56 protein-coding genes and 1 pseudogene (2 of these 57 only partly in view) are annotated in these 55,854 nt (G+C 57.6%); 30 read left to right on the top strand and 27 right to left on the bottom strand.

All coding sequences use genetic code 11. The annotated features are described in order from the left end of the window. The 10 genes from CHB79_RS18140 to CHB79_RS18185 form a co-directional block, all read left to right on the top strand. On the top strand, positions 1–45 hold the final stretch of the coding sequence (locus CHB79_RS18140) for a YggS family pyridoxal phosphate-dependent enzyme (RefSeq protein ID WP_010485653.1). The gene continues 663 nt to the left of window position 1, outside the view; 45 of the gene's 708 nt are visible here — the last part of the coding sequence; its start codon lies beyond the left edge, outside the window; its stop codon occupies positions 43–45. Continuing rightward, entirely contained in the window at positions 42–860 is an 819-nt protein-coding gene (proC, locus tag CHB79_RS18145) for a pyrroline-5-carboxylate reductase (RefSeq protein ID WP_089360927.1), read from the top strand. The genes CHB79_RS18140 and proC overlap by 4 nt, the downstream gene beginning before the upstream one ends. A 10-nt stretch (positions 861–870) precedes the next feature. After that, on the top strand, positions 871–1,461 hold the full coding sequence (locus tag CHB79_RS18150) for a YggT family protein (protein ID WP_089360928.1): 591 nt from the start codon (positions 871–873) through the stop codon (positions 1,459–1,461). A 261-nt stretch (positions 1,462–1,722) separates the two neighbouring features. Next, positions 1,723–3,705, top strand: coding sequence for a dynamin-like GTPase family protein (locus CHB79_RS18155; RefSeq protein WP_089360929.1), 1,983 nt, complete (start codon positions 1,723–1,725; stop codon positions 3,703–3,705). 163 nt (positions 3,706–3,868) lie between these two features. Further along, positions 3,869–5,008 (top strand): homoserine O-succinyltransferase MetX, encoded by a 1,140-nt coding sequence (gene metX, locus CHB79_RS18160; protein WP_089360930.1) that lies wholly within the window; start codon positions 3,869–3,871, stop codon positions 5,006–5,008. A gap of 7 nt (positions 5,009–5,015) precedes the next feature. After that, a complete protein-coding gene (gene metW / locus CHB79_RS18165; protein WP_010485643.1) occupies positions 5,016–5,630 on the top strand; it encodes a methionine biosynthesis protein MetW in 615 nt (204 codons plus the stop codon). A 20-nt stretch (positions 5,631–5,650) separates the two neighbouring features. Next, positions 5,651–6,070 carry a DUF4426 domain-containing protein gene (locus tag CHB79_RS18170; RefSeq protein ID WP_089360931.1) on the top strand — a complete coding sequence of 140 codons (420 nt, stop codon included), beginning with the start codon at positions 5,651–5,653 and terminating at the stop codon, positions 6,068–6,070. After that, positions 6,067–6,660, top strand: a complete 594-nt coding sequence (rdgB, locus tag CHB79_RS18175; RefSeq protein ID WP_176443221.1) for an RdgB/HAM1 family non-canonical purine NTP pyrophosphatase — start codon at positions 6,067–6,069, stop codon at positions 6,658–6,660. The genes CHB79_RS18170 and rdgB overlap by 4 nt, the downstream gene beginning before the upstream one ends. Continuing rightward, on the top strand, positions 6,657–7,859 hold the full coding sequence (hemW, locus tag CHB79_RS18180; RefSeq protein WP_089360932.1) for a radical SAM family heme chaperone HemW: 1,203 nt from the start codon (positions 6,657–6,659) through the stop codon (positions 7,857–7,859). Before rdgB ends, hemW begins: the two co-directional genes overlap by 4 nt. Before the next feature lie 37 nt (positions 7,860–7,896). Continuing rightward, the gene (locus CHB79_RS18185; RefSeq protein ID WP_010485635.1) at positions 7,897–8,220 is read left to right on the top strand and encodes a DUF3392 domain-containing protein; all 324 of its coding nucleotides are present in this window, start codon (positions 7,897–7,899) and stop codon (positions 8,218–8,220) included. A 56-nt stretch (positions 8,221–8,276) separates the two neighbouring features. Here CHB79_RS18185 and CHB79_RS18190 read toward each other — a convergent pair whose 3' ends face one another. Then, positions 8,277–8,789: a dihydrofolate reductase gene (locus CHB79_RS18190; RefSeq protein WP_089361016.1), complete on the bottom strand. Its 513-nt coding sequence runs from the start codon at positions 8,787–8,789 to the stop codon at positions 8,277–8,279. 214 nt (positions 8,790–9,003) lie between these two features. Between CHB79_RS18190 and CHB79_RS18195 the strand changes: the two genes are divergently transcribed. From CHB79_RS18195 to CHB79_RS18205, 3 genes are all read left to right on the top strand, one after another. Beyond that, positions 9,004–10,050 (top strand): glycerophosphodiester phosphodiesterase, encoded by a 1,047-nt coding sequence (locus CHB79_RS18195; RefSeq protein ID WP_245851570.1) that lies wholly within the window; start codon positions 9,004–9,006, stop codon positions 10,048–10,050. Positions 10,051–10,118: 68 nt separating this feature from the next. Continuing rightward, positions 10,119–11,513, top strand: coding sequence for a DUF2868 domain-containing protein (locus CHB79_RS18200; RefSeq protein WP_089360934.1), 1,395 nt, complete (start codon positions 10,119–10,121; stop codon positions 11,511–11,513). After that, complete coding sequence (locus CHB79_RS18205) at positions 11,506–12,900, top strand: DUF3482 domain-containing protein (protein ID WP_010485628.1); 1,395 nt, start codon at positions 11,506–11,508, stop codon at positions 12,898–12,900. The genes CHB79_RS18200 and CHB79_RS18205 overlap by 8 nt, the downstream gene beginning before the upstream one ends. Positions 12,901–13,022: 122 nt before the next feature. On the opposite strand, the gene CHB79_RS18210 is transcribed toward CHB79_RS18205, so the two are convergent. The 9 genes from CHB79_RS18210 to CHB79_RS18250 form a co-directional block, all read right to left on the bottom strand. Then, entirely contained in the window at positions 13,023–14,069 is a 1,047-nt protein-coding gene (locus tag CHB79_RS18210) for a transporter substrate-binding domain-containing protein (protein WP_089361017.1), read from the bottom strand. A 163-nt stretch (positions 14,070–14,232) separates the two neighbouring features. Next, a complete protein-coding gene (locus CHB79_RS18215) occupies positions 14,233–15,393 on the bottom strand; it encodes a TIGR03364 family FAD-dependent oxidoreductase (protein WP_089360935.1) in 1,161 nt (386 codons plus the stop codon). A 200-nt stretch (positions 15,394–15,593) separates the two neighbouring features. Continuing rightward, a complete protein-coding gene (locus tag CHB79_RS18220; RefSeq protein WP_010485621.1) occupies positions 15,594–16,613 on the bottom strand; it encodes a putative 2-aminoethylphosphonate ABC transporter substrate-binding protein in 1,020 nt (339 codons plus the stop codon). A 54-nt stretch (positions 16,614–16,667) separates the two neighbouring features. Then, the gene (locus CHB79_RS18225) at positions 16,668–18,437 is read right to left on the bottom strand and encodes a putative 2-aminoethylphosphonate ABC transporter permease subunit (protein ID WP_089360936.1); all 1,770 of its coding nucleotides are present in this window, start codon (positions 18,435–18,437) and stop codon (positions 16,668–16,670) included. A 1-nt stretch (position 18,438) separates the two neighbouring features. Beyond that, entirely contained in the window at positions 18,439–19,482 is a 1,044-nt protein-coding gene (locus CHB79_RS18230) for a putative 2-aminoethylphosphonate ABC transporter ATP-binding protein (protein WP_029529428.1), read from the bottom strand. 142 nt (positions 19,483–19,624) lie between these two features. Next, on the bottom strand, positions 19,625–20,488 hold the full coding sequence (locus CHB79_RS18235) for a LysR substrate-binding domain-containing protein (protein ID WP_089360937.1): 864 nt from the start codon (positions 20,486–20,488) through the stop codon (positions 19,625–19,627). Beyond that, positions 20,488–21,282, bottom strand: a complete 795-nt coding sequence (locus tag CHB79_RS18240) for a thymidylate synthase (protein WP_010485614.1) — start codon at positions 21,280–21,282, stop codon at positions 20,488–20,490. Before CHB79_RS18240 ends, CHB79_RS18235 begins: the two co-directional genes overlap by 1 nt. Beyond that, a complete protein-coding gene (gene lgt / locus CHB79_RS18245; RefSeq protein ID WP_010485613.1) occupies positions 21,279–22,082 on the bottom strand; it encodes a prolipoprotein diacylglyceryl transferase in 804 nt (267 codons plus the stop codon). The genes CHB79_RS18240 and lgt overlap by 4 nt, the downstream gene beginning before the upstream one ends. 21 nt (positions 22,083–22,103) lie before the next feature. Further along, positions 22,104–22,886: a sulfite exporter TauE/SafE family protein gene (locus CHB79_RS18250; protein WP_010485611.1), complete on the bottom strand. Its 783-nt coding sequence runs from the start codon at positions 22,884–22,886 to the stop codon at positions 22,104–22,106. Between the two features lie 121 nt (positions 22,887–23,007). On the opposite strand from CHB79_RS18250, the gene CHB79_RS18255 reads away from it, so the two are divergent. Further along, the gene (locus CHB79_RS18255) at positions 23,008–23,754 is read left to right on the top strand and encodes an NRDE family protein (protein ID WP_089361018.1); all 747 of its coding nucleotides are present in this window, start codon (positions 23,008–23,010) and stop codon (positions 23,752–23,754) included. Positions 23,755–23,798: 44 nt separating this feature from the next. Here the strand turns inward: CHB79_RS18255 and ptsP are convergent, their stop codons facing one another. Next, complete coding sequence (gene ptsP / locus CHB79_RS18260) at positions 23,799–26,078, bottom strand: phosphoenolpyruvate--protein phosphotransferase (RefSeq protein WP_089360938.1); 2,280 nt, start codon at positions 26,076–26,078, stop codon at positions 23,799–23,801. Positions 26,079–26,097: 19 nt separating this feature from the next. Further along, positions 26,098–26,577: an RNA pyrophosphohydrolase gene (locus CHB79_RS18265; RefSeq protein ID WP_089361019.1), complete on the bottom strand. Its 480-nt coding sequence runs from the start codon at positions 26,575–26,577 to the stop codon at positions 26,098–26,100. A 140-nt stretch (positions 26,578–26,717) separates the two neighbouring features. Between CHB79_RS18265 and CHB79_RS18270 the strand changes: the two genes are divergently transcribed. Then, the gene (locus CHB79_RS18270; RefSeq protein ID WP_089360939.1) at positions 26,718–27,371 is read left to right on the top strand and encodes a histidinol-phosphatase; all 654 of its coding nucleotides are present in this window, start codon (positions 26,718–26,720) and stop codon (positions 27,369–27,371) included. A 77-nt stretch (positions 27,372–27,448) separates the two neighbouring features. Here the strand turns inward: CHB79_RS18270 and CHB79_RS18275 are convergent, their stop codons facing one another. Both CHB79_RS18275 and ilvA read right to left on the bottom strand, forming a co-directional pair. After that, positions 27,449–27,889 carry a DUF2269 family protein gene (locus tag CHB79_RS18275; protein ID WP_089360940.1) on the bottom strand — a complete coding sequence of 147 codons (441 nt, stop codon included), beginning with the start codon at positions 27,887–27,889 and terminating at the stop codon, positions 27,449–27,451. A 12-nt stretch (positions 27,890–27,901) separates the two neighbouring features. Continuing rightward, positions 27,902–29,416, bottom strand: coding sequence for a threonine ammonia-lyase, biosynthetic (gene ilvA / locus CHB79_RS18280; RefSeq protein ID WP_010485600.1), 1,515 nt, complete (start codon positions 29,414–29,416; stop codon positions 27,902–27,904). Between the two features lie 190 nt (positions 29,417–29,606). On the opposite strand from ilvA, the gene rpiA reads away from it, so the two are divergent. After that, positions 29,607–30,278 (top strand): ribose-5-phosphate isomerase RpiA, encoded by a 672-nt coding sequence (rpiA, locus tag CHB79_RS18285; protein ID WP_089360941.1) that lies wholly within the window; start codon positions 29,607–29,609, stop codon positions 30,276–30,278. Between the two features lie 72 nt (positions 30,279–30,350). After that, positions 30,351–30,683 carry a YegP family protein gene (locus tag CHB79_RS18290; protein ID WP_010485597.1) on the top strand — a complete coding sequence of 111 codons (333 nt, stop codon included), beginning with the start codon at positions 30,351–30,353 and terminating at the stop codon, positions 30,681–30,683. A 64-nt stretch (positions 30,684–30,747) separates the two neighbouring features. On the opposite strand, the gene CHB79_RS18295 is transcribed toward CHB79_RS18290, so the two are convergent. From CHB79_RS18295 to CHB79_RS18315, 5 genes are all read right to left on the bottom strand, one after another. Then, positions 30,748–31,659, bottom strand: a complete 912-nt coding sequence (locus CHB79_RS18295; protein ID WP_089361020.1) for an SdiA-regulated domain-containing protein — start codon at positions 31,657–31,659, stop codon at positions 30,748–30,750. A 129-nt stretch (positions 31,660–31,788) separates the two neighbouring features. Beyond that, positions 31,789–32,136 carry a NirD/YgiW/YdeI family stress tolerance protein gene (locus tag CHB79_RS18300; RefSeq protein ID WP_010485592.1) on the bottom strand — a complete coding sequence of 116 codons (348 nt, stop codon included), beginning with the start codon at positions 32,134–32,136 and terminating at the stop codon, positions 31,789–31,791. Positions 32,137–32,258: 122 nt separating this feature from the next. Next, the gene (locus tag CHB79_RS18305) at positions 32,259–33,158 is read right to left on the bottom strand and encodes an SdiA-regulated domain-containing protein (protein ID WP_245851561.1); all 900 of its coding nucleotides are present in this window, start codon (positions 33,156–33,158) and stop codon (positions 32,259–32,261) included. A 109-nt stretch (positions 33,159–33,267) separates the two neighbouring features. Then, positions 33,268–33,933, bottom strand: a complete 666-nt coding sequence (locus tag CHB79_RS18310) for a fumarylacetoacetate hydrolase family protein (RefSeq protein ID WP_089360942.1) — start codon at positions 33,931–33,933, stop codon at positions 33,268–33,270. Positions 33,934–34,030: 97 nt separating this feature from the next. After that, the gene (locus CHB79_RS18315; protein ID WP_089360943.1) at positions 34,031–35,425 is read right to left on the bottom strand and encodes an FAD-binding oxidoreductase; all 1,395 of its coding nucleotides are present in this window, start codon (positions 35,423–35,425) and stop codon (positions 34,031–34,033) included. 188 nt (positions 35,426–35,613) lie between these two features. Here CHB79_RS18315 and serA point away from each other — a divergent pair, with 188 nt between their 5' ends. Next, a complete protein-coding gene (gene serA, locus CHB79_RS18325; RefSeq protein ID WP_010485585.1) occupies positions 35,614–36,843 on the top strand; it encodes a phosphoglycerate dehydrogenase in 1,230 nt (409 codons plus the stop codon). 84 nt (positions 36,844–36,927) lie between these two features. Here serA and CHB79_RS18330 read toward each other — a convergent pair whose 3' ends face one another. The 3 genes from CHB79_RS18330 to CHB79_RS18340 form a co-directional block, all read right to left on the bottom strand. Then, positions 36,928–37,362, bottom strand: coding sequence for a DUF4399 domain-containing protein (locus CHB79_RS18330; protein ID WP_089360944.1), 435 nt, complete (start codon positions 37,360–37,362; stop codon positions 36,928–36,930). 73 nt (positions 37,363–37,435) lie between these two features. Further along, positions 37,436–37,927: a 2-thiouracil desulfurase family protein gene (locus CHB79_RS18335; RefSeq protein ID WP_010485583.1), complete on the bottom strand. Its 492-nt coding sequence runs from the start codon at positions 37,925–37,927 to the stop codon at positions 37,436–37,438. 21 nt (positions 37,928–37,948) lie between these two features. Beyond that, complete coding sequence (locus CHB79_RS18340) at positions 37,949–38,572, bottom strand: 2OG-Fe(II) oxygenase (RefSeq protein ID WP_089360945.1); 624 nt, start codon at positions 38,570–38,572, stop codon at positions 37,949–37,951. 85 nt (positions 38,573–38,657) lie between these two features. Between CHB79_RS18340 and CHB79_RS18345 the strand changes: the two genes are divergently transcribed. Further along, complete coding sequence (locus CHB79_RS18345) at positions 38,658–39,425, top strand: DUF2059 domain-containing protein (protein ID WP_089361022.1); 768 nt, start codon at positions 38,658–38,660, stop codon at positions 39,423–39,425. Positions 39,426–39,457: 32 nt separating this feature from the next. On the opposite strand, the gene bipL is transcribed toward CHB79_RS18345, so the two are convergent. Continuing rightward, positions 39,458–40,393 carry a phospholipase BipL gene (gene bipL, locus CHB79_RS18350; RefSeq protein ID WP_089360946.1) on the bottom strand — a complete coding sequence of 312 codons (936 nt, stop codon included), beginning with the start codon at positions 40,391–40,393 and terminating at the stop codon, positions 39,458–39,460. A gap of 120 nt (positions 40,394–40,513) precedes the next feature. Between bipL and CHB79_RS18355 the strand changes: the two genes are divergently transcribed. Next, positions 40,514–41,092 (top strand): DUF6436 domain-containing protein, encoded by a 579-nt coding sequence (locus CHB79_RS18355; protein WP_089360947.1) that lies wholly within the window; start codon positions 40,514–40,516, stop codon positions 41,090–41,092. A 6-nt stretch (positions 41,093–41,098) separates the two neighbouring features. Here the strand turns inward: CHB79_RS18355 and CHB79_RS18360 are convergent, their stop codons facing one another. Further along, positions 41,099–42,139, bottom strand: coding sequence for an AraC family transcriptional regulator (locus CHB79_RS18360; RefSeq protein WP_089360948.1), 1,041 nt, complete (start codon positions 42,137–42,139; stop codon positions 41,099–41,101). 118 nt (positions 42,140–42,257) lie between these two features. On the opposite strand from CHB79_RS18360, the gene CHB79_RS18365 reads away from it, so the two are divergent. From CHB79_RS18365 to CHB79_RS18380, 4 genes are all read left to right on the top strand, one after another. Then, positions 42,258–44,639: a penicillin acylase family protein gene (locus CHB79_RS18365; RefSeq protein WP_089360949.1), complete on the top strand. Its 2,382-nt coding sequence runs from the start codon at positions 42,258–42,260 to the stop codon at positions 44,637–44,639. 73 nt (positions 44,640–44,712) lie between these two features. Further along, on the top strand, positions 44,713–45,153 hold the full coding sequence (locus tag CHB79_RS18370; protein ID WP_089360950.1) for a YtoQ family protein: 441 nt from the start codon (positions 44,713–44,715) through the stop codon (positions 45,151–45,153). 74 nt (positions 45,154–45,227) lie between these two features. Next, positions 45,228–45,587: a DUF7079 family protein gene (locus CHB79_RS18375; protein WP_029529423.1), complete on the top strand. Its 360-nt coding sequence runs from the start codon at positions 45,228–45,230 to the stop codon at positions 45,585–45,587. Positions 45,588–45,780: 193 nt separating this feature from the next. Then, entirely contained in the window at positions 45,781–46,446 is a 666-nt protein-coding gene (locus tag CHB79_RS18380; RefSeq protein ID WP_089360951.1) for an FMN-dependent NADH-azoreductase, read from the top strand. Positions 46,447–46,469: 23 nt separating this feature from the next. On the opposite strand, the gene CHB79_RS18385 is transcribed toward CHB79_RS18380, so the two are convergent. Next, the gene (locus CHB79_RS18385) at positions 46,470–47,369 is read right to left on the bottom strand and encodes a LysR substrate-binding domain-containing protein (protein ID WP_089360952.1); all 900 of its coding nucleotides are present in this window, start codon (positions 47,367–47,369) and stop codon (positions 46,470–46,472) included. A 34-nt stretch (positions 47,370–47,403) separates the two neighbouring features. Beyond that, on the bottom strand, positions 47,404–48,117 hold the full coding sequence (locus CHB79_RS18390; RefSeq protein ID WP_176443222.1) for a Type 1 glutamine amidotransferase-like domain-containing protein: 714 nt from the start codon (positions 48,115–48,117) through the stop codon (positions 47,404–47,406). 400 nt (positions 48,118–48,517) lie between these two features. Between CHB79_RS18390 and CHB79_RS18395 the strand changes: the two are divergent. The 4 genes and pseudogenes from CHB79_RS18395 to argE all read left to right on the top strand — a co-directional run bounded on the left by CHB79_RS18395 (position 48,518) and on the right by argE (position 52,137). Next, positions 48,518–49,865: pseudogene (locus CHB79_RS18395) on the top strand (flavin-containing monooxygenase). After that, positions 49,865–50,284, top strand: coding sequence for a RidA family protein (locus CHB79_RS18400; RefSeq protein WP_010485571.1), 420 nt, complete (start codon positions 49,865–49,867; stop codon positions 50,282–50,284). The pseudogene CHB79_RS18395 and the gene CHB79_RS18400 overlap by 1 nt, the downstream one beginning before the upstream one ends. Further along, positions 50,281–50,958, top strand: coding sequence for a DUF1028 domain-containing protein (locus CHB79_RS18405; protein ID WP_089360954.1), 678 nt, complete (start codon positions 50,281–50,283; stop codon positions 50,956–50,958). Before CHB79_RS18400 ends, CHB79_RS18405 begins: the two co-directional genes overlap by 4 nt. Before the next feature lie 24 nt (positions 50,959–50,982). Next, complete coding sequence (gene argE, locus CHB79_RS18410) at positions 50,983–52,137, top strand: acetylornithine deacetylase (protein ID WP_089360955.1); 1,155 nt, start codon at positions 50,983–50,985, stop codon at positions 52,135–52,137. Positions 52,138–52,153: 16 nt separating this feature from the next. On the opposite strand, the gene CHB79_RS18415 is transcribed toward argE, so the two are convergent. After that, positions 52,154–53,077, bottom strand: coding sequence for a LysR family transcriptional regulator (locus CHB79_RS18415; RefSeq protein ID WP_089360956.1), 924 nt, complete (start codon positions 53,075–53,077; stop codon positions 52,154–52,156). Positions 53,078–53,454: 377 nt separating this feature from the next. On the opposite strand from CHB79_RS18415, the gene CHB79_RS18420 reads away from it, so the two are divergent. Next, positions 53,455–54,945: an aldehyde dehydrogenase gene (locus CHB79_RS18420; protein ID WP_089360957.1), complete on the top strand. Its 1,491-nt coding sequence runs from the start codon at positions 53,455–53,457 to the stop codon at positions 54,943–54,945. 60 nt (positions 54,946–55,005) lie between these two features. Continuing rightward, on the top strand, positions 55,006–55,854 hold the 5' portion of the coding sequence (locus CHB79_RS18425; RefSeq protein WP_089360958.1) for an aspartate aminotransferase family protein. The gene runs 534 nt beyond the window's last position; the window shows 849 of its 1,383 coding nt (coding positions 1–849); the start codon lies at positions 55,006–55,008; its stop codon lies beyond the right edge, outside the window.

A 55,854-nucleotide genomic window follows, 5' to 3' on the forward strand; every position in this document is an offset into this window, starting at 1 on the left:
GCCCGCGACTATCGTTCTGAATCAACACAGGAAACTTCGCTATGACTTCTCCTCGCATCGCCTTTATCGGCGCAGGCAACATGGCCGCCAGCCTTATTGGCGGCATGCGCGCGCAAGGCTTCGACGCCAGCGCCATCCGAGCCAGTGACCGCGGTGAAGAGCAACGCGCGAAAATTTCTGCCGAACACGGCATCAGCACTTTTGCCAGCAACGCCGAGGCCATTGAAGGTGCGGACGTCATAGTGCTGTCGATCAAGCCGCAGGTGATGAAGGAAGTCTGCACAGACCTTGCCCAGCACCTGCAAGCGGGCCAACTGGTGGTTTCCATCGCCGCCGGCATCAACTGCACCAGCCTTGAAAGCTGGCTCGGCGAGCGCCCCATAGTGCGCTGCATGCCCAACACCCCGGCGCTACTGCGCCAGGGCGTAAGCGGCTTGTATGCCAATGCTCGCGTGAGCCCTGAGCAGAAAGACCAGGCCGAACAATTGCTGAAAGCCGTCGGCATGACCGTTTGGCTCGACCAGGAACAGCAAATCGATGCGGTAACCGCTGTTTCAGGCAGTGGCCCCGCGTATTTTTTCCTGTTGATCGAAGCCATGACGGCAGCCGGCGAAAAACTCGGCCTGCCGCGCGAAACAGCAGCCCAACTGACATTGCAGACAGCCTTGGGCGCCGCCCATATGGCCGTCGCCAGTGATGTAGACGCTGGCGAATTGCGGCGCCGGGTGACCTCGCCTGCTGGCACCACTGAAGCTGCAATCAAAACCTTCCAGGCTGGCCGTTTTGAAGCCCTGGTTGATGACGCATTACACGCCGCTGCTCGCCGTTCGGCCGAGCTGGCCGAACAGCTGGGCAAATAAGGAGCAAATAATGATTGGTCTGAACACCGCGGGCGTCTATATCCTGCAAACCATCGGCAGTTTCTACCTGTTGATCGTATTGCTGCGATTCATCCTGCAATTGGTCCGCGCCGATTTCTACAACCCGCTCAGCCAGTTTATCGTGCGCGCGACTCAGCCTTTGCTCAAGCCCATGCGCAAACTGATCCCGAGCATCTTCGGCCTCGACACCTCCTCGTTGATACTCGCCTTGATCGTCCAGTTCGTGCTGATGGAGCTAACCCTGATGCTGATGGGCTACGGCTTTGGCGCACCGCTGCTGGTATTGGTCTGGTCGATCATTGGCGTCACCGCGTTGTTTATCAAGGTGTTCTTCTTTGCCTTGATCATCAGCGTGATTCTGTCGTGGGTCGCCCAGGGTAGCCATAATCCTGCGGTTGAACTGGTGAACCAGATTTGCGAACCCCTGCTGATGCCTTTCCGGAGAATCCTGCCAAACCTTGGCGGCCTCGACCTTTCGCCTATCCTGGCATTCCTGGTGCTCAACCTGATCGACATGCTGGTTATCCACAACCTGGCGATCCAGACTGGCATGCTCTCGGGCCTCAGCCTGGCAATCTGACCCAGGCCATGCCCGCCCAACCGGCCTCATCCGCCCGGTTGGACGGGCAAAACGACCGTTTATAAATAGGCTAATTGACGATTCTTACAGTCCAGGCATAATGCCATCACTGCAAGGATTCAATACAAGTGAGTCGGCTTTCACATATCAGCTGAAAATGCCCGGCCTGGCTTGTAAAAATAGTCATAATGAATTGATAGCAAAGCCTACAGCTCGATGCGGGACGTGCTAGATGCTTCGATTCGTTAAAGGATGGAGTCAATGAGCATGGAACGTCTCACCCAGCAGATCGACGCCTATGTGGCGTGGAAGCGCGAGCTTATGCGTGAAATCACGCGTTATCGCAGCTGGCTCGAAGCCAATCGTTTAAACTCGGATAGCGTTGCCGCCAAACTTGAGCGCGCACTTCGGGTTTTGCGTACCGATCACATCACCCTGGCATTTGTTGGCGAGTTCTCACGCGGCAAGACCGAGCTCATAAACAGCCTGTTCTTCTCTTCTTATGGCCAGCGCATGCTGCCATCGCACGCCGGGCGCACCACCATGTGCCCAACCGAGCTGTTCTTCGACCCACGCTCCGAGCATTCCTACATTCGGCTGCTGCCGATAGAAACCCGCGTCTCGGAAGCCAGCGTTGCCCAGTTCAAGCGCGCCCCGCGACATTGGGTGAACATCCCGCTGGATGTTACTGACCCGGGCAACATGATTGCAGCGTTCAACCAGGTGTCGAAAACCAAGCCGATGAAGGTTGAAGACGCCATCCAGCTGGGCTTCCATCCAGATACCCTGGAAAACAGTGACAAACCCGGCGTGGTCATGGTGCCGGCCTGGCGTCATGCCCTGGTCAATTTTGACCATCCACTGCTGCGCCAAGGCTTGCGCATTCTCGACACGCCCGGGCTGAATGCACTGGGCTGCGAACCAGAACTGACCCTGTCGATGCTACCCAGCGCCCAGGCAATCCTGTTCCTGCTATCTGCCGACACGGGCGTAACCGCAAGCGACATGGCGGCCTGGCAACAACATATCCACCCGCTTGAAGAAGACAGCCACGCCAGCTTGTTCGCCGTGTTGAACAAGATCGACGTGCTCTGGGATGACCTGGCCGGCGAGACATTCGTGCAGAACAGCATCCGCCAGATCCAGACCATTACCGCCAGGCAACTTGGCATCAAGCCGGACGATATATTGCCGCTTTCGGCCAAGCAGGCGCTGTTGGCGAAAGTGCGCAAGGACCCGGCACTGCTTGCGCGTAGTCAAATGCATAACCTGGAAACATTGCTCTGCGAGCGCATCGTCAAGCAAAAAGAACGCCTGATCGAAGATCATGTGGTTAACCAGGTGCTGGGCCTGGTGCAAAACAGCCAGCACGTACTCAACTTGCGCCTTGAACAAGTGACCCAGCAGCAAGCCCTGCTTAACGCCCACCAGCAAGATAACGGCCAGATGCTGTTTGAGCTGACCGCCAAGACCAAGGAAGATCACAGCCAGCACCACAAGCGCCTGCTGGGCCTGAAAACCAATCAGCGTCTGCTCAAGCGCCAGGGCGATATGCTTCGCGCGGCAGTGCGGCCCGAGCAGCTTGAAAAGCACATGGAGCGCGCGCGCAAGGAGCTGACCAGTTGCTGGACTACCCTTGGCATCAACCAGGCCATCCTGCATTTTTTCAGCTCGATCCAGAACGACCTGCACAGCCTGAGCTATGAAGTCGAAACCGCCAACACCATGGTCGCAGCGGTTTATCGCCGGCACAACGAAGAAAACCCGCTCAATGGCGTAGATGCACCGCAATTCAATGTTGAGCGCTATTGCCGTGAACTCAAGCAACTGCAGGTCAAGGCAGACCAGTTCCGCCTGCACTTGAAGTCCTTGTTGACCGAGCAGAAAAGCCTGGCGAGACGCTTTTTTGCCACGCTGGCCCAGGAAGTGGTCGGAATGCACCAGCGCCTGCGCCAGGATGCGGACCAGTGGGCCAACGATGCCTTGATGCCCCTGATGCAGCATACGCTGGAACACAAGCAGCTCCTTGAAACGCACATGTTGCGACTCAAGGCACTGGCCCAGGAAAACCAGCAAACCCGCCAGCGCACTCAACAACTGGCCCGCTACCGCGCAGACCTGAGCGCACAGCTCAATGAAGCGGCGGACATGCTGCGCAACCTGCGCCGTCCTGCCCCCATCCAACGGCACAGCAAGGTCGTCAACCTCCCGCTTGCAGCACGCAGCATGAGCGCCAACGAATAAAGCGCCCCGCACCGGTTGACCGGTGCTCCAGGACGCACATCCACTTTTGTATCCGGGCTTTACTCAAAAGCTCATCGCACCGCCCCATCGCTTGCCGCAGGGGGCGGCGCTCTTTAGACTGCATGACTTTCTTTTCCAACTCTCAACTTTGCGAGCAGGGTCGATGTCGACTGCCTTTCCACAAGATTCTGTTGGCTTGGTGACACCCCAAGTACTGCATTTTGCCGAGCCGTTATCACTGGCTTCCGGGCGAACCCTTGCCAACTATGACCTGATATATGAAACCTACGGCGAACTCAACGCGGCGCGCAGTAATGCCGTGCTGATTTGCCACGCACTGTCCGGCCATCATCATGCCGCTGGCTATCACAGCGCTGAAGACCGCAAGCCCGGTTGGTGGGACAGCTGTATCGGCCCCGGCAAAGCCATTGATACCAACCGTTTCTTTGTGGTCAGCCTGAATAACCTCGGTGGCTGCAACGGTTCTACCGGCCCATCGAGCATCAACCCGGAAACTGGCAAGCCCTTCGGCGCCGATTTTCCGGTAATGACCGTCGAATGCTGGGTCCACAGCCAAGCCCGACTGGCAGATGCGCTGGGTATCGAGCAGTGGGCCGCGGTTGTCGGCGGTAGCTTGGGCGGCATGCAAGCCATGCAATGGACCATCAGTTATCCTGAGCGCGTTCGCCATTGCGTCGCCATTGCCTCGGCGCCCAAATTGTCGGCACAGAACATTGCCTTCAATGAAGTCGCCCGCCAGGCCATTCTGACCGACCCGGAGTTTCATGGCGGCCACTTCCAGGAACAGGGCGTGATCCCCAAGCGCGGCCTGATGCTTGCGCGCATGGTTGGGCACATCACCTACCTGTCCGATGACGCCATGGGCGAGAAATTCGGGCGCGGCCTGAAAAGCGAAAAGCTCAATTACGATTTCCACAGCGTCGAGTTCCAGGTCGAAAGCTACCTGCGCTACCAGGGCGAAGAGTTTTCAGGACGCTTTGACGCCAACACCTATCTGCTGATGACCAAAGCGCTCGATTACTTTGACCCCGCCGCAGCAAATGACGGCGACCTGGCGAAGACCCTGGCGAAAGCGCAGGCAGACTTCTGCGTGATCTCATTCACCACTGACTGGCGCTTCTCGCCACAGCGCTCACGCGAGATAGTCGACGCCCTGACCTCCGCGCGGAAAAACCTGTGCTACCTGGAAATCGACGCGCCGCAAGGTCACGATGCGTTCCTGATGCCGATCCCGCGCTATCTGCAGGCATTTAGCAGCTATATGAATCGAATTACCTTGTGAGGCAGGCATGAGAGCCGATCTGGACATTATCCAAGACTGGATTCCCGCAGGCAGCCGCGTGCTTGACCTTGGTTGCGGCAACGGCGAGTTACTGGCCTGGCTGCGCGACAATAAGCAGGTCTTTGGCTACGGCCTGGAAATCGACCCCGACAACATTGCCGAATGCGTGGACAAGGGCGTCAATGTTATCGAGCAAGACCTCGACAAAGGCCTGGGCAACTTTGCCGATGGCAGCTTTGACGTGGTGGTCATGACTCAAGCGCTACAGGCCGTGCATTTCCCGGATCGAATACTCAAGGAAATGCTCCGCGTCGGTAAAACCTGCGTCATTACCTTTCCTAACTTTGGCCACTGGCGCTGCCGCTGGTACCTGGCCACTAAAGGCAGGATGCCGGTTTCCGACTTTTTGCCCTACACCTGGTACAACACGCCGAACATTCACTTCTGCACCTTCGAAGACTTCGAGCGCCTGTGCCTGGAACAGCAAGCGACCATTCTTGAGCGCCTGGCGGTTGATCGCGACCACCGGCACGGTTGGGCCAGTAAAATCTTGCCTAATCTGTTAGGTGAGATAGGCATCTATCGGGTCAGTGGTCATAGCGCCATGAACCGCACCAGCTGACTATTTGAAGGAGATTTCTTATGCGTCGCCTCGTCGTATTACTCATGGCCCTGTGCCTGAGCCTGCCAGCCTTTGCTGAGCGCAAGAAAACCTATGGTGACCTGGACATTCACTACAACGCCTTCAACTCCGGTTTCTTGCAGCCGGATATCGCCGCCGCCAACGGCCTGGTCCGCAGCAAAACCCAAGGTGTGGTCAACATTGCCGTGCTTAAAGCCGGCAAGGCCAGCGCCGCCAACGTAACCGGTTCGGTAAAGGACCTGCTGGGCAAGAACTACGCGCTGAGCTTCAAAAAAGTCAGCGAACCGGGCGCCATTTATTACCTGGCGCAGTTCCCTTTCGAACAGCGTGAAGTCTTGCGTTTCACCATTAATGTCACCGCGGGCGACGGCAAGGCGCACAGCTTCGATTTCAACCAGGAATTTTTCCCAGACGAATGATCCAGCTCACTGAACTTGTACTGGCCAGCCATAACGCTGGCAAACTCAAAGAACTCCAGGCCATGCTTGGCGACGCTGTTCGTGTACGCTCGGTGGGTGAATTCAGCGCCGTAGAGCCCGAAGAAACCGGCCTGTCCTTCGTCGAGAACGCCATTCTCAAGGCCCGTAATGCCGCGCGCGTATCGGGCTTGCCGGCGCTCGCCGATGACTCTGGCCTGGCCGTTGACTACCTCGGCGGCGCCCCCGGCATTTACTCGGCACGCTATGCCGACGGCCAGGGTGATGCCGCCAACAATGCCAAGTTGCTTGAGGCACTCAAGGATGTCGCTCCCGAACAACGCGGCGCCCAGTTCGTCTGTTGCCTGGCCCTGGTCCGCCACGCAGACGACCCGCTGCCGATCATCTGCGAAGGGCTGTGGCACGGACGTATCCTGCCAGCGGCGCAAGGTGCCCATGGCTTCGGTTATGACCCCTTGTTCTGGGTGCCAGAGCGCGACTGCTCAAGCGCCGAACTCATCCCTGCCGAGAAGAACCAACTCAGCCACCGTGCACGCGCCATGGCGCTGTTCAAGCAACGGCTGGGTCTATGACAACAGCGCCAAACGCTGGCCAGACCATCGCCAGCGACCGCAGCCATCATCAGGTTGAAGGCTTTGTATTGCCGCCACTGGCGCTGTATATCCACATTCCCTGGTGCGTTAAAAAGTGCCCCTATTGCGACTTCAACTCCCATGCAGCGGCGCCAAACCTGCCGGAGGAGGAGTACGTTGACGCCTTGCTGGCTGACCTCGACGCCGACTTGCCTGCTGTGTACGGGCGAGAACTGACATCGATTTTCTTTGGCGGCGGCACACCGAGCCTGTTTTCAGCCAAGGCCCTTGGGCGTCTGCTGGAAGGCGTTGAACAGCGCATCAAGTTTGTCGACGGCATTGAGATCACCCTCGAAGCCAACCCCGGCACCTTTGAACAGGCCAAGTTCTCGGCCTACCGCAAGCTGGGGATCAACCGGCTATCGATCGGCGTGCAAAGCTTCCAGTCGTCCAAACTGCAAGCACTCGGCCGAATTCACGATGGCGATGAAGCCGTGCGCGCCGCCGATATGGCCCGAGCAGCCGGTTTCGACAACTTCAACCTCGACCTGATGCATGGCTTGCCGGATCAATCCATTGACGATGCCCTGGCTGACCTGCGCATCGCCATTGCCCAACAACCCACGCATCTATCCTGGTATCAGCTGACACTTGAGCCCAATACGGTGTTCTGGAACCAACCGCCAACCCTGCCCGAGGACGATACGCTCTGGGATATTCAGGAAGCGGGCCAGGCACTGCTTGCCGAGCACGGCTATGCACAATATGAAGTCTCAGCCTATGCCCAGCCTGGCAAGGCGGCGCGGCATAACCTGAATTACTGGAGCTTCGGCGATTTCATCGGAATTGGTGCGGGCGCTCACGGCAAGCTCAGCAGCCCCGATGGCATTATCCGGCGCACCTGGAAAACCCGTCTGCCCAAGGACTACCTCGACCCAAACAAGCGCTTTAGTGCAGGCGAGCGCGTTCTCGTGCAGGATGAGTTGCCGTTCGAGTTTTTGATGAATGTATTGCGCCTTACCGAAGGTGTGGCCAGCGAGCTGTTCAGCCAGCGCACCGGCCTGCCGCTCAGCCTGCTAAGCGAGGCACGCAAAGAAGCGCAACAACGCGACTTGCTGCAAGACAACCCTGATCGCCTGACTGCGACAGCAGAGGGCCAGTTGTTTCTAAATGACTTACTGCAACAGTTTTTGCCTTGATAGGCAGTTGATGAGCCTTTTGCTCTAAGGACACCGCATGGACCTGCTACTTGACCTAACCGCCACACTGTCACGCTGGAGTCGCAGCCACCTGTACGACATCTCGCTGGCGATCATGGCGACCTTGTTCGTACTCTTCGGCCCAGCCATCAATGCCTGGGTTCAGCGCAGCATTGGCGGCCTGAACTTTGTGTTCCGCACCATCATTTTCGTCATCGTCTGCGCCGTGGTGTATGGCTTGGCCATCGTATTCCTGACGCCTTACCTGAGCGCGGGCCTTGGCCAGTTCAACAACTACACACTGGCGCCAGTGCTGTTGCTGGTGTTCTTTTTGATCGGCGTGCTGGCTGACCGCAGCTAGGAACAGCACACCCTGCAATGGTGGATGGAAAAACGCCATCCACCCTCCCCATGCGTTTAAAGGCGCTGCCAGCCTTCAAATACATAAGGCGGGGTTGTCTCGGTGGCAGGATGCGCCTCGCTTGAGACCAGTTGCCATGCGGCGGCATCAAATTCAGGAAACCAGGCATCGCCGTCCGGGCTCAGATTGATCCGCGTCAGGTACATGCGCTGTGCCTGCTCAAGCCCCTGGGCATAGAGTTGCGCGCCGCCAATCAGCATCAACTCATCCACGCCCTGTTCGCGGGCCCAGGCATCGGCACGGGCCACCGCCGCCTCCAGCGAAGCAAAGACTTCGGCACCCTGAAGTTGCAAACCGCTTTGGCGGCTGACCACCAGATTCAGGCGCCCCGGCAAGGGTCGGCCAAGCGAGTCCCAGGTTTTGCGTCCCATGATGATCGGCTTGCCCAGCGTCAGCGCTTTGAAGTGCTTCAGGTCAGCAGGCAAGTGCCAAGGCATTTGGTTATCGAGGCCAATCACGCGGTTATCCGCGAGCGCCGCAATCAGACAAAGAGGAAGAGTATTTTTCATGCGGGCGAGCATATCAAAGCTTGGGCCCAGGGTGCGACAACGCGTGGCGCGTCTACAATCCAGACGGCTGTAAACAAAGGGTCACCAAGCCTGTTGCAGACTATCCTTTTAGCCTGCACCCCGTACAAGGACGACGCGCATGCCTGCACCCAACCCTCTTCTCGCCGCCCACTCTCGCCTGGGCGCTTTAGCCTGCCTGCTTTGCTTGCCCTTTATGGCGGGCGCAGCGCCTGAGTCGCCCAGCCAAGAACACACTGCCGAAGCGCAACCTTATCCGCTGGTCATCGGCCACCGCGGCGCCAGCGGCTATGTGCCCGAACACACGCTCGGCGCTTACGCATTGGCGGTCACCCTTGGCGCTGACTACATCGAGCCCGACCTGGTAATGACCAAGGACGGGCAACTGGTGGCGCGGCATGACAATGAACTGGGCTTGACCACCGATGTGGCGGATCACCCGGAATTTGCCGAACGCAAACGCAGTAAAACAGTTGATGGCATCGCGCTAAATGGCTGGTTTAGTGAAGACTTTACCCTGGCTGAACTCAAGACCCTGCGCGCCATTGAGCGAATCCCCGACGTGCGTCCCGGCAATGCCCGCTTGAACGGCAGCCTGCAGATCCCGACGCTGCAGGAAATCATCGACCTGAGCAAAGACCTGCAACGCAGCCAGCAACGGCAGATTGGCCTGTATATCGAAACCAAGCACCCAAGCCACTTTCAGCAACAAGGCTTGAGCATGGAGAAACCCTTGCTGAAAATCCTCAGGGAAAACGGCTTGGATAGCGCCGAGGCACCGGTTTATATCCAGTCGTTCGAGGTCAATAATCTTAAACAGCTCAGTCGTGACAGCGATATTCGCTTGATTCAGCTATACGGCGAAGGGCAGCCCTTTGACCAGGTCAGCAGCGGCGGCAGCCTGACCTACGCGCAGATGGCAACGCCGCAGGGCTTTAAACAAGTTGCCGAATACGCAGTCGGCGTCGGTCCACACAAAAGCGCAATCATCCCGCTCGACAGCAAGGGCATGCTCGACCCAGCCAACGCCACCCGTTTTGTAGCCGATGCCCACGCCGCGAAATTGAAAGTTCATCCCTACACCTTTCGCGCTGAAAACAGCTTTCTGCCAGTGAACCTGCGCAAGGGTGATGACCCGCAAGCCCGGGGAGATATCGAGCAGGAAATAGATATATTCCTCGACGCCGGTATCGACGGCCTGTTCATGGACCAGCCAGACATTGGCATCAAACTGCGCAAATAAGCCGATGGAATAGTTCAAACAGCGTTCAGCGGTTATGCTCAGCATTCACTCCTGAAGCGAGATACCGCGTGACAGCTGCCTCCAATACGCTGAGCAAACTGCAAAAGCTCTGGCTCACCGAGACCATCCGCTTGCGCGAGGAGCACACCGGGCCGCTCGAAGACAGCGAAGCCAACCGCCGGGTGCAAATCAGCGGCGGTGACTTTGCCGAGCGCCTGCAACACCGTGCTTTATTGCTGGCCGAACGTGACGGCCAGCTACAAGCCTTGAGCCATTGGTACCAAGGCTCACGCCTGGCGGTCCTGGCCATGCTGGTATTGGCGGTGTTCAGCGGCATAGGTTTGAGCGTGGCGGCGCTCGGCGATGGCTTGCGCCCGGTCAACGTGTTCTGGGCGCTCGGCAGCATGCTTGGGCTTAACCTGCTGATGCTACTCGGCTGGCTGCTCGGACTTTTGCTTGCGGGCAATAGCGCCGGCGCACTGGGCCGCTTGTGGTTGTGGCTCAGCGAGAAACTGGCGCGCGATGCACAGGTGGCGCAACTGGCACCGGCCTTGCTCATTCTGCTGCAACGCCAACGACTCAGCCGCTGGGTGCTGGGCATCATGAGCAACGGATTCTGGCTGGTCGCGCTGATCAGCACATTGTTGAGCATGTTGCTGCTGCTGGCCACACGACGCTATGGCTTTGTCTGGGAAAGCACCATTCTCGGCGGTGACACCTTTACCGCGCTGACACAAGGCATCGGCGCCCTGCCCGCGCTGTTTGGCTTCAGCTTGCCGGATGCCGAACTGATCCGCCTCAGCGGCGACAGTGCCATGCTCAGCGAAGCCGCCCGGCAAAGCTGGGCTGGCTGGCTGGTCGGCGTGCTGCTGATTTACGGCATCATTCCGCGCCTGCTGCTGGCGCTTGCCTGCTGGTTGTTCTGGCGCAAAGGCCGCGCCGCCCTGAAACTCGACACCAACCTACCCGGCTACAGCCTGCTGCGCGAACGGTTGCAACCAAGCAGCGAGCGCCTTGGGATAAATGACAGTGCGCCGGACGCCTTGTATCAGCCCGCGGCAGGTAACGGCATCAACACCAGCGAAGAAGCGGTGTTGATGGCCATCGAACTGGATACCCAGCGCCAATGGCCACCAACCAAGCTGCCCAAAAGCGTACGCGATGCCGGGGTGATCGACAGCCGCGAACAGCGCCAGCGCCTGCTCGATCAGCTGACGCGCTTCCCCCCGGCCCGCCTGGCGATTGCCTGCGACCCGCGCCGCTCGCCCGACCGGGGCGCCTTGAGCCTGCTCGGCGAACTAAGCCGCTGCGCGGGTGCCACACGCATCTGGCTATTACAGCCACCAACAGGCGAGCCGCTCGACAGCAATCGCCTAAGCGACTGGCACAGGGCGCTCGACACCCTGCAACTGCAACACAGTGATTCAGCGCCGCTAAGCTGGCTGGAGAGCGGTCATGACTAAAAACAAGCCGCTGCGACTGGCCATCGTCGGTCACACCAATGTCGGCAAGACTTCACTGCTGCGCACCCTGACCCGTGACGTCGGCTTTGGCGAGGTATCACACCGCCACAGCACTACCCGCCATGTTGAGGGCGCACGCCTGTCCGTTGAAGGTGAAGCGTTGCTAGAGCTTTACGACACACCAGGGCTGGAAGACGCAATCGCCCTGCTCGACTACCTGGAACGTCTTGATCATCCCGGCGAGCGGCTCGATGGCCCGGCACGCCTGGAGCGTTTTCTGCAAAGTAGCGAAGCCCACCAGCGTTTCGAGCAGGAGGCCAAGGTACTGCGCCAGCTTCAAGCCTCCGATGCCGGTCTGTATGTGATTGATGCACGCGAGCCCGTCCTGGCCAAATACCGCGACGAACTCCAGGTGTTGAGCATGTGCGGACGCCCCTTGCTGCCGGTATTGAATTTTGTCGCCAGCACCAGCCATCGCGAACAGGAATGGCGAGAAGCACTGGCCCGCCTTGGTTTACACGCACTGGTGCGCTTCGACAGCGTGGCACCGCCCGTTGATGGAGAACGGCGCCTCTATGAAAGCCTGGGCCTGTTACTGGAAAAAGCGGCCCCTCAATTACAACGCCTGGTCGAGGATCATCAGGCCCAACGCGAAGCCCGAATACAGGCCGGCTTGCAGTTGATTGCCGACTTGCTGATTGATTGCGCGGCCTACCGACGCAGCGTTGCGGCTGAACCGGCGCTTGAACAAGCGGCGATCCAGGCCCTGCGCGAAAGTATTTGCAAACGCGAACAGCGCTGTGTCGAAGACCTGCTCAAGCTCTATGCCTTCCGCAAAGATGACGCCAAGGCTGAAGACCTCCCCCTGCTTGACGGTCGCTGGGGCGATGACCTGTTCAACCCGCAAACCCTCAAGCAGTTGGGGATCAAGGTCGGTGGCGGCATGGCTGCAGGCGCGGCAACCGGTGCGGGGGTCGACCTGCTGGTTGGCGGCGTCACCCTGGGCGCGGCGGCGGCGCTAGGCGCATTGATTGGTGGTGGCGCACAAACCTTGCGCGGCTATGGCCGACGCCTCAAGGGTAAGCTCAAAGGCGAGCGAGAACTCACAGTTGACGATGCCGTGCTGCGTCTTCTGGCCCTGCGCCAGCAACTGCTGCTGGGCGCCCTGGATGAACGCGGCCATGCGGCAATGAATGCAATCAAGCTCGCCGCGCCCCAGGACAGCACCTGGCGCCAGGGCAAACTACCCGAAGCCCTGCGCGACGCCCGCGCCTACCCGCAGTGGTCGAGCATTGATAATCGCAGTTGGCGCAACAACAGCGAACGCCGCGAGCGAGTCGAAGCACTGACCCAAGAGCTGCTTGACCAACGGATCAGCAGGGGCTGAAACAGGCGGCAGGCTACCCCAAGTCGGCCCACAGCCTGTCTTGGGCGATTGGTGCGGCCCTGATCAATCGCCCAAGGCTGCCCAAGGATGTTTAACGCTCAGGCCCGCGAGGAGGTCTGGAACTAGTGATCCAGGTAAACATCCTTGAGGCGCTGCCACTCGTCACTGTTGGTGATGCGCAGGATTTCCTGGCTGATCGGCTCGCGTAACGGGCTGCCACTGGCGACGGCAAAGGCATATGACTGATTGTCAAAGGTGCCCGGCAGGATGTCCAAACCACCGCCGTCCAACTCTGCATTGCGATACTGCAGGATCGGCAGGTCGTAGACAACCGCGTCAGTCTCACCCTCTTGCACCGAGCGCATTGCACTCAGCACATCCGGGTAGACGGTGTTGCGAATTCGTTGATTGGTCAGGTACTTCTCACCGACTGTGCCGCCGATTGTCGCTACATGCGCACGACGGAGGTCTTCAGAGCCCTTGATACCACTTTGCAGATTACCGACGGTCAGCGCACTGGTGACCGCAGCAGTAAAGGTCGACACCATGATCAAGGCACTGAACATCCAGATGATGGCGATAACGCGCCCGCCAAACGTCACCGGTGCTTTGTCGCCATAGCCAACCGTGGTCATGGTTACTGCTGCCCACCAGAAGCTATTGCCCAACCCTTGTGTTGTCTTGCCACCAAACTGGTCAGTGTTACGCCGACGTTCGAATATCCAGAGCAACGCACCGACCAGCAATAACAAGCCAGCCAGGCCCAGCACCACGCTAGCAAACTGCCAGGACAGCAAGCCCTTGAGTGTTGCCCAGCCACTTTTGTCACCGCCGTGGGGCACCGCAATGGCCAACCCTGTTTGATAGATAGGGTGGGTAAAGTCAAGCTTGCTTTCGCGCTCGGCGGTCATGGTCAAGGCGCCAATAACCACATCGAGTTTACCTGCCTCAAGGCTTGGCAACAGCTCGCCAAACTGCATGGGCTCATATTCGAATCTATAGCCCAATGCCTCGGCCACATCATTCCAGACATCGACACTTATCCCGTGCCACTCTCCATTGTCATCATGAATGACAAAGGGTGGAACCTCGCTTAGCCCCACGCGCAGAGTAGTTTTTCCAGGCTCATCCGCGACAGCTGAAAAGCTGTACAGACACAAAATAAACACTGCAACAATCCTATGCACCTCAACGCTCCATGCTTGGCAACAAAGGCAATAGGGTAACAAACTTTGGCCGCTACCCTGGCTTTGAGGCGCAATGGATCGTTTCACAGGCTTGGGTAGCATAGCCTGCAACCGCTCTGGCTCAGGCCATGACGAGCAACTACCCTTATGCGGCCTGAGTACCTGGCCAAGCACTTTCACCAAGCATTGCGGCAATGGTGCGCTCACCCAAACCCAGCCCGACACTCATGCCTAGCCCGGTGTGCATCAGCACAGCCTGCACCCCTTCATCCACGCGAAGCACACTGAATGGTCCAGGCCCACGCGCGCCATAAACTCCTTGCCAACGCTCGATCACATCAATTGGCGCCCCCAAGGTATGCTCGGCCAGACTGATCATTATTTGATCAACCGCTTCACTATTGAAGGGTTCGATGTCGCTGCCATAGACATGGGAATCACCAATGATCAGCTCGCCGTAGGGTGTCGGGCTGATCAGCAGGTGAATGCCATTGGCTTCCAGCTCCGGCTGCTGTTGGGAAATTTGCGCACGAATAGCATCCGCCTCAGGCAAGTCGGAAAATGCACCGTAATGCACACAGCTCAACCCGGTGAGTAATGCATGCTGCAACTGCAACGGTTGCTTCAAGCGCGCCCGCAACATCTGCAGGCCACACACTTGCGGCTTCAATTCACTGATTTGCTCAGCCAACAAGGTTTGGTAATCGTGGCCTGAACAAACCACCACTCGCGGACTACGGAAGACACCGCTGGTAGTTTTGACCATGCCAGGCTGAATATCCTGCACCAGGGTCGAAAAGTGAAACTCTACGGCATAGCGTTGTTGTAAGTGCTTAGCCAACTGCGGCATGGCCTCACGCGAATAGATCTGCTGGTCATCAAGACCATGCAAGGCTGCGCGATGATGTGCAAAGCGCCCGTCATATAAATCGCTTAGGGCCGAGCCACGCAGCAGTTCGACCTTGTACTCGTATTCGCGTGCACGGCCAGCGCAAAACGCTTCCAGCAGCGTTTCTTCGGCTTCGGTACGGGCAAACAGCAACGAGCCTTGCTGCTTGATCGACAAGCCAGCCTCAGCCGCAAGACCGGCCCATAGGCCGCGACTCAAGCGGGCCAGATCGAGCATCGGCCCGGGGGCTTGGCCAGTCACCAGCGCTTGCCCGAAGTTACGCACTGAAGCGCCCAACGGCGTATGGCTACGCTCGAATACCTTGACCTTGAGGCCGCGTTTAGCTGCCGCATAGGCATGGGCCAGGCCCAGAATACCGGCACCGACAACCAGCAGGTCGCAATCTTGCTGACTCATTAAAAATCCTCAAACGCAGTGTTTAATTCACCCTGACTGGAGGAGCACGCCTTGCGGTCGCACCCGTCCAGCAGCGCTTTTACCCAATCAACCGCACCACAAATCGAGCACCAGGCAGCGGCGATCTGGCTAGGCGCGCGGGCGCAGGCCACGGCCTGCCCCTGTCGCGCAACACCGCAAGAGCGTCGCTGCCGGCTGCATCACTGGGCAACAGGCTCTGATTTGCCGTCATAACGCTTGCGCCATTCTGCGAGGATCTTGTCGCGGTTCTCCGCAGCCCAGGCAAAGTCGTTCTTGATCAGGCGCTGCTCATAATCGGCAGGCAATTCCTGGAAGCGCTCAGCAATACCGGGCTGGGCAAGCACCGCGAAATTGCTCTTGTACAGTTGCATGGCGTCGCTGCTGGCAGAAAAGTCAGCCAGTTTCTTGGCCGCTTCCAAGTGAGCGGTGCCTTTGATAATGCCGGTCGCCTCGATATCCCAGCCCAGGCCTTCCTTGGGCAGGACGATATCCAGCGGCGCCCCTTTGCGTTGCAATTGAACCGCCGGGTATTCGAACGAGATACCGATCGGGAACTCCCCCGCCGCCGCCAACTTGCAAGGCTTGGAGCCGGAATGGGTGTACTGGCCGATGTTTTGATGCAGGCGATCCATGTAGGCCCAGCCTTGTGGCTCACCAAAGGTCTGCAACCAGGAGCTGACATCCAGATAACCGGTACCGGATGAGGCCGGGTTGGGCATCACAATCTTGTCTTTGTAGATCGGCTTGGTCAGGTCTTCCCAGCTAACCGGTTTCGGCAGGTTCTGTTTTTCGGCCTCGACTGTATTGAAGCAAATTGTCGCGGCCCAGACGTCCATTCCGACCCAGGCTGGAGGGTTGGCCGCATCCCGGTAATTGGCGCTGATCTTGTCGAGCTGCGCGGGCGCATAGGCCTCCAGCATTTGCTGTTTGTCGAGTACAGCCAGGCTAGACGCCGCAAGCCCCCAGACAGCATCAGCCTGCGGCCGGGCTTTTTCTGCCAGCAGCTTGGCGGTGATGATGCCCGTCGAGTCACGCACCCATTTGATTTCAATGTCCGGGTTTTGCTTTTCGAACGCCTCTTTGTAGGCCTTGAGTTGTTCCACTTCGAGCGCGGTGTACACAGTCAACTCGGTCGCGGCAGTGGCGTGCAGGCTGAAACCGGCAATCAAGGCGGTCGCTAGAGCAGTACGTTTGAACATGTGAAGCTCCATTATCGAGGTTTTATGGGTTGGCAGAATCAGTTTTCATGACAGTCAGGCTGCACCGGCGAGCCTTGAAGCCCCACCAGTGGGGAGTGGCTTTAAATTGCGCTCATCGGCCTGGCGCCAGGCTTGCGAACGCATCAGAAGCCCCCGCGAGACAGTGGCCAAGAGCACCGACACGCCAGCCGAGGTCAGTAAAATCAGGGTCGACATCGCAGCCGCGCCGCCAACATTGCCTGCGTCATCCATGTTCAACACTGCAACGGCGGCGAGCATGCTGTCGGGGCTATACAGAAAGATTGCGGCTGACACAGTGGTCATCGCCGAGACGAACAAGTAGCGAATGATGTCGAGCAGGGCAGGCAGGCAAATCGGCAGGGTTACGCGCAGGTAATGCTTGGCCAGAGGCATTTTCAGCGACAGCGCAGCGGCTTCAAACTCACCGTCCAGTTGACGCAGTGCCGTGCTGGCGGTCATCTGCGCAGTGGTCAAGAAGTGCGCAATGGTGCACACCACGAGCAAGGTCAGGGTGCCGTACAAACCACTGAGCGGGTTACTCGGCAGGTTGAAGAAAAATACGTAACCCAGGCCCAGTACCAACCCCGGCACCGCCATCGGAATAAAGCTGAGCATGCGCAGGATTTGCGTCAATGTGTTTTGCCGGGTTTTCTCCATCAGGTAGGCGCCAGTAAAAATCAGCAAGCTGCCAAATACCGCGCTGCAGGTGGCAAGGATCAAGCTATTGCTGTAGGCCGACCAACCGCCGGGCAGGTCGGAAAAACTGTAGTGATCCAGCACCAGTGACAGGTTGTAAGGCCAGAACTTGACCAGCGAGGAGAAAATCGCCATGCCAAATACCAGCAACAGCGCGGCGCACACCAGAATAACGATGCCCAGGAAAACGCTATCGCGCAGACGCGAGGGTTGCGGGTGATAGACCTGGGCGCGCCCGCTCATGCTGTCTCGCGAACGCCGGCGCAGCCACATGTCGACGCCAAAACTAAGCAGCGCCGGGATCAACAGGACCATGCCAATCAATGCACCACGGCCGAACTGTTGCTGGCCGACCACCGCTTTGTAGGCTTCAAGCGCCAGCACCTGGTAATCGCCACCCACCACCACTGGCACGCCAAAATCGGTAATGGTCAGGGTGAACACCAGGCAGAACGCTGCAAACACACCCTGGCGACTGCCCGGCCAGGTGATGCTGCGAAATGCTCGCCATGGTGATGCCCCCATGCTCGATGCCGCATCAAACAGCCGGGCATCTGCCAGGGAAAGGGCCGAGATCAGGATCATCAATGCATGGGGGAAGGTATAAATCACCTCGCCCAACACTATTCCCCAGAAACCGTAGATGTTGTCGGCGAACAGCCCACGCAAGATGCCCTGGTTGCCAAACAGGTAGATCAAGGCAATGCCTGGCAGCATGGAAGGTGCCATCAGTGGCAGTAATGAAATCGCCCGCCACACACCCTTGCCCGCTATCAGCGTGCGTTGCAGCGCATAGGCAAACAGATATGCCAGCGGCACCACGATCAGCGCCACAGTGGTCGACACGCTCAAGCTATTGAAGAGCAACCAGCGGAAGTTGGCGCTAGAAAACAGCTCATAGGCAGCGCCAAGGCCTCCCCCGTCACCACCGAAGCCGCGCCAGAGCATGGCCAGCAGGGGCAACAACACGGCAACGACCAGCAGCACCAGTAGCAAGCCTTTACCACCCTCAATAAACAGGCGGTCAGCCCAGCCTGCATGGCTTTTGCCGACAACATGATTGCGCTGTGCAGGTGCCTGCAGATTGATATGCGGTTGCGCCGTCATGTTAAGCAAACACCTGCAGGCTGCTTGAAGGCAGCGCGACCCGAATATCCTGGCTCGCAAGGCGCGGCATGGCCTCCGGGGACAACTCGGCCTGCAGGGTCAGCCCCGGCAAATCCGTCAGTTCGAAATTCATTCGGCAACGGTTGCCCAGGAAGGTGACATCACGCATCTGTGCATGAAACTGATTGTCGATCCCTTCATGCGGGTTGATCACCACCGCTTCAGGGCGACAGAACAAACGTCCTTGTTGCAGTGCCTTAGCCTGTGGCAACTGCACCTGCAGTCCACCAACCCGGGCGCTGCCATCTTGACCGCAGGCAAATGGCAACCAGTTGCCCTGCCCCACGAACTCAGCAACAAAAGGTGTCGCGGGCTGGTTATAGATCTGTTGCGGCGTAGCGTATTGCTCGACATGCCCCTGGTTCATCACCGCGATTCGGTCGGCCATCAGCATCGCTTCATCTTGATTGTGGGTCACCATCAAGGTGGTCACGCCAAGGTTTTTCTGTAACTGACGCAGCTCGCCACACAGATGTTCACGAACCCGCGCATCCAGCGCCGACATGGGTTCGTCGAGCAACAACAGCGAAGGCTTGGGAGCCAGCGCGCGAGCCAGGGCAACGCGCTGTTGCTGGCCGCCGGAGAGCTGGCCCGGATACTTTTTCTCGCTGCCGAGCAGGCCAACCAGTTCAAGCATCTCGCTGACCCGTGCACGCACGACTTCACGGCTATCGCCGCTCAAGCCGTAGGCGATGTTCTGCGCCACGCTGAGGTTGGGAAAGAGCGCGTAAGACTGGAACAGGATGCCGTAGTCGCGGGCTTGTGGCGGCAAGTTGGAGACGTCACGCGAGCCAATGACGATACTGCCGCGATCCTGCTTCTCCAGCCCGGCAATGCAGCGCAACAAGGTAGTTTTGCCGCAACCCGATGGTCCAAGCAGACACACCAGCTCCCCGGCCTCGACATCCAGAGAAACACCATCAAGCGCCTGGAAAGCGCCGAAACCCTTGTGGATACCGCGAACCTGCATATTGTGTTGAGTCATGTGCCACCTCACTGAGCAAATTGCTCGAATGAGGTTGATGCTAAACAAGCTATGCGAAGGCTTTATGGCAGTTAGGCAAAAGCTGCCAATAGTGACATCGGTATATTTGGGAATGACTTGCCGTTTTCAGGATGCTGGCTGCTCAATCGCCAACAGTGGAATGGGCCAGTGTCAGGAAAGCGGCGAGCAAGCGCGCCTGACGGCGCTCCTTGAGGCAATACAGATGCTCGCTGATCATCGGTGCCTGCTCCAGCTCGACCACCCGCAGATCAGGATGATCAGGCACTTCCTGGCGAGCAATCACACTGACACCGATATTGCGTACAACCGCTTCGCGAATCGACTCCCGATCACCAATTTCAAGCAACCTGGCAGCGCTGACATTGGCCCGCGCGAGCATTTCTTCAGTCAACACACGTGTGGTTGAACCCTGCTCGCGCATCAACAGGCAATGACTGGCCAAGGCATTCACGCTCACCCTCTGTTGTGCAGCTAGCGGGTGTTCGCGGTGCACCGCCAATACCAGCGGGTCCTGGCCAAGGGTCAGATGCGTCAGGCGAGCATCGGTGTTGAGCTGCGAAGACGCGGCCAGATCGACACGATAATCCTCCAGCGCCTCGATAACCTGCTGGGAATTGCCGATTTCCAGGCTGACTTCGACCTGCGGGTATTGCTGATGAAAGCGCTTGATCAGGTCGAGCATGTAATAGGGTGCGGTGGCGGCAAGGCGCAGTTTGCCTTGCGCCTGCCCGCAATTACGCAGGAAGAACTCGATATCGGCTTCCTCCTGCATCAGTTTCTTGACCCTTGGCAGCAGCTCTACACCTGCCTGCGTCAGGGTCAAGCGCCGGCCGCCGCGATAGAACAACTCGACGTTGTACTGGCTTTCAAGGCTGCGGACTTGAGTGGTGATCGTTGGCTGGCTGAGGCCGAGCTTTTTCGCCGCCTGGGTAATGCTGCCCAGGCGGGCGACCATGTAGAAGGCCTTTAGCTCGGCGCTGTGCATCAGACCGCTACAGGCGCTTTGATATGGGGATGGGCTTCGTAACCCACCAGTTCGAAGTCTTCAAACTTGAAGGCGAACAAGTCGGTCACCTCAGGATTGAGCTTCATCTGCGGCAATGGCAGCGGCTCACGGCTAAGTTGCAGGTCAGCCTGTTCGATATGGTTGGCATACAAGTGGCAATCACCGCCGGTCCAGATGAACTCGCCGGGCTGCAAGCCACAGACCTGCGCCACCATCAAGGTCAGCAGCGCATAGCTGGCAATATTGAATGGCACGCCGAGGAAGATATCAGCCGAACGCTGGTACAACTGGCAGCTGAGCTTGCCGTCCGCGACGTAGAACTGGAACAGGGCATGGCAAGGCGGCAACGCCATCTGCTCGACCAGCGCCGGATTCCAGGCCGAAACGATCAGGCGGCGCGAATCCGGGTTGGTCTTGATCATCTCGATCAGCTTGCTGATCTGGTCAACCGACTCCCCGTTAGGCGCCGGCCAGTTACGCCACTGGTAGCCGTAGACCGGACCGAGATCGCCGTTTTCATCGGCCCACTCATCCCAGATGCGTACACCATTTTCCTTGAGATAACGGATATTGGTGTCGCCCTGCAAAAACCACAGCAGTTCGTGGATGATCGACTTGAGGTGGCACTTCTTGGTGGTCACCAGCGGGAAGCCTTCGGCCAGGTCGAAACGCATCTGATGGGCAAACAGGCTGTAGGTGCCCGTGCCGGTGCGATCACTTTTGAAGGTGCCGGTCTCGCGAACCAGACGCATCATGTCCAGATACTGTTTCATTGCACGGCTCCTTGGGCAGCTTGGCGACGGTAGGCGTATGCGATCAGCGCCATGCCGCCAATAATCATTGGCAGCGACAGAATCTGGCCCATGGTCAGCCAACCCCAGGCCAAGTACCCCAACTGCGCATCCGGCACCCTGACAAACTCGACGATGAAGCGGAATATGCCGTAGCACATGGCGAACATCCCGGACACCGCCATGGTTGGCCGTGGTTTGCGTGAGTAGAACCACAGGATGGTGAACAGCGCCACGCCCTCAAGCGCGAACTGATACAACTGCGACGGGTGACGGGCAAGCTGCTGCGGGTCGGTCGGGAACACCATTGCCCAAGGCACGTCAGTGGCCTTGCCCCACAGCTCGGCGTTGATGAAGTTGCCGATACGCCCTGCGCCCAGGCCAATAGGCACCAAGGGCGCAATAAAATCCATCAACTCGAAGAAGGTCTTGTTGTTGCGCTTGCCGAACCACCAGGCAGCCAGCATCACGCCGATAAAACCACCGTGGAACGACATGCCGCCCTTCCATACTTCAAGGATGAGCAGCGGGTTGGCAATATAAGCGGGCAAATCATAAAACAGCACGTAACCCAGGCGGCCACCCAGTATCACGCCCATGGCGCACCAGAACACCAGGTCTGAAAGTTTTTCCTTGTTCCAGGTCGGCGCAAAACGATGCAGGCGGCGCGAAGCCAACAGCCATGCACCGCCAATCCCGACCAGGTACATCAGGCCATACCAATGGATTTGCAGCGGCCCGAGGGAAATTGCAACCGGGTCGATCTGGGGGTAAGCCAGCATCAAAAAACTCCTAAGAAGGCGTTAAATCAGGAAATTCAAGCCCACGCAAAATAACAGCAGGGCAAATAAACGCTTGAGTACGACGGGTGATAAACGATGCGCCAAGCGTGCGCCCACCCGCGCAAAAAACATACTACTAACGGCAATACCGGCCAATGCAGGCAGGTAAACAAAGCCTGCGCTCCATTGTGGCAACTGCGCTTCGTTCCAGCCGATCCACATAAAGCTTATGGCACCCGCCAACGCAATGGGCAGGCCACAAGCCGATGAAGTTGCTACCGCCTGTTGCATGGGCACACTGCGCCACATCAAAAACGGCACGCTCAGCGAGCCACCGCCAATGCCGAAAATCGCCGACGCCCAGCCGATCACCACTCCCGCCACGGTTAATCCGGGCTTGCCTGGGACACCACGACTGGCCTTGGGTTTCAACCCAAGAATCATTTGCAGCGCAACGCTAATGGCAAACACCCCAATGATCTTCTGCAACAACGGCCCCTGGATCTTACTCGCAGTCAGCGCACCCAAGGCTGCGCCAAGCAATATACCCACAGCCATCCAGATAAACAGCGGCCAGCGCACGGCGCCCAGGCGATGGTGCTCGAGTACCGAGTTGATCGAGGTAAAGATGATGGTTGCCAGTGAGGTGCCCACCGCAAGGTGAGTCAAAACTTCCGGGGCAAAGCCATGGGCAGCAAAGCTGGCAACCAGCACCGGGACAATGATCAAGCCGCCACCGACACCAAACAGCCCGGCCATAACCCCTGCAGCAGCGCCAAGCACCAGATACAGCAGCAGCTCCATCACCACCCCCAAAAATAAAGGCGCATGGTAACGGATGCAGCAATTTGCCTCTACTCAAGAGCGATGGATGCCATGCCCGGCATTGCGTAAAGTGGCAGCACCATCAACCAAGGAAGCAATCATGTGCCTGATAACCCTTGCCTGGCGCCCCGGCCATGCCCAGCCACTGGTCGTTGCGGCCAATCGCGATGAGTTCTATGCGCGCCCCAGCGCAGCCCTGAGTCAATGGCACGACGCACCTGGGATATACGCCGGGCGCGACCTCGAAGCAGGCGGCACCTGGCTCGGCATTAGTGGTGATGGTCGTTTCGCCGCCCTGACCAATATTCGCAATATGCAACTGCCGGCGGGCCGGCGTTCACGGGGTGAGTTGCCCGCCAACTTCCTGCGCACCAGTCTGAGCGCCCGCGACTATATCGAAACCCTCAAGGTGAGCGCGGCGGATTATTCGGGATTCAATCTACTGGTCGGCGATGGTCAGCAGCTGTGTTATTTCAACTCGCACAGCGGCCAAGCCCAAACGCTTAGTGCCGGGGTTTACGGTTTATCCAATGCCGAGCTCGACAGCGCCTGGCCCAAGGTTGATTACGCCAAGCAGGCCCTTGCCCAGCTACTTGAGTCACCAAGACCCGAGGCTATGCTGGAGTTGCTTAGCGATAACCAGGTACCGAACGACAACGCCTTGCCTGACACCGGCGTCGGCATCGCCACCGAACGCCTGCTTGGTAGCGCATTTATTGCCAGCCAGACCTACGGCACCCGCGCCAGCACGGCATTGATCGTCCAGGCCGACGGCCATTGGCAGATGGTTGAACGCAGTTTTGGCACCCTTGGTGTGGCATTGGGCGAAGTCAGCCTGCAAGGCTGACTGTGGATAAGTGCCCAAGCCTGGCAACGGGCCAGGACTGGGTCTTATGCCTGAATATCCGAGGCGGGGTTGATCATTCGGCCCAAACCTAGGTTACGCAATGCTAGGTGCAGGGTGCTGTCGATAACCTGCGGATTGTCGATGGTCATCACCTGCGCCAGCAGCTCGCGGGCCTTGGTCATGGTGATCTGGCGCAGCAGCCACTTGACCTTGGGCAAGTTGGTGGCGTTCATCGACAAGCTATCAAAGCCCATCGCCATTAGCAGCACCGCCGCGGCTGGATCACCGGCCATTTCCCCGCAAATACTCACCGGCTTGCCTTCGGCATGCGAGTCATCGACCACCTTGCGCAGCGCTTGCAAAACAGCCGGGTGGAAGAAGTCGTACAGGTCGGCAACCCGTGGATTGTTGCGATCCACAGCCAGCAAGTATTGTGTCAGGTCGTTGGAGCCGACAGAGAGGAAATCCACCTGCCGCGCCAAATCGCGGGTCTGGTACACCGCTGCCGGAATCTCAATCATCATGCCCACTGGCGGCAATGGCACATCGGTGCCTTCATCGCGCACCTCGCCCCACGCCCGATGGATCAGGTGCAGGGCCTCTTCAAGCTCCTGAACCCCCGATATCATCGGCAACAGGATCCGCAGGTTGTTCAACCCTTCGCTGGCCTTGAGCATGGCCCGGGTTTGTACCAGGAAAATCTCCGGATGATCGAGGGTCACGCGAATGCCGCGCCAGCCCAGGAATGGGTTGTCTTCCTTGATCGGAAAGTAGGACAGGCTCTTGTCACCGCCGATATCCAGGCTGCGCATGGTTACCGGCAGCGGGTGGAAAGCTTCAAGCTGCTCGCGGTAGATTGCCAGTTGCTCTTTTTCGCTGGGGAAGCGCTCCTTCATCATAAAGGGCACTTCGGTACGGTACAGGCCCACACCTTCGGCACCACGCTCTTGCGCGCGGGTTACATCCGCCAGCAAGCCGGTATTGACCCACAGCGGCATGCGATGTCCATCGAGCGTCTCGCACGGCAAGGCGCGCAGCGCATCGAGCCCCTGGCTTAGCTGACGCTCTTCCTCAACCACGTCAGCGTATTGCTTGCGCAGTATTTCACTGGGGTTGGTGAACACCTCGCCATGGTAACCATCGACGATCAGCTGGATTCCGTCGATCTTCGAATAGGGTAAATCCACGGCGCCCATGACTGTCGGGATGCCCATGGCACGGGCAAAGATAGCCACATGGGAGTTACCCGAGCCCAGCACCGAAACCAGCCCGACCAACTTGCCTTCCGGCACTTCGCCAAGCATCGACGGCGACAGCTCCTCACTGACCAGGATGGTGTTATCGGGATACGTCAGGTTTTGCTGGCGAGCTTTCTGCAAATACGCCAGCAAGCGCCGGCCCAGGTCCTTGATGTCCGAGGCTCGCTCACGCAGGTAGGCATCGTCCATCAATTCGAAACGGTTGACGTGATCCGTTACCACCTGGCGCAAGGCTCCCTGCGCCCACTGGCCGGTCTTGATGACCTTGACCACCTCGTTACCCAGCGAGGCGTCTTCGAGCATCATCAGGTAGACATCAAACAGCGCACACTCTTCTGGGCGAAGTTGTGTGGCCATCTTCGCCGAAAGTGCGCGCATGTCTGCACGAACGCCTTCAAGAGCCGTATTGAACAAGGCCAATTCAGCGTCGATGTTCTCAATGGTTTTATCGGGGACCACTTCCAGGTCCGCTGGTGGCAGTACTACCAGCGCAGTACCAACCGCCGCGCCTGGCGAGCCGGGCACGCCGACAAACTTGGCTTCCTGGATACCCTTGCCTTGCTTGCCCAGGCCACGAATCGAACCCGTGGCCTCGGCGTGGGCAATAACCCCGGCGAGCTGGGCGCTCATGGTCACCAGGAAGGCTTCTTCACCTTCGTCGAACTGGCGGCGCTCTTTTTGCTGGATAACCAGAACGCCCATCACCCGACGGTGGTGAATGATCGGCGAGCCCAAAAATGAGGCATAGCGCTCTTCACCGGTTTCGGCAAAGTAGCGATAGCGTGGGTGAGCGGCTGCATTTTCGAGGTTCAGCGGCTCTTCGCGCGTGCCTACAAGACCGACCAGGCCTTCATTGGGGGCCATGCTGACCTTGCCAATCGAACGCTTGAGCAAGCCGTCGGTGGCCATCAGTACGAAACGGTTGGTTTCAGGGTCGAGCAGGTAAACCGAGCAAACGTGGCTGCCCATGGCCTCTTTTACGCGCTGCACGATAATGCCCAACGCCGCCTTGAGGTCTTTGGCGGCATTCACTTCCTGGACGATCTTGCGCAGCGTATTGAGCATGGCTCGACTCTAGTCTATGTCAGTCCCGCGTCAACAAACGCGGTGCGAGTTCTTTAAGGGCGCGGCGATAAACTTCACGCTTAAATGTAACGACTTGACCGAGAGGATACCAATAACTGACCCACTTCCAGCCATCAAACTCAGGTTTATTGGTGAGGTCCATGCGTACGCGCTGCTCATCGGAGGTTAGGCGCAGCAAAAACCATTTTTGCTTCTGACCAATACACAGCGGTTGGCTGTGCGTGCGCACTAACCGCTGAGGCAGACGATACCTCAACCAACCACGGGTGCAGGCGAGAATCTGAACATCGCGCCGTTCGAGCCCGACTTCTTCATTCAACTCACGATAAAGCGCGTCTTCCGGCGACTCATTATCGTTGATCCCACCTTGTGGGAATTGCCAAGCGTCCTGGTTAATCCGGCGCGCCCACAGCACCTGCCCGGCATCATTAGTCAAAATAATGCCGACGTTCGGGCGAAAACCATCGGAGTCAATCACGGCGCACAACCTCGTAAACGCATGTACTGGCATTGTTCCACAAAGCCTGCGACAGCGGCAACGCGCTAGATGGTGTAATAGGAATACCTCGCAAAAGCAGCTATTCTGCGGGCCCTTGGACTCAATCAGTAAGGTGATGTGTGCGCTTGGCTTTATTTGATCTCGACAACACCCTGCTCGGTGGTGACAGCGATCACGCGTGGGGCGACTACTTGTGTGAACGCGGCATCCTCGACGGCGTGGCCTACAAGAACCGCAATGACGAGTTCTATCAGGACTACCTGGCTGGCACCCTGAACATCACCGATTATCTGAATTTCACCCTGGACATACTCGGGCGCACCGAGATGAGCCAGTTGCAGCAGTGGCACGATGACTTTATGCGCGATTGCATAGAGCCCATTATCCTGGCCAAGGCCGAGGCCCTGCTCGAACAACACCGCCAGGCAGGTGACAAGCTGGTCATCATCACCGCGACCAACCGCTTCGTCACCGGACCTATTGCCGCCCGCCTTGGCGTGGACACCCTGCTGGCGACCGAATGCGAAATGGCCGACGGCCGCTACACCGGCCGAACAACCGATGTACCCTGTTTCAAGGAAGGTAAGGTCATCCGCCTTAATCGCTGGCTCGAGGAGACCGGATACAGCCTTGAAGACAGTTACTTCTACAGCGACTCAATGAACGACTTGCCGCTGCTTGAGCAAGTCAGCCATGCCTTCGCCGTTGACCCCGACCCACGCCTGCAAGCCGAAGCCGAAAAGCGCGGCTGGCCGGTGATATCACTGCGCTGAATCAATAGCGCCGAGACTCGGCAGGCACAAAAAAAGGGTTACGGCGCGCGCCTGTAACCCTTTTTGGGAGCAACCCCTTAGACCGGCTTGGCGCCCATCAGCCCCATTATCGCGATCAGCAGGATAATGATCAGCACCGCATAAGCCATGCACAAGCGCTTCAAGCCGGTTGATGCCGGCGTCTCGCCCAGCGCCAGCCAGACGCGCAGGCGCCCGGAAAGCAACAGGCCCAGGATCACCAGCAGGGCAAACAACAGGCTGCTTGCCAACAACCACATCTGGCTCAGCGGCAACCCGGTCATGTCGACCATCCAGTAACCACTGAACGGCAGCGTCAGCGCCAACAGGGCCAGCACCGGCATGCTGATAAAGCGTGTGCGCTTGAGTTTACGCTGCAACACGCCGGCATCACCGCTGCGCTGGGCTTTCCAGAGCATGAACACATGGGCCAGCAAACCTAACAGTACAAGCACTGCAACAGCGCTGTGGGCGATCTTTATCAGTTGATAATGTTCCATCGTATATTGGGCCTATCCAAGGAAAAGTGTGTACGCCGGGTTCTCACTCTCATCCCAGTAGGGATAGCCGATCGCGTCAAGTGCTGCCGGGACCAGATGGCGCTCGTGTTGAGGAACTTGCAGCCCCGCCACCACACGGCCATCCGCGGCGCCATGGTTGCGGTAATGAAACATCGAGATATTCCAGCGCCCACCCAACTTATTGAGGAAGTTGAACAGCGCACCCGGACGCTCGGGAAACTCAAAGCGCAGCACGATTTCGTCACTGACCCGCTCCGCACGACCGCCAACCATGTGGCGTATATGCAACTTGGCCAGTTCGTTGTCGGTCAGATCAAGTACCGGGAAACCCTTGTTTTGCAGGCCTTCAACCAACGCCTTGCGCGGGTCGGTTTCGGGATGCGTCTGCACGCCAACGAAGATGTGTGCCTCTTTGGCGGCATGGTAACGGTAGTTGAATTCAGTGATCTGGCGCTTGCCAAGGGCTTCGCAGAACGCCTTGAAGCTGCCAGGCTGCTCGGGAATAGTCACGGCAATGATCGCCTCGCGTTTTTCGCCCAGCTCGGAACGCTCGGCGACGTGACGCAAACGATCAAAGTTGATGTTGGCTCCCGAGTCGATGCCGATGAGCACCTGATCCCGGACGCCTTCACGCTCGACGTACTTCTTGATGCCGGCGACACTCAAGGCGCCAGCAGGCTCGGTGATGGAGCGCGTGTCATCGTAGATGTCCTTGATCGCCGCGCAAATTTCATCGGTGCTGACGGTAACCACTTCATCGACATAATCCTTGCAGATATCGAAGGTATGCTTGCCGATCTGGGCAACTGCCACACCATCGGCAAACAGCCCAACCTGCCCCAACACCACACGCTCACCCGCCGCCATGGCGGCTTGCAGGCAATTCGAGTCATCTGGTTCGACGCCTATGACCTTGGTTTGCGGGCACAGGTATTTGACGTAGGCCGCGATTCCCGCGATCAACCCGCCACCGCCAACAGGAACGAACACCGCATCGATCTTGCTTTGATACTGGCGCAGGATCTCCATCGCCACCGTGCCCTGGCCAGCAATGGTGTCCGGGTCATCGTAGGGATGAACATAGGTAAAGCCCTGCTCCTCGACCAGCTTCAGCGAATGGGCCAATGCCTCGGGGAAGCTATCGCCGTGCAACACTACGATTCCACCACGCGAACGCACGCCATGGACCTTGATTTCCGGCGTGGTCTTGGGCATCACGATTGTGGCCTTGATCCCAAGGTGCTTGGCAGCCATGGCCAGGCCCTGGGCGTGGTTGCCGGCCGAGGCAGTGACCACACCGCGCTCACGCTCGATATCACTGAGCTGGATCAGCTTGTTGTAGGCGCCACGAATCTTGAATGAATAAACCGGCTGCAAGTCTTCACGCTTAAGCAAAATCTTGTTGCCCAGACGCTCTGAAAGTTGAGGAGCGACTTGCAACGGCGTTTCCACCGCTACGTCATAGACGCGCGAGGTCAGGATTTTCTTAACGTAGTGTTCGAGCATGATCTCTAATCGCTGGCGGTATTCAAAGGAGCTCACGAGTCTACCCCACGGCGGCCGTGCTAGACCACACGGAATCGGGGGATTTGGCTGCGACGTCGTGACTCGATTGCAGCACATTAGTGGCAGGGTTTTCTTGCACATGCCGCTATAATTAGCCCTCACCCATCTTCAACTTAGGCTCAGAACCGTGATGACTCAGGACCAACTCAAGCAAGCTGTGGCGCAGGCTGCTGTCGACCATATCCTCCCCAAGCTCGACGCCAAGAGCATCGTGGGTGTGGGCACGGGCTCTACCGCCAACTGCTTTATTGATGCGCTGGCCAAGCACAAGATGGAGTTCGACGGTGCAGTTGCCAGCTCTGAAGCCACCGCAGCACGCCTTAAAGGCCACGGCATCCCGGTCTACGAACTGAATACGGTCAGTGACCTGGAGTTTTACGTCGATGGCGCTGATGAAAGCGATGAGCGCCTGAACCTGATCAAAGGCGGCGGCGCTGCATTGACTCGCGAAAAGATAGTCGCGGCCGTAGCCAAGACCTTTATCTGCATTGCCGATGCCAGCAAATTGGTGCCAGTGCTTGGCGCCTTTCCCCTGCCGGTCGAGGTGATCCCTATGGCGCGTAGCCATGTGGCCCGCGAGCTGGTCAAGCTCGGTGGCGATCCGGTGTACCGCGAAGGCGTGGTTACGGATAACGGCAATGTGATTCTTGATGTATTCAATCTGCAGATCGTCAACCCAATTGAACTGGAAACGCGCATCAACGCAATCGTGGGCGTGGTCACCAACGGCCTGTTCGCGGCGCGTGGTGCCGATTTATTGCTGTTGGGAACCAGCGAAGGGGTCAAGAGTCTGACTCGATAGGAGGCTTGGGCTGGTCGGATGGCAAAGACCAGCTAGGCTTGGATTGTCCCTATCCCGACCAAGGAGGTCAAAATGGCCAGTAAATTTCACCTGAAAAAAGCCAAAGACGGTCAGTTCCACTTCAACCTGCTCGCAGGTAACGGTGAGATCATCCTCACCAGCGAGATGTACAAAGCCAAGGACTCGGCGCTTAACGGCATTGAATCGGTGAAAAAGAATTCGGCGCGCGAAGGCGCTTTCGAAATCAAGACCAGCAGCAACGACAAGCATTACTTCGTGCTCAAGGCGACAAACGGCCAGGTGGTAGGCCAAAGCCAGATGTACACCACTGCCGCAAGCTGCAAGAACGGTGTTGAATCAGTCCAGAAGAATGCGCCAGGAGCCGTGCTCAACGACGAAAGCTAAAGCCAAGGCCTTGGACTCAAAAACGCCGGTGGCTTATGGAGCCCCGGCGTTTTTTATGAGCGCACTACTTGGCTTGCTTCTCGAACACATAGAACAGGTTTGGCTCACTGATCAGGTAGAGCACGCCGTTATCATCCATGGCGACACCTTCAGCCTGTGGCACCGACGCCTTCAAGCCATGCTGGCGACGCAGCAGGGATAAGGTACTGATCGGCTTGCCCTCCACATCAAGCTCGATGACAAGGCTCGACTCATCAGAGAGCGCCAACAAATGGCCCGTTTTCTCGTCAAACTGCAGGCTCGACAGGTCGCGAACAAACAAGCCCTTATCGCGCTTGATGTTATCAACCACATGCACTGAATACTTTTGTTCGGCATTGGCTTCGGCAAAACCGGTTATTTCAAGGATTCGTACGGGGTCACGCTCTTTGGCCACATACAGGCGCTTGCCCACAGAATCATAGGCCAGGCCTTCGAACCCTTTGTTGCCGCCCCCACCCACGCTGAGTGAGAACTGCTTGGTTTGATCGGCATTGACTTGCCTGGTGCTGTCATCGATCTCTACCCGCAGCAGCCGCTGGAGCCGCTCATCGGTGATCACGAATACATTGGGGCGAATGTATTCAACCGCCTCGGGATCACCAAAGCCCACCAGATCAATACGGCGCAAAACCTGGCCATCGAGGGAGAGCTCGATCAGCTGTGGCTGCGTATTGGTGACGGTAAACAAGGTGCGCCTATCAGGGTCGTAAGTCAGCGCGGAGATATCATCATCAAGGCCTTCAATTTTCTTGGCCTCGAGGCTGACGCGATAATCCGACAGCCAGATCGCATCCGCTTGACTGCTGCTGGCAGATGTTGCGTTGAACCAGATCCGTTCGAACAAACGATACTGCTGCGCAGCGACCGCCAGCAATACCACCACCAGTACCAATAAGGCCAGCAACACACGTTTAACCGAGAACAGGGAACCCATGTTTGTACTTCTCAGAAATTGCGCATAAAAAACGCCGCCCAAGCCCAGCTTGCAGCAGCGCATCCAACATTGGGTCTGGCCCCGGATGCACTAGATCAAATGCACCCGGAATGCCAATCACAGCAAGTGTTACTTGACCAGCTCCACGCGGTCGACTTCAACTTCAACACCGCTACGACCCTGATCAACTTCACCGGTCAGCTTGACGGTGGCTTTATCGTCAACGCTCTGGCTCGGCCAGTCTTCATCATCGATTTCAACTTCGACGGTGCCGGTGGCGTCCTTGAATGTGTAGTGTTCACCGCGCAGACGCTCGACAATCTGACCTTGCAGCACAACCTGGGTATCGTCAGCAGCCTTGAGCGCTTCAGCGACTGTGGTCACCTGAACGTTGGCGCTAGGACCGTTGTAGCTTTGAGCCATGACCGCAGTCGAGAACAGTGGGGCAAGCAGCAGTGCGAGAGTAGTGCGTTTCATAGTCTGAATCTCTAATCAGTGAATGACAGGGTCAGATTAACCAGCGTAGCTGAAGCCTTGCTGAATTTTGCCTTAAGCCAAACTTAAAAGAATCCTCAAACAGCGAAGTGATGTTCCAGTGGCTACTTAGACAGCACATAGAACAGATTGGGCTCGCTGACCACATAGATATCGCCATCGGCACCGGTGGTCACGCCCTCGGGCTGCTTGACGCCCCAACCCAGACCATTGAATCCACTGGCAAGACTGATAAAGCTGTGCGGCCTGGCGTTGGCATCCAGCTCAACCAATACCCGCGACTCGTCAGAGAGCAGCAGCGCATGCCCGGTCCGGGGATCAAAACTCACGGAAGAAATATCGCGGACAAAAACATCGTCGATATTAAGCTCAAGCATGCCCTGGGCCGGACCGCTCTTGCCTGGCAGTGGCAAGGTGTAAAAGCCCCGGGGATCTCGCTCTTTGGCCAACAGTATCAGTTGGCGACGACTGTCCCAGCCTAGCCCCTCAAAGCCTTTGTTAGCGGCCTTGGCAAAGCCCAGGTCAACCTGGATTTGCTGCCTGGCATTGATCTGGGTTGTGCTTGCAGTCAATGGAAAAACCGTGAGCGTGCGCTGACGCTCATCGACGATGGCCATCAAGTCGCCAGAGAGCGCTTCGACACCTTCGGGGTTTTCAAGCCCTGTCACCGGGATACGCCGCAACACATCGCCAGTCAGCGATAACTCGACCAACTCGCTATGCTTGCCCAAAATAGTAAACAGGGTGTTGCTGCTGGGCCGGTACGTCAGCCCGGAAACCTCACCCTCTTCAAGCCCGGCAATCGCCTTGCCGGCCAGGGTCACGCGGTAGCTGGGCAACCAGATGCTTGACGCTTGCATCTCGGCACTGGTTTGCAGCTCCTTGAGCAGGAACAGCGCGCGTTCATCCCAGCGCTGATAGAGCCCGACACTGACAAACACCACAAGCATTAAAACCAGCAGACTGCGAAATACAGTGCTGAACACCTTCGAGCTTTTGGGCACCGCTATTACTCAATAAAAACGATACCGCTCAAGCTAGGCGTATCCTCAGGTTCAAATACCGCTCAACGCGCATCCCTGCACATACTAAGAAAGGGGCCGGATCATTTGATTAGAGGACTTGGCTGGTGAAACTGCTCAACCCAACCAGTTCAATCTGCAATTGATCACCCTTGTTCAGAGGGCCTACTCCGACTGGAGTTCCAGTGAGAATGACATCGCCAGGTTGCAAATTGAAGTGAGCGGCCATGTTCTGGATCATTGGCACGATCGGGTTGAGCATGACGCTGCTGTTACCGTCCTGGCGGACTTCACCATTGATGCACAGACGAATGCCAATGTCGGCCAAGTCAGTGATGGCATCACCACTGACAAAAGGCGCAAGCACGCAGGCGCCATCAAATGACTTGGCGATTTCCCACGGGTAGCCCTTTTCCTTGAGCTTGGCCTGGACATCACGCAGGGTCAGGTCCAGGGCAGGCGCGAAACCTGAAATCGCATCCCGTACTTCTTCGCTGCTCGGTGAGCGCGACAGTGGCTTGCCAATCAGCACCGCGATCTCGGCTTCGTAGTGCACCGAGCCACGGTCGTCAGGAATGCTGAACCCAGTATTGAGTGGCACTACACAACTGCCTGGCTTGATAAACAACAGCGGCTCGGTCGGAACAGGGTTGTTCAACTCTTTGGCATGCTCGGCGTAGTTGCGACCAATGCACACCACTTTACCCATTGGGAAATGGATGAGGGTGCCGTCGATATACTGATGCTGGTAGCTCATGAATAGTCCTCAAAAGGCAATGCATGCAAAACAATGTGGGCTCGACAACAGGCCGGACATCAGTGATGTGTTGTTCAGTCCCGGCCTGGCCTGGCAATTACTCAGCGAAAATTTTACCGGGATTCATGATGCCATTGGGATCAAACACCGCCTTGATGGCCTTCATGTAGGCAATTTCAGCTTCAGAGCGGCTGTATCCCAAGTAGTCACGCTTGGTCATGCCCACGCCATGCTCAGCCGAGATCGAGCCGTTGTACTTCTGCACGATCTCGAACACCCACTTATTGACAGTGGCACACTTGGCGAAGAATTCATCTTTGCTCAGGTTCTCGGGCTTGAGGATGTTCAGGTGCAGGTTGCCGTCCCCGATGTGACCGAACCAGACAATCTCGAAATCCGGGTAATGTTCGCCGACGATCTCGTCAATATCATGCAAAAACGCCGGGACTTTAGAAACGGTCACCGAAATATCGTTTTTGTATGGCGTCCAGTGGGAGATGGTCTCGGAGATATATTCGCGCAGCTTCCACAGGTTCTGCAGTTGCGCCTCGCTCTGGCTCATCACGCCATCGAGTACCCAGCCTTGCTCAACGCAGTGCTCAAAGGTCTCGAGTGCAGCGTTGGCCACTTCTTCGGTACTGGCTTCAAACTCAAGCAATGCGTAGAAAGGGCAATCGGTTTCGAAGGCTGGCGGCACATCGCCACGCGCCATGACCTTAGCCAGGGCCTTATCCGAGAAAAACTCGAAGGCGGTCAGGTCAAGTTTGCTTTGGAAGGCATGCAGCACCGGCATGATCGAATCGAAATCAGCGGCACCCAGCACCATTGCGGTCAGGTTCTGTGGTGCGCGATCGAGGCGCATTGTCGCTTCGACCACAAAGCCCAGTGTGCCTTCGGCACCGATAAACAGCTGGCGCAAGTCGTAGCCGGTGGCGTTCTTGATCAGGTCTTTGTTCAACTCAAGCAGCTCGCCAGTGCCGGTCACCACCTTTAGGCCAGCCACCCAGTTGCGGGTCATGCCGTAGCGAATAACCTTGATACCGCCGGCATTGGTGCCGATATTGCCGCCAATTTGACTGGATCCTGCGGAAGCGAAATCCACCGGATAATACAGGCCCTGTTCTTCAGCAAAGTTCTGCAGTTGCTCTGTGACGACACCTGGCTGGCAGACCACGGTGCGATCAAATTCGTTGAACCCAAGAATTTGATTCATGTAGTCAAACGAAACCACCACCTCGCCGTTGGCCGCGACGGCAGCAGCAGACAACCCGGTGCGGCCGCCGGAGGGTACTAAAGCGACCTTGCTCTGGTTCGCCCAGCGGACGATGGCCTGCACCTGTTCAACGCTCTTGGGAAAGACAATAGCAAGCGGTGCCGGGGCAAAGTGTTTGGTCCAGTCCTTGCCGTAGGCATCAAGGGAATCGGCATCGGTCAGCACTTTTCCGACTTCGACTAAGGACTTCAACTCATCAATCAGGGCAGGATTGGTCATCTACAGAACTCTCAAACGATTCATGGTCACCCTGAGCACGCTTCATCTGCCAGGATAGGGTGTTTCGCGGGGCACCTATGCTAGCATACGCACCCCGTTAATCAGTGCCCAGCACTAACCCACGGGCTTATCAGCAGTTGGTGCTGAGAATTTTCCTGACACTCTATTGTGGGACAACAGGTACTCCGATGAGCAAGACCTCTCTCGACAAGAGCAAGATCAAGTTCCTTCTTCTCGAAGGCGTCCACCAAAATGCCGTGGATACCCTGAAGGCTGCCGGCTACAGCAATATCGAGTACCTCACCGGCTCGTTGCCTGAAGCCGAATTGAAGGAAAAGATCGCCGAGGCCCATTTTATCGGCATCCGCTCTCGTACCCAGCTGACGGCTGAGGTATTTGATTGCGCAAACAAACTGGTTGCCGTCGGCTGTTTCTGCATTGGCACCAACCAGGTGGATCTCGATGCGGCCCGCGAGCGCGGTATCGCCGTATTCAACGCCCCCTTCTCGAACACCCGCTCGGTTGCCGAACTGGTATTGGCGCAAGCGATTCTGTTGCTGCGCGGTATCCCGGAGAAGAACGCCTCTTGCCACCGTGGCGGCTGGATCAAAAGCGCGGCCAACTCATTTGAGATCCGCGGCAAGAAACTGGGCATTGTTGGTTACGGCTCGATTGGTACGCAGCTGTCGGTGCTTGCAGAAGCACTGGGCATGCAAGTGTTCTTCTATGATGTAGTGACCAAGCTGCCGCTGGGCAACGCCACGCAAGTCGCCAAGCTGCATGATCTGCTCGGCATGTGCGATATCATTTCGCTGCACGTTCCTGAGCTGCCATCGACTCAGTGGATGATCGGTGAAGCGGAAATCCGCGCAATCAAGCAAGGCGGCATCCTGATCAACGCTGCACGCGGCACTGTGGTGGAACTTGACCACCTGGCAACTGCGATCAAAGAAGAACGCCTGATTGGCGCGGCCATCGACGTGTTCCCGGTCGAGCCTCGCTCGAACACTGAAGAGTTTGAAAGCCCGCTGCGTGGCCTTGACCGCGTAATCCTGACGCCGCACATCGGTGGTTCGACCGCCGAAGCCCAAGCCAACATTGGTCTGGAAGTGGCTGAAAAGCTGGTCAAGTACAGCGACAACGGGACCTCGGTATCGTCGGTCAACTTCCCGGAAGTGGCCTTGCCGTCACATCCTGGCAAGCACCGCTTGCTGCACATCCACGAAAACATTCCAGGTGTGATGAGCGAGATCAACCGCGTATTCGCCGAAAACGCCATCAACATCTCCGGTCAGTTCCTGCAGACCAATGAGAAGGTTGGCTACGTGGTAATCGACGTCGATGCTGAGTACTCCGATCTGGCATTGGAGAAACTGCAGCAGGTAAACGGCACTATCCGCAGCCGCGTTCTGTTCTAAAACAGAACAGCTGCACTAAAAAGGGAGGCTTTTGGCCTCCCTTTTTAGTGGCTGGCATTTGGGTTTGCTTGAAACCCAACCCGGCTATTTAACCGTTACAGTGATTTTTTTCGACAGCACCGGCGGGTCAAATGGCACGTGGTTCTTGTCGCCCAGAAGCAATTGCAACGTATGCTTGCCCGGGGCGAGGGTCAGCTCGGTTTCGGTCTGGCCCTTACCGAAATGGACCACGTTTTCGGTAGCCGGTAGCGGGCCGTTCATAGCAGGCAACTGGTCGAGATCGATCAACAAGTGGTGATGACCGGTATCCGGAGCATCCACGCCCGCCGGGGCAATGCCCATCCCCTTGAGGCCAAAACGTACGGTAAAGGTTTTATCGACAGTGGCTCCGTCCTTAGGCTCGATGATATACACCGAGGCATTTTCCGGAGCAGCTGTCCGGGGCACTTCAGCGAGGGCGGCGAAACTGGCTCCGAGCATGCAAAAGCTCAGGGCGAAGGCAGGCACTAACTTATTCATCATGAACACCTTGTGGATTGATTCATGGGATTGACGCTGCAATAAACAGGTTTGTTCCCTGCAATCAGCAGCTCTAGTCTAGTTCAAGCCGAGCAAGCGCCCGGGTCGCCGCGTCCAGTTGCTCTTCGTTAAACACTGCAACGCCCGCGCGCCGCAGCAGAGCGGCAGTTACGCCTTCGCCAGCAACCTTGTTGCCACTGAAGCTGCCATCATAATTCTCAATATTTCCGCACGAGGGGCTGCGTGCCTTGAGTAAGGCGATTGCAATGTCGTGTTTCTTGACCAACGCCAGCGCCTGCTCGGCGCCCGATACGAATTGAGCGGTGAAATCCTCACCTTCAATACTGACCACGGGCAACAGGCCATCCAACACCTGGGCGCCCTGGCCACCTGGAATTTCAGCGGCAGGGCGCGGTGTTGGCAGACCACCGGCGACTTCCGGACACAGGGCAATAACCCGGCCTTCCGCTTGCCAGCGCGCCAGCACGTCATAAGGCCCGTGCGCACCGCCGTCATAGCGCACGCGATGGCCCAACAGGCAACGGCTGACCAGGATCATTTGCATCGCTATCTCCACTCACCAGCCCTAAAGGACCGAGTCACCCCGCCGGCGAAACCAACCCGTTAACGACAAACGCTCACGCTGGGCGGGCAACACCTCATGGGGCATATCGGCGGACAGAAAGACTGCCAGTACCCCGGCTTGCGGCGCTATATCACGCACCCCGCCGCCTGGCAGGTGCAAGCGCAACTCGCCGCCCTGCCCGGTTTCCCACTCTTGATTAAGATACAGCACTACTGACACAGCGCGTCGGTCATCGTCACGAAAGCGATCCAGATGCTTCTTATAGAATGCACCCGGCGGATACAGGGCAAAATGGCTTTCGTAGTCTTCAAGCCCCAGATATAAACCTTGATTGATGGCTTGGCGCAATGACTCAAGTTTGGCCAAGTACTGGTCACAGGCTTGCGACTGGCCCGGTTCCAACCACTGGATACGATCACCGCGAATGCCTTCCTGTACCGCCAGGCCTTGGCCACGGCCTATACTCGCAGGCACTAATGCGCCCTGCGCTGCACGTTTACGGCACTCTTGGGCCAGTTCGAGGGTCAGAGTCTGTGAGATAAATGCAGGCTGCAGTGACCAGCCCTGCTCTGCCAGGTCGTCGACGATGCTCGAAAGCTGCTCTAGGGAAGGATTTTCAGACATGCCGATATTCTATCAGCGCTGCTTCTGCTTCTCGACAAGCATCGACTGGCCAATGAAAATAGCCGCACGCCAGACAGGAGTCCTTATGCGCGCCCTATGTGTTGCACTGTTTATGTTTATCAGCCTGCCGAGCCTGGCAGCGTCTTCAGTCGAATTGTACAAGGTCGCCGGTTGGCCCGAGCAGCGCGCCAACTTCAACGATGCCCTGAGCGCTGCCCAGGCGCGCTATCGCAGCACACTGCCGCCCGCGGTTTATAAGGCATTGGTCGACAACAGCAATAAACGCTTTGCGCCACAAGCCATGGACCAGCGCGCGCAACAAGCCCTGCAGGACAATCTGGCGGACCCAGCCCCTGCCGTCAGCTTCTTCAATTCCGCATTGGGCAAGAAAATAGTGGCTGCAGAAACCCTGGCCACCCGCAAGGATCAACTTGCCCGCTACGCCAATGGCCTGCCGCAAGTTGATGCCTCAGACAGCCGGCGCCTGCTGATTGGCCATCTGGCGCAAGCCTTGCCCGCCAAGGAAGCCGGCGCCGAAGTCAGCCTGGCGCTGGCCGGTGTGGCAGCAGACAGCCTCAGCCAGATGATTCCAGGCTTGCTCGGTGGCGGCACTGCACAGGCGCTGCTCAGCTCGCAACGGCAAAACCTGATGAACCAAATCGGCGCGGAGCTGGATAACACCTTGTTGTTTGTCTATCGCGACCTCAGCGATGCCGAGCTTGAAGAGTTTGTCAGCTTCGCCCAGTCAGATGCAGGTAAAACCTACTACCAGGCAGCACTAGCTGCGATGCGCGCAGGCTTGGCTGTCGGCCAGAACACAGCGGATCTGGCGCCAGCCCCGCAAGGTATTTAATCCCGGCGCGTCACTGGCGCCTTGCGGTTGGGCTATTTGCGCATCTGTTCGGTCAGAAATGCAAAGTACTGGTCGCGGTAGAGCTGCGACTCATTGGCCATGTGATGCCGCGCCTCGGGTAAAAGCAAAATCTTCGGCGCCTTAAATTTCTCCTTGAGCACCTGTAGATTGTGCCGCCAATCCACCGTCATATCGCTTTCACCCTGGATTATCAAAGGGCTCCGCGGGCTCGGCGGCGCCATTTCGATGTGCAGCACCCAGCGGGCCAACGAGCCAACCCATGCCGTGGGCAAGCATTGCGGCTGCAGTGAGTCGTGGTGATGGAGGAAGTCGATAAATTCAGTATCGTGCGAATTTTCGGTAAAACGTCTTGAGATCTTGCGCACGAAAGGCTTAAGCAAGTGATAGCTCAACTTCGACCACCCCCATGCACGGGGCCGTACCAGGGGTGAAAACAGGATGCTCTGGCCAATTTCAGGGCCGGGATTACCCGTAAGCAGATAATCAACCACAATCGCCCCGCCGGTGCTCTGGCCAAACAGGTGCCAGGGCTGCGGCAAGTCTAATTGCCCAACCTGCGCCAAAGCGGCCTTGAGCACGATCTGGTATTCAGCAAAATCACCGATACTGGCCCGCGCACCGCTCGATAAGCCATGCCCCGGCAGATCAAATGCAAAGACGGCGAAATCCATGCTTAACGCCCACTCAATGACATGGCGATACAGTGCCAAGTGATCGTAATAACCATGCAGCAAGACCAGGGTTGCCTTGGGCGCTTGGGGCCACCACACCTGGGCTGCGATGCGATAACCGGCGGCATCAAAGAAACCCAGACGCACCTGCCGCGCCGCGAGCTTGTCGAGCCGATAGAACGAGCGGTACGCCTGCTCGTGCGGCAAGCTCATGGCAGCTGCGGCTATGGGTCGCAGACCGGCGACCACGCTGTCAGGGGTGAAACGCTCTGGCATTGGGCTTTCCATGATTGGTGGGCGTGTAGGGCGATTATTTCACGTCATTGCCTGCACTGCGGATATTTTGCTGCCGGGCGCATCGTGGCAAGCTATACCACCTTGGATAGACAGCTCACCATGCCAGTTACCCGTCATAAAATCATCATTGCCAGTATTGCCGTAGTCGCAGTGATCGTTGCGCTATGGTCGGCATTTGTTTGGTTTGAAGCACGCTACCTGCGCGCATTCAGTGAGCGCACAGCCATTTTCACGGGAGCAGATATTCGCTTACCCCCTGACATAGCAGGGCCCGGCCCGATTCGACTGGTGCATTTCTGGGACCCCGCATGCCCCTGCAATGTCGGCAATCAACAACACCTTGCGGAACTGGTCGAACACTTCGCAGTGCAAGGCGTTGCGTTTTACGCAGTGCAAAAACCGGGAAGCAGCGGCCAGTTGCCCGACACCCTCAAAGCACTGAAGCCCTTGCAACAACTGCCGGGGAGCGAAAAGCTGCCAGCAAGCCCAGCCGTGGCGATTTGGGACCGAGCGGGCAATCTCGCCTACTTTGGCCCATACAGCTCGGGGCTCACCTGTAATTCGAGCAACAGCTTTATCGAGCCAATCCTTAACGCCCTGGCTGAAGGGCGCTCGGTCAGCGCCAGCAATAATATGGCGGTGGGTTGCTTCTGTTACTGGAACGCCAGCGACAAATAGCCGGAGTCAACACCGCGCTTTATGTTTTGGGGTGCAACCCTGCCAACGCCTGAACGCCCGGTAGAATGGCGACAACTCAGCAAAGCCGCAGGCCCTGGCAACATCACGCGTCGCCATGCCTTGCTCCAGCAGCGCCAGCGCACGTAGCCTGCGAACCTCATCGTGGAGCTGACGAAAACTGCTGCCTTGGGCTGCCAGATCCCGCTGCAAGGCCGCCGGTTTTAGATTCAACGCCGGCGCGCAAGCCTGCAAGCTGCAGAGCTGTTGCCCCAGGTTTGCTTCCAGCCAGTTACGGACCCGGTCCAGCAAGAGGTTCTCGCTCAGTTCCGCCAGCTCGACTGTCGCCTGCTCACTAAGCAGCTTGAACAGCCGTGGGTTGGCACTGCGCGACGGCCTGGCAAGCAGTGCCTGGGGAAAGATCAAGGCATCGTGGCGCTGACAGAACTGTGGCGTGACACCAAACAGGCGCCGATGCTCACTGATGCGCCGTGGCGCCGGATGCCGGAACTCGACTGCACTCAGGCAGAACTCATCGTCGGTCACACTGCTGAGTTGTTTCTGCCAAAGCAGGGCCAGGCATTCGATTTGCTGACGCAACGAGCCGACCCCTCGGTAGTTGAGGTCGATAATCAGCCGTACGCTGTCGCGCTGTTCCTCAAGCCGTGCAGCAAAGCCACCCGAGAGAATGTGCTGGAAGCGCACAAAGCTTTCCAGCGCCTGGCGCAAATCACGACTGGCCAATAGCAGGTAGCCCACCACGTCCATCGGTCGCGGCTTCATCACTTCGCCCAGGTGCAGGCCGATATCCACATCGCCGGTCAACTGCTCGAGTGCCTGCCAAAAGCGCGGTGCACTGTCATGTTCCTGGCGAGTGTCAATCAATGGCGGCGACAAACGTGCACCGTCATAGGCGCGTCGGTAAGTATCCGTTGGATCAAAGCCAAGGCTGCTCAATCCCTCATACAGCAAGCGGCGCATGGTCGCCGAGTGAGTCAGGCTGATGGTGGGTAACTGTTGTTCGCTGATCATCTGCACTTCGCGACCCATTGATTGACCAGATAATTTCACTGCAAATGCATTTGGTCAATGCTGTATAGCTGTCTAGTCCGCACAATAGCGACATAAAACGCGGCTAGAACCGCAAGACAACAATAAGGATGATCGAATGAAACGCTCCCTCACTGCACTGGCCGTCATCGTTGCTCTAGCGGCGGCTGGCGGCGGTTGGTATTGCACCAGCAAGCAACCCAAGCGCGAGGGAGAAATCGCCCTGCAACAGCTGCAAGCACCTGTCAGCGTGCGCTACGACGAGCGCGGCGTGCCGCATATCAAGGCTGAAAACGAAGCGGACATGTACCGCGCCCTTGGCTATGTACATGCCCAGGATCGGCTGTTCCAAATGGAACTGATGCGCCGCCTGGCACGGGGGGAATTGGCAGAGGTATTGGGCAGCAAGCTGGTTGATACCGATCGCTTGTTCCGCACCCTGGAAATTCGTCAGCATGCCGACAAGTACGTGCAGAAGATGGATAAAAGCAGTGCATCATACAAAGCGCTGCAGGCCTATCTCGACGGTATAAACCAGTATCAGGACAACAATCCGGCTCCTGTTGAGTTTGATCTACTGGGCATTAACAAGCGCCCCTTTACCGTCGCCGATACCATCAGCGTTGCCGGCTACATGGCTTACAGCTTTGCTGCCGCGTTTCGCACAGAACCGGTGTTGAGCTACGTGCGCGACCAGCTCGGCCCGGACTACCTCAAGGTGTTTGACCTGGCCTGGCATCCACAAGGCGTGATACAGCAACCGCTGGCCAGCAACGACTGGCAAGACCTCAACAGCATCGCCCGCCTGAGCAACGATGCGCTCGCCGAAGCGGGCTTGCCACAGTTCGAGGGCAGCAATGCCTGGGCCGTATCGGGTAGCCGCACGGCCAGCGGCAAGCCATTACTGGCGGGCGATCCGCATATTCGTTTCTCGGTACCCGCCGTCTGGTACGAAGCGCAACTCAGCTACCCCGGCTTTGACTTATATGGCCATCACCAGGCGCTCAACCCGGTTGCATCCCTGGGCCACAACAAGGACTTCGCCTGGAGCATCACCATGTTCCAGAACGATGACCTGGATCTGATTGCCGAGAAAGTGAATCCCGACAACCCCAACCAGGTGTGGTATCACGGCCAATGGACAGACCTGCAAAGCCGTACCGAAACCATCACTGTCAAGGATGCCGAGCCGGTCACCCTGACTCTGCGCCGCTCGCCCCATGGCCCTATCATCAACGATGCCTTGGGCGAGTCCGCTGGCAAGACGCCTATCGCCATGTGGTGGGCGTTCCTAGAAACCGATAACCCGATCCTCGAAGGTTTTTACCAGCTCAACCGTGCCGACACTCTTGAAAAAGCACGCACAGCGTCGGAAAAAATCGAGTCGCCCGGCCTCAACGTGATCTGGGCCAACGCCAAGGGTGATATCGGCTGGTGGGCGGCGGCCAAGCTGCCGCGCCGCCCTGCTGGGGTCAACCCGAGCTTTATTCTCGACGGCTCCACGGAGGAAGCGGACAAGCTCGGCTATTACCCATTCAGCGATAACCCGCAGGAAGAAAACCCACAGCGCGGTTACATCGTCTCGGCCAACTTCCAGACGGTTTCGCCAACAGGTATAGAAATCCCCGGCTACTACAACTTGCCAGACCGCGGCCAGCGCCTGAATCAACGCCTGGCTGACAACTCGGTCAAGTGGGACTTGAGCAACAGCCAGGCACTACAGCTTGATCCGGGCACCGGTTACGCACCACGCTTGCTGGCCCCCATCATCGATGACTTGCGCAAGGCCGCCACTAATGAGCAAGAGCAAGCCCTGGTTGAACAGTTGGTTAGCTGGAATGGCGACCATACACTCGACGCAACTGCTCCAACCCTGTTCAACCAGCTTGTATATGAATTGGCCAGGCACGCCATGGGCGATGAGTTGCAAGGGCCGTTTTTCGAGAATCTGCTCGCCACGCGGGTGCTTGATGTCGCACTGCCACGCCTGACAGCTGATGCCGACTCGCCATGGTGGGATAACCGCAGCACCGACGCCATCGAAGACCGTGCCCAAACGGTCAAGGCGGCTTGGCAGGCGAGTATTGCCCACCTCAAGCAAACCCTTGGCGCCGACCCGAAAAGCTGGCAATGGGGCACGGCACATACCCTCACCCACAACCACCCGCTGGGCCAGAAAAAACCGCTGGATCGCCTGTTCAACGTCGGCCCATTCGCAGCGCCGGGAGGCCATGAAACACCAAACAACCTGTCGCACCGCGTAGGCCCGGCACCCTGGTCGGTGGTTTACGGCCCATCCACGCGGCGCCTGATAGACATGGCCGATGCCAGCACAGCGCTGGGAATCAACCCGGTCGGCCAGAGCGGCACGCCGTTCGACAAGCACTACAGCGACCAGGCCCAGCGCTATATACAAGGCGTTTACCTGCCCATGCACCTGAGCGACAGTGATGTTGCCGCACACACCAGCAGCACCCTGACCCTCATGCCTGCCCGCTGAACCAGGCGGCGCGTCGTCACAGGCGCGCCATGGTTGGTATAGTGGTTGTCTTTAACAAAGCATTGAGGTTCTGATGACTTGGACAGTCTACTTATCCGGCGAAATTCATACCGACTGGCGTGAGCGCATTATCAATGGCGCCGCCAAAGCCCAGCTCGACATCAAGTTCACCTCGGCCAATACCGATCACGAAAGCAGTGATGCCGCCGGTGATGTACTCGGCGCTGAAACCGAAAGCTTCTGGCGCGACCACAAGTCATCCAAGGTCAATGCGATTCGCACCAAGACCCTGCTTGAACAATGCGACGTGGCAATCATTCGTTTCGGCGACAAATACAAACAGTGGAATGCCGCCTTTGACGCAGGCTTTTGCGCCGCACTGGGCAAGCCCTATATCACCCTGCACGCGGACGACATTATCCACCCGCTGAAAGAAGTCGACGCCGCCGCCATGGCCTGGGCACAGACACCCGAGCAAGTGGTTGAGCTACTGAGCTACGTCACGCAACAGTAATCACCCGCAAGCGCACTGACCGCCGCCATTGAAACGCGCAGCGGTCAGGGCAACCTGGCCAGGACACCTTGATAGTGGAATACGTTTTGAGCCCGCACGAAAGAGCCCGAATAAGAGCCGTGCTTAGCGAGGCGTTCAATGACCTTCCTGTTGATTACGACTACCTCGCCGAACAGGTAAAAGATGTTGATCCCAAGGTGCTGCATGAAATCCTTTATTCCGAGGTGGCCCCCCTGTGTTTCTCCAACCTTGCCGCGCCAGTACCGCCGGTGTGGACAGGCTTTGAGCCCGACTCGCTCAACGCGATGATTGATCAGCGGCTGGCCGCAAGAGAACGCCATTGGCTACGCAGGCAGTTTGATAAAATCCTGATTCGCTGGCTCAGTTATAATTACGCTTATATCTGGCAAGAAATCACCCGCCGAATTAAATAGCCAACCACTGGCCTTTAATAATCGGCAAATAGTTGAATCATTATTTAGAACAATAACTAACTGAGCGCTTCACCGCACTTGAGTTTTACTTAACCCTGCGCAAACAAAACTCAATAGTCAGACCTCATGAAGTTATGGCCCACTTGTTCATGCCTTGAGCTTATTCAAGCTCAGATTAAACAGGATCTCAGCCATGACAACTCTTTTGCATATTGATGCCAGTGTTCGCTCTGAACGTTCGCTAAGCCGTAAACTCTCGCAGGCCTTTGTCGATGCCTGGGTTGCACATGATGACAATGCACAGGTTATTGTTCGTGACATTGGCCGCAATCCACCGCCATTCATCACCGAAGACTGGATAGCAGCGGTATTTACCCCCGAAGCGCATATGACGACTGAAAAGCGCGAGGCGCTAAGTGTCTCGGACGAGTTGATCGATGAGCTAAACCGCGCCGATGTCATCGTTATCGGCACGCCGATGTACAACTACGGCATGCCTGCCCAGCTCAAGTCCTGGTTCGACAACGTGATCCGCATCGGCAAGACGTTCAGCTTTGATTTGGGCCGCGGTGATTACCCGCTGGAACCTATCATGACCGGCAAGAAACTGGTGATTTTGTCTTCCCGTGGCGAGTTCGGCTTTGGCCCCGGAGGGATACGCGAATCCATGAACCACCTGGACACTCATATCCGGACCTGTGCGCACTATTTGGGTGTGAATCAAACTCACGGGATTTCCATCGACTACCAGGAGTTTGGTGATGATCGGCATCAAGCCTCCATCGCCGATGCTTTCGACGCTGTGCCGCGCCTGGTCATGCAGATGCTCGAGAAAAAACCTCAACTGTCGCCAGCATGAATGACTGTGCCGCTGCCTGGCTCCTAGCCGGCACTGAATTGAGCAGCCTCGCTCAGCAGCCAATCCTTGAACAGTGCCAGGTTGCTGTTCGAGGCCTGCCCTGGCCCCTCGACCAGATGGTAAGAAAAGCCAGGCAGGCTTGGGCCTTCCACAGGACGTATCTGCCCAGTGCGCAATTCCTCGTCAACCAGTAGGTTGCTGCAGAGCAACGGGCCCAGCCCCTGTTCCATAGCGCGTAGCGCCAGGGTTTCCTCGCTGTACCAGGAGGTGCGTAACTCGCGAGCGCTGTCATGTTCAACCTGAGCCAGCCAAGCAGACCAGGATGGCGCGGCAAGCGCCTGGTTTTTCCATTTGAACGCCAGCAGTGGCCGACTGTAGAAATCGCTTATCCGTGCCTGTCGATCGGTTGGACAGATGCTTGTATGCGCCACGGCAATGTATCTGTCCGCGAACAGCACCGGCCCCCGCAGGTTCCCATCGAACGGGCCATAGCGAATCGCCAGGTCTACAGCCTCGCTACGCAGGTCCACGATCTTTTCCGATGCATGGATAGACACCACAAGGTTGGGATAAGCCGCGTTGAACCTGGGCAGGCGCGGCATGAGCCAGCGCTCGGCAAATGCCCGGGTGGTTGACACCTCGATGCTGTCTTTCGCCTTTGGCGCGGCGAGCAAGGCAAAGGCCTGGGCGATCTGGTCGAAACCGTCGCGCAGCAGCGGATAGATTGTCTTGCCTGCTGGAGTGAGGCTGACCGAGCGCCCCCTTTCCAACAACTTTTGCCCCAGGCCATCTTCTAGCTGACGAACTTGATGACTCACCGCCGCAACCGTCACAGACAGCTCGTCAGCCGCAGCAGAAAAACTCTGGTGACGCGCCACGGCCTCGAATGCACGCACGGAGTTCAACGGAGGTATTTTGCGCATCGTTTTTTCCTGGCGACCATCTGCTTAGAATGACCTACAAGGGTAATTTCTGCCCAGCGCTAAACCGCTCGACGCTAACCTCGCCGGACACCGGCGTGTAGAGGTAGGCAAAGGCGTTCGGGAGACTGCTAAGGACTTGAGCGACGCCATCATGCCAATAGATTGCCGCACCATTGTCGCACGCAACCGCCCTTTCACCTGAGGTGCGCACCAACTCCAACAAAGGAGCATGGCGCTGTTCTTTATCCAGATGTGGACAAAATACACCAGGCAGAAAACCCAGGGCGCCGAGACGTTTAAGCTTCCAGTCCGAGCCTGCAGTGAATCGATCCGAGTCGCTTAGCCCGGCTTCATACCAACAGATAGCACCTGCGCTCAATCCCGCGAGAACCGTGCCACTCTCCCCGGCCTGACGTAAAGCTGCTGCGATCCGAAAATCCCGCCATACGGCTAGCATCTTTTCGGTGTTGCCACCGCCGACATAAACCAGATCGGCATTTAGAATTTTGTGCATGGCTTGCTGATGGGAAAAGTCGGTGCGCGATGCCAGCAGAAAATCAACTTCGCAACCCAGCCGCTCGCCATAGACATGCTGGAAAGTCGCGCAATAGCCATCTGCATCGCCACTTGCAGTGGGAATAAACAATGCTTTTGGAGTGGATTTTCCAGTTTGACTGCAAATAAACGCGTCCAAATCCAGCGTTTCCAACTCAGAAATCTCACCACCACCAATGGTTATAATCTTCACGCTCAATGACCTTGATTCAAGAAGGCTAGTCGGGGCCGGCGCCAGTGTAGCGCCCACCCGCATCACTTGCATGGGTCGCCCAACCCACACAATTGCAGGCCCGTTGCGGAGATTTTGGTGAGTTTGTGCATCAATGACGATGAGCCAGGCCTTGGCGCAGGCCACGAACTATTTTCCACCTGCGCTATTGGCAGCGTTATCGACCCTCTTGCCTGACGACGCGCGATGCCCAACATGGGCCTTTCCCCCCGCAAGCAGTGGTCTGGAGGCCTGTAACTACGAGGCAAAGCAGCTTTTAGATAAGCAACAACGACAAAAAACATAATTTCGCTAATCAGCCCCGGTGGACAGAATGCAGCTGTAGACAGTTCGGCGCCGTCAGTAAAGGCCGCGTCTTGACCTGAATTTGTCCCGCCTTCCACATGGGCTCAGATATGACAGTTGAACATCTTCAAATCGATACGCTTGTCGTCGGCGCAGGCCAGGCAGGTGTGGCCATGAGCGAACACCTGAGCAAACTTGGGGTGGAGCACCTTGTCTTGGAGCGCAACCGTATCGCCGAAGCCTGGCGAACCGGGCGCTGGGATTCACTGGTGGCTAACGGCCCAGCCTGGCATGACCGCTTTCCAAACCTTGAATTTGATCTCGACCCAGATGCCTTTGCACCGAAAGAGCAAGTGGCGGATTACTTCGTCGAGTACGCCAGGACCTTCAACGCACCGATCCGCACAGGCGTGGAAGTCAAGCAAGTGGTGCGCAATAACGGCCGCCCCGGTTTCACCATTGAAACCTCTGAAGGCATGATCGAGGCCAATCGCGTGGTTGCCGCAACAGGCCCTTTCCAGCGTCCGGTAATCCCGCCGATTGCGCCAAACGATAGCAATATCCACCAGTTGCACTCGGCGGCCTATCGCAATCCGCAACAGTTGCCCGAGGGTGCGGTGCTGGTGGTTGGCGCGGGCTCGTCCGGGGTGCAAATCGCCGAGGAATTGATGCGTTCCGGCAAACAGGTCTACCTCTCGGTTGGCGCCCATGACCGGCCGCCACGCAGCTATCGCAATCGTGATTTTTGCTGGTGGCTCGGCGTGCTTGGCCAGTGGGATGCAGAAGCGGCGCAGCCCGGCAAAGAGCACGTAACCATTGCCGTGAGCGGCGCACGCGGCGGCCAGACCATTGATTTTCGCAACCTTGCCAACCAAGGCATGACCCTGGTTGGCCTGACCAAGGCCTTCAATAACGGCGTTGTAACCTTTCAACCAGACCTTGCCGAGAACCTGGCGCGCGGCGATGAAAACTACCTGGCCCTGCTTGATGCTGCAGACGCCTATATCGAACGCAATCAGCTCGACCTGCCGGAAGAGCCCGAGGCGCGCAAGAAGCACCCGGATCCGGCATGCGTCACCCACCCAATTCTTGAGCTTGACCTGGCAGCAGCAGGCATTACCTCAATTATCTGGGCGACCGGTTATGCGGTTGATTTCAGTTGGCTAAAGGTTGACGCCTTCGATGCCCAGGGCAAGCCACGGCATCAACGCGGCGTCTCCAGCGAACCGGGCATCTACTTCCTTGGCCTGCCTTGGTTGTCACGTCGTGGCTCGACCTTTATCTGGGGCGTGTGGCACGACGCCAAACACATCGCCGATCACATCGTCACGCAGCATAAATACCGCGACTACCGCGACGCCACGCAGCGCCAGGCCGAAGGCGACTCACAGGCGCAACCCTTTCGTATCATGGGAGTCAGCTGATGCCAACACACACTCGCATCCGCATGTTCAACACCAAGGACACCTACCCCAACCAGTCATTGGATAACGACCTCTGCCAAGCCGTGCGCGCGGGCAATACCGTCTATGTACGCGGCCAGGTCGGCACCGATTTTGACGGTAACCTGGTGGGCCTGGGCGATCCGCGTGCACAGGCGGAGCAGGCAATGAAGAACGTCAAGCAACTGCTCGAAGAAGCTGGCAGTGACATGAGCCACATCGTCAAGACCACCACTTACCTGACCGACCCACGCTTTCGTGAGCCGGTGTATCAGGAAGTCGGTAAATGGCTCAAGGGCGTATTCCCGATTTCAACCGGCCTGGTGGTTTCGGCACTTGGCCAGCCGCAGTGGCTGATGGAAATTGACGTGATTGCGGTAATTCCCGAGGAGCAAGCATGACCTTTTCAATTGTCGGCCGTTGCCCAGAAACCGGCCAGTTGGGCATTGCCATCAGCTCATCCAGCATCGCGGTTGGCGCACGTTGCCCCTGGCTGAGAAGCTCAGTTGGCGCGGTTTCAACCCAAAATATCACCTTGCCTGCACTTGGCCCTGAAATCCTCGACTTGCTCGAAGGAGGCGAATCCGCCGCCAGCGCACTGGACAAGGCACTTTCACGCCACGGCTACAGCCAGTACCGGCAAGTCACAGTGATCGACATGGACGGGCAAACTGCACATTTCACCGGCAGCAAGGCGCTTGGAGTCAACCATGCCCTGGCGGGAGAAAGTTGCGTGGCGGCAGGTAATCTTTTGAGTGACCAGGCGGTAATCGAGGCCATGGTTCGCGCCTTCGAGGATAGCGCGGGCGAAGCCCTTGCTGATCGTCTGTTGAGCGCCATGAACGCTGCAATGAGTGCCGGTGGCGAAGCCGGGCCCGTGCATTCGGCCGCACTGTCGGTGGTAAGCGACCTGCTCTGGCCAATTGTTGATCTGCGAGTAGACTGGTCAGAACAAGACCCTATTGCCGACTTGGATAAGCTTTGGCAGGCCTACCGCCCACAGATGCAGGACTACGTGACCCGCGCGCTCGACCCGACCAAAGCCCCGACCTACGGCGTACCCGGCGACGAGTAGCGCCAGCTCCGGGAGAGACTGACCATGCAAAACAGCCGTCAATTACTGGCCAGGTTGATTGAGTTCAATACCGTTAGCCGTGAGTCAAACCTGGCGCTGATCGACTTTATCAGCACCTACCTCAAGGGCTTCGACATCCCATGCCAGCTGTTCTTCAATGCCGAAGGCAGCAAGGCTAATCTGTTCGCAACTATAGGTCCGGACATCCCTGGCGGCGTTGTGCTTTCAGGGCACACCGACGTGGTGCCGGTCGAGGGGCAGGCCTGGACCTTGTCGCCCTTCTCAATGACCGAGCGCGACGGCCACTTGTTTGGTCGCGGCACAGCCGACATGAAAGGCTTTATTGCCTGCGTGCTGGCCGCAGTGCCGCAGTTTCTGGCCGCACCGCTGAAGCAACCCGTGCATTTTGCGTTTTCCTACGACGAAGAAGTAGGCTGCCTGGGCGTGCGTTCCCTGCTGGCTGATTTGCAACAACGACCGCATAAACCCAGCGTTTGCATCATCGGTGAACCCACATTGATGAAGCCGGTGCTAGGCCATAAAGGCAAGTTGGCCATGCGCTGCAATATCCAGGGCGCGGCTTGTCATTCGGCTTATGCTCCGCAAGGCGTCAACGCCATCGAATATGCAGCAAAGCTGATTGGCAAACTCGGTGAAATCGGCCAGAACTTGCGTGCGCCGCAGTTGCACGATCCCCGTTTCGACCCACCATTCTCCACAGTGCAGACCGGTATGATCAGTGGCGGGCGGGCCTTGAACATCGTCCCTGCCGAGTGCCAGTTTGATTTCGAGGTCCGCGCCCTGCCATCGGACGACCCGCAAGATGTCGCCGACCAAGTGCAGCAGTTCGCCAAGGATGAATTACTGCCGAGAATGCATGCGGTCGATACACAGACGTCCATCGAGTTCAGCCAGCTTTCCGCCTATCCGGGCCTGGCAACGGACGCCCAAAGCCCGGCCGCACAATTGATTGCCCTGCTCAGCCAATGCGATGACTTCAGCACGGTAGCCTTCGGTACCGAAGGTGGCTTATTCGATAAAGCCGGAATTGCCACAGTTGTCTGCGGGCCAGGCAGTATCGAGCAAGCGCACAAACCAGACGAGTTCATCAGCATTGCACAGCTTGAACAGTGCGATGCCATGCTCAGTCGCCTGGCGCAGTGGTTAAAAACAGCGTAAGCCGGATAACGCTGTTTTATCCGCCACTTGTGACCGTCGGTGGCGCCAGATGCTCTTTGCAGTAATCAACAAACAACTGCGCCGGCTTGGTCAGTTGCGCCCGCTTGAGCCAGGCGGCGACCAGACCTGAGCCGGTAACCTTTTCACTGATGTCCACCATCACCACTTTCTGGCCGTCGTAGGTGCATTCCGAACGCGGCCGGGTGACCAATATCGAGAAGCCAAACCCCTGGCCAACCATGCCACGCACCATTTCGATCGAAGGCGAGCTAAAGCCAATATTCGGGCTCAGGCCAAGCTCCTCGAACAGGCTGACGAAGTAGGTACGGCTGGGCTGCACATCGAGCAGAATCATCGGTTCTAGCACCAAGTCACGCAGTGAAACCTGTGCCTGCTGGGCAAACCTGTGGTTTTCAGGAAGCAATGCGTAAGGCGGTTGCGGCGGCATCAGCGGCTCGACCTCAATGGTGCCATCAAGGTCGTGCTCATACAGGATCGCCAAGTCAAAACGGCCACCGGTCAGGCCTTGGACCAAATCCTGTTGCTCACCGTCAAAGATGCGGATGTCCACGCCGGGATACAGCGTGCGAAAGCCGGCAATCAATCCTGGTAAATACAAGGGTGCAACGGTTTCAAAACAACCGATATCAATCTGTCCGCAGACCACGTCGTTGTCCGCCAGCGCATTCTGCTCGAATTCGTGGGACATGCGCAGCAGCTCTTGCGCCTTGCGGTAAAAGCGCGCGCCGCTCGGGGTCAACGATACGCCCTGGGCGTGATGACGAATAAACAACTGCACGCCAAAGCTTTCTTCCAAGCCCTTGATCGCCGTTGATATCGAGGGTTGCGCGATGTACAGCTTGCGCGATGCCTCGGCCACGCTGCCGCACTCGACGGTGGTTACAAAATACTTCAATTGACGCAGGGTATAAGCCGCCACGATAAACCTCGTCTGACCACCCCGGCGAACCAGGATGGGGCATTGCAGTGTTTGATTACTCAAGTGGCCTGTGCAAGCAATTTACACGCCCCACCTGGCTGGAACTCAAATAACTCACTGCTTTTATTGATTATATTGGCCGTTCAAGCCACCTGTATGCTAGCCGGGTGAACATCCGCAAGACTAGAACCGCCGTCCGTCAACCTTACTGCACAATCGCCATGCATGGCGCTCCTTATTGGTGCTGGCTTAACCAGCTTTTTCATATACCCCGAAGACATATTTAATAATTTTCCTTGGCGCGCGCATCAGCCAACATCGTCCCACGGTAATAAATATGGCCTATTCGGTTTGGGCAGTGAGCGAGGGGTAATCCGGTGTTTGAACTCAGTGACTGGCAACAACGTGCACAGCAGCAACGCTTTATCACCACCGCGCTGATTGCAGGCCAACCGGTTACCCCGGCATCTGGCGCGACCTTCAGCGCCATCAACCCTGCGACCCAACAAGTGCTGGCCGAGGTCAGTGCCTGCGCTGAAGCCGAAATTGACCTGGCCGTTCGCGCCGCGCGTGAAGCCTTCGACAATGGCCCCTGGGCACGCATGGCGCCAGTGGAGCGCAAGGCCGTGCTGCAAAAGCTTGCGGCACTGATGCTGGAAAATCGCGAAGAGCTGGCGCTGCTCGACTCCCTGAATATGGGCAAGCCAGTGATGGATGCCTGGAATATCGATGTGCCGGGCGCTGCCAATGTATTTGCCTGGTACGCCGAAAGTATCGACAAACTCTACGACCAGGTCGCGCCCACCGCCGCCAACACGCTGGCCACTATCACCCGCGAACCTCTTGGCGTCATCGGCGCCGTGGTGCCCTGGAACTTCCCGTTGGACATGGCCGCGTGGAAACTTGCGCCAGCCCTGGCGTCCGGTAACAGCGTGGTGCTCAAGCCAGCGGAACAATCGCCCTTCTCGGCCCTGCGCCTGGCTGAACTGGCGCTTGAAGCGGGGCTTCCCGCTGGCGTACTCAACGTGGTGCCGGGGCTGGGTGAAACCGCAGGCAAAGCCTTGGGCCTGCACCCGGATGTCGACAGCCTGGTGTTCACCGGCTCGACCGAGGTGGGCAAGTATTTCATGCAATACGCTGCGCAATCCAATCTCAAGCAAGTGTGGCTGGAGTGCGGCGGCAAGAGCGCAAACCTGGTGTTTGCTGATTGCCAGGACCTGGAACTGGCAGCGGAAAAGGCAGCCTTTGGCATCTTCTTCAATCAGGGCGAGGTCTGCTCGGCCAACTCGCGGTTACTGGTCGAACGCTCGATTCATGATCAGTTTGTTGAACTGCTTATCGACAAGGCCCGTGCCTGGTTACCGGGCGATCCGCTGAACCCGGCAAGCACTGCCGGCGCCATCGTCGACTCACGCCAGACCCAGCGCATCCTCGATTACATTGCGCAAGCCCGTGAGCAAGGCGCGCACGTCGTCTGTGGCGCCAAGCAACTAGAGTTCAACGGCTCGGCCAACTTTATCGAACCGACTATTTTGTGCAACGTCAGCAGTGACATGCAGATTGCCCGCGAAGAGGTGTTTGGCCCGGTTCTGGCGGTAATCGCCTTCGACACCGAAGAGCAAGCCATCAAGCTCGCCAACGACAGCATCTACGGCCTCGCCGCATCGGTCTGGAGCGATGATCTCAACCGCGCTCACCGGGTTGCCAGGCAGCTCAAGGCAGGCACGGTTTCAGTCAATACCGTGGACGCACTGGATGTAACAGTACCCTTTGGTGGTGGCAAGCAATCCGGTTTTGGCCGTGACCTGTCGCTCCATGCATTCGATAAATTTACCCAGCTAAAAACAACCTGGTTTCAACTGCGCTAAGCAACCACTGATGAAGACAGCGCAGTAGTTTTTCAGAGGTTTCCTAAGAGGAGTTTTGCAATGACTGCCCCGTTCACCCCAAAACGCACAACCGAGGATTATCAGGCACTGGATGCGGCTCATCACATTCATGCATTCCTCGACCAGAAGGCGCTGAACGCAGAAGGCGCGCGCGTCATGGTCAGAGGCCAGGGCCTGAACCTGTGGGACAACGACGACAAACGCTACCTCGACGGCATGTCTGGCTTGTGGTGCACCAACCTGGGCTACGGCCGCCAGGACCTCACCGCAGCGGCGACCCAGCAGCTTGAGCAACTGCCCTACTACAATATGTTTTTCCACACCACGCACCCGGCGGTGATTGAGCTTTCCGAGTTGTTGTTCAGCCTGCTGCCTGCCCACTACAGCCACGCGATCTACACCAACTCAGGCTCCGAGGCCAATGAGGTGTTGATCCGCACCGTGCGCCGCTACTGGCAGATTCTCGGCAAGCCGCAGAAGAAGATCATGATCGGCCGCTGGAATGGTTATCACGGCTCGACCCTGGCCAGCACGGCATTGGGCGGCATGGGCTTTATGCATGAAATGGGCGGCATGCTGCCTGACTTCGCCCACATTGGTGAACCCTACTGGTATGCCGAAGGCGGCGACCTGAGCCCGGCGGAGTTTGGCCTGAAGGCGGCGCGCGAGCTGGAAACCAAGATCCTCGAGCTCGGCGCTGAAAACGTCGCGGCCTTCGTTGCCGAACCCTTCCAGGGCGCTGGCGGCATGATCTTCCCGCCTGAGAGCTACTGGCCTGAAATCCAGCGCATCTGTCGCAAGTACGACGTATTGCTGTGCGCCGATGAAGTGATTGGCGGTTTCGGCCGCACTGGCGAGTGGTTCGCCCACCAACATTTCGGTTTTGAG

The sequence above is a fragment of the Pseudomonas segetis genome, assembly GCF_900188155.1.
GTDB lineage: Bacteria > Pseudomonadota > Gammaproteobacteria > Pseudomonadales > Pseudomonadaceae > Aquipseudomonas > Aquipseudomonas segetis.

What these genes read in the sequence shown, in the direction of transcription:
- proC (WP_089360927.1), top strand. Translation starts at nt 42, where the DNA reads ATGACTTCTCCTCGCATCGCCTTTATCGGCGCAGGCAACATGGCCGCC.
- CHB79_RS18150 (WP_089360928.1), top strand. Translation starts at nt 871, where the DNA reads ATGATTGGTCTGAACACCGCGGGCGTCTATATCCTGCAAACCATCGGC.
- CHB79_RS18155 (WP_089360929.1), top strand. Translation starts at nt 1,723, where the DNA reads ATGAGCATGGAACGTCTCACCCAGCAGATCGACGCCTATGTGGCGTGG.
- metX (WP_089360930.1), top strand. Translation starts at nt 3,869, where the DNA reads ATGTCGACTGCCTTTCCACAAGATTCTGTTGGCTTGGTGACACCCCAA.
- metW (WP_010485643.1), top strand. Translation starts at nt 5,016, where the DNA reads ATGAGAGCCGATCTGGACATTATCCAAGACTGGATTCCCGCAGGCAGC.
- CHB79_RS18170 (WP_089360931.1), top strand. Translation starts at nt 5,651, where the DNA reads ATGCGTCGCCTCGTCGTATTACTCATGGCCCTGTGCCTGAGCCTGCCA.
- rdgB (WP_176443221.1), top strand. Translation starts at nt 6,067, where the DNA reads ATGATCCAGCTCACTGAACTTGTACTGGCCAGCCATAACGCTGGCAAA.
- hemW (WP_089360932.1), top strand. Translation starts at nt 6,657, where the DNA reads ATGACAACAGCGCCAAACGCTGGCCAGACCATCGCCAGCGACCGCAGC.
- CHB79_RS18185 (WP_010485635.1), top strand. Translation starts at nt 7,897, where the DNA reads ATGGACCTGCTACTTGACCTAACCGCCACACTGTCACGCTGGAGTCGC.
- CHB79_RS18190 (WP_089361016.1), bottom strand. Translation starts at nt 8,789, where the DNA reads ATGAAAAATACTCTTCCTCTTTGTCTGATTGCGGCGCTCGCGGATAAC.
- CHB79_RS18195 (WP_245851570.1), top strand. Translation starts at nt 9,004, where the DNA reads ATGGCGGGCGCAGCGCCTGAGTCGCCCAGCCAAGAACACACTGCCGAA.
- CHB79_RS18205 (WP_010485628.1), top strand. Translation starts at nt 11,506, where the DNA reads ATGACTAAAAACAAGCCGCTGCGACTGGCCATCGTCGGTCACACCAAT.
- CHB79_RS18215 (WP_089360935.1), bottom strand. Translation starts at nt 15,393, where the DNA reads ATGAGTCAGCAAGATTGCGACCTGCTGGTTGTCGGTGCCGGTATTCTG.
- CHB79_RS18220 (WP_010485621.1), bottom strand. Translation starts at nt 16,613, where the DNA reads ATGTTCAAACGTACTGCTCTAGCGACCGCCTTGATTGCCGGTTTCAGC.
- CHB79_RS18225 (WP_089360936.1), bottom strand. Translation starts at nt 18,437, where the DNA reads ATGACGGCGCAACCGCATATCAATCTGCAGGCACCTGCACAGCGCAAT.
- CHB79_RS18230 (WP_029529428.1), bottom strand. Translation starts at nt 19,482, where the DNA reads ATGACTCAACACAATATGCAGGTTCGCGGTATCCACAAGGGTTTCGGC.
- CHB79_RS18235 (WP_089360937.1), bottom strand. Translation starts at nt 20,488, where the DNA reads ATGCACAGCGCCGAGCTAAAGGCCTTCTACATGGTCGCCCGCCTGGGC.
- CHB79_RS18240 (WP_010485614.1), bottom strand. Translation starts at nt 21,282, where the DNA reads ATGAAACAGTATCTGGACATGATGCGTCTGGTTCGCGAGACCGGCACC.
- lgt (WP_010485613.1), bottom strand. Translation starts at nt 22,082, where the DNA reads ATGCTGGCTTACCCCCAGATCGACCCGGTTGCAATTTCCCTCGGGCCG.
- CHB79_RS18250 (WP_010485611.1), bottom strand. Translation starts at nt 22,886, where the DNA reads ATGGAGCTGCTGCTGTATCTGGTGCTTGGCGCTGCTGCAGGGGTTATG.
- CHB79_RS18255 (WP_089361018.1), top strand. Translation starts at nt 23,008, where the DNA reads ATGTGCCTGATAACCCTTGCCTGGCGCCCCGGCCATGCCCAGCCACTG.
- ptsP (WP_089360938.1), bottom strand. Translation starts at nt 26,078, where the DNA reads ATGCTCAATACGCTGCGCAAGATCGTCCAGGAAGTGAATGCCGCCAAA.
- CHB79_RS18275 (WP_089360940.1), bottom strand. Translation starts at nt 27,889, where the DNA reads ATGGAACATTATCAACTGATAAAGATCGCCCACAGCGCTGTTGCAGTG.
- ilvA (WP_010485600.1), bottom strand. Translation starts at nt 29,416, where the DNA reads ATGCTCGAACACTACGTTAAGAAAATCCTGACCTCGCGCGTCTATGAC.
- rpiA (WP_089360941.1), top strand. Translation starts at nt 29,607, where the DNA reads ATGACTCAGGACCAACTCAAGCAAGCTGTGGCGCAGGCTGCTGTCGAC.
- CHB79_RS18290 (WP_010485597.1), top strand. Translation starts at nt 30,351, where the DNA reads ATGGCCAGTAAATTTCACCTGAAAAAAGCCAAAGACGGTCAGTTCCAC.
- CHB79_RS18295 (WP_089361020.1), bottom strand. Translation starts at nt 31,659, where the DNA reads ATGGGTTCCCTGTTCTCGGTTAAACGTGTGTTGCTGGCCTTATTGGTA.
- CHB79_RS18300 (WP_010485592.1), bottom strand. Translation starts at nt 32,136, where the DNA reads ATGAAACGCACTACTCTCGCACTGCTGCTTGCCCCACTGTTCTCGACT.
- CHB79_RS18310 (WP_089360942.1), bottom strand. Translation starts at nt 33,933, where the DNA reads ATGAGCTACCAGCATCAGTATATCGACGGCACCCTCATCCATTTCCCA.
- CHB79_RS18315 (WP_089360943.1), bottom strand. Translation starts at nt 35,425, where the DNA reads ATGACCAATCCTGCCCTGATTGATGAGTTGAAGTCCTTAGTCGAAGTC.
- serA (WP_010485585.1), top strand. Translation starts at nt 35,614, where the DNA reads ATGAGCAAGACCTCTCTCGACAAGAGCAAGATCAAGTTCCTTCTTCTC.
- CHB79_RS18330 (WP_089360944.1), bottom strand. Translation starts at nt 37,362, where the DNA reads ATGAATAAGTTAGTGCCTGCCTTCGCCCTGAGCTTTTGCATGCTCGGA.
- CHB79_RS18335 (WP_010485583.1), bottom strand. Translation starts at nt 37,927, where the DNA reads ATGCAAATGATCCTGGTCAGCCGTTGCCTGTTGGGCCATCGCGTGCGC.
- CHB79_RS18340 (WP_089360945.1), bottom strand. Translation starts at nt 38,572, where the DNA reads ATGTCTGAAAATCCTTCCCTAGAGCAGCTTTCGAGCATCGTCGACGAC.
- CHB79_RS18345 (WP_089361022.1), top strand. Translation starts at nt 38,658, where the DNA reads ATGCGCGCCCTATGTGTTGCACTGTTTATGTTTATCAGCCTGCCGAGC.
- bipL (WP_089360946.1), bottom strand. Translation starts at nt 40,393, where the DNA reads ATGCCAGAGCGTTTCACCCCTGACAGCGTGGTCGCCGGTCTGCGACCC.
- CHB79_RS18355 (WP_089360947.1), top strand. Translation starts at nt 40,514, where the DNA reads ATGCCAGTTACCCGTCATAAAATCATCATTGCCAGTATTGCCGTAGTC.
- CHB79_RS18360 (WP_089360948.1), bottom strand. Translation starts at nt 42,139, where the DNA reads ATGGGTCGCGAAGTGCAGATGATCAGCGAACAACAGTTACCCACCATC.
- CHB79_RS18365 (WP_089360949.1), top strand. Translation starts at nt 42,258, where the DNA reads ATGAAACGCTCCCTCACTGCACTGGCCGTCATCGTTGCTCTAGCGGCG.
- CHB79_RS18370 (WP_089360950.1), top strand. Translation starts at nt 44,713, where the DNA reads ATGACTTGGACAGTCTACTTATCCGGCGAAATTCATACCGACTGGCGT.
- CHB79_RS18380 (WP_089360951.1), top strand. Translation starts at nt 45,781, where the DNA reads ATGACAACTCTTTTGCATATTGATGCCAGTGTTCGCTCTGAACGTTCG.
- CHB79_RS18385 (WP_089360952.1), bottom strand. Translation starts at nt 47,369, where the DNA reads ATGCGCAAAATACCTCCGTTGAACTCCGTGCGTGCATTCGAGGCCGTG.
- CHB79_RS18400 (WP_010485571.1), top strand. Translation starts at nt 49,865, where the DNA reads ATGCCAACACACACTCGCATCCGCATGTTCAACACCAAGGACACCTAC.
- CHB79_RS18405 (WP_089360954.1), top strand. Translation starts at nt 50,281, where the DNA reads ATGACCTTTTCAATTGTCGGCCGTTGCCCAGAAACCGGCCAGTTGGGC.
- argE (WP_089360955.1), top strand. Translation starts at nt 50,983, where the DNA reads ATGCAAAACAGCCGTCAATTACTGGCCAGGTTGATTGAGTTCAATACC.